Source organism: Rhodococcoides fascians A25f (assembly GCF_000760935.2).
GTDB lineage: Bacteria > Actinomycetota > Actinomycetes > Mycobacteriales > Mycobacteriaceae > Rhodococcoides.
Genome location: NZ_CP049744.1, coordinates 1,725,167 through 1,782,837, shown reverse-complemented (window position 1 = coordinate 1,782,837; position 57,671 = coordinate 1,725,167). Strand labels below are relative to the sequence as shown.

The 57,671-nt window shown below is 64.9% G+C and carries 50 protein-coding genes (2 of these 50 running past the window's edge); 26 read left to right on the top strand and 24 right to left on the bottom strand.

Going from position 1 to position 57,671, the window contains the following annotated elements; translation table 11 throughout:
- On the bottom strand, nucleotides 1-1,438 hold the 5' portion of the coding sequence (locus BH93_RS08600) for a DEAD/DEAH box helicase (protein ID WP_032380623.1). Its footprint begins 371 nt before the window's first position; only the first 1,438 of its 1,809 coding nucleotides appear in the window; the start codon lies at nucleotides 1,436-1,438; the stop codon falls past the left edge of the window.
- Between the two features lie 276 nt (nucleotides 1,439-1,714).
- On the opposite strand from BH93_RS08600, the gene BH93_RS08595 reads away from it, so the two are divergent.
- On the top strand, nucleotides 1,715-3,502 hold the full coding sequence (locus tag BH93_RS08595; RefSeq protein ID WP_037172286.1) for an AMP-dependent synthetase/ligase: 1,788 nt from the start codon (nucleotides 1,715-1,717) through the stop codon (nucleotides 3,500-3,502).
- 57 nt (nucleotides 3,503-3,559) lie between these two features.
- Here BH93_RS08595 and BH93_RS08590 read toward each other — a convergent pair whose 3' ends face one another.
- Nucleotides 3,560-4,177 (bottom strand): alpha/beta hydrolase, encoded by a 618-nt coding sequence (locus BH93_RS08590; RefSeq protein WP_032380625.1) that lies wholly within the window; start codon nucleotides 4,175-4,177, stop codon nucleotides 3,560-3,562.
- A gap of 81 nt (nucleotides 4,178-4,258) precedes the next feature.
- Between BH93_RS08590 and BH93_RS08585 the strand changes: the two genes are divergently transcribed.
- Nucleotides 4,259-7,708 carry a TM0106 family RecB-like putative nuclease gene (locus tag BH93_RS08585; RefSeq protein WP_037172287.1) on the top strand — a complete coding sequence of 1,150 codons (3,450 nt, stop codon included), beginning with the start codon at nucleotides 4,259-4,261 and terminating at the stop codon, nucleotides 7,706-7,708.
- On the opposite strand, the gene BH93_RS08580 is transcribed toward BH93_RS08585, so the two are convergent.
- The gene (locus BH93_RS08580) at nucleotides 7,678-8,892 is read right to left on the bottom strand and encodes an alanine racemase (protein WP_032380627.1); all 1,215 of its coding nucleotides are present in this window, start codon (nucleotides 8,890-8,892) and stop codon (nucleotides 7,678-7,680) included. The two genes, BH93_RS08585 and BH93_RS08580, sit on opposite strands and share 31 nt — an antisense overlap.
- A gap of 76 nt (nucleotides 8,893-8,968) precedes the next feature.
- Complete coding sequence (locus BH93_RS08575; RefSeq protein WP_032403836.1) at nucleotides 8,969-9,610, bottom strand: TetR/AcrR family transcriptional regulator; 642 nt, start codon at nucleotides 9,608-9,610, stop codon at nucleotides 8,969-8,971.
- A gap of 123 nt (nucleotides 9,611-9,733) precedes the next feature.
- Here BH93_RS08575 and BH93_RS08570 point away from each other — a divergent pair, with 123 nt between their 5' ends.
- Nucleotides 9,734-11,047, top strand: a complete 1,314-nt coding sequence (locus BH93_RS08570; protein WP_037172289.1) for a D-arabinono-1,4-lactone oxidase — start codon at nucleotides 9,734-9,736, stop codon at nucleotides 11,045-11,047.
- A 135-nt stretch (nucleotides 11,048-11,182) separates the two neighbouring features.
- Entirely contained in the window at nucleotides 11,183-12,670 is a 1,488-nt protein-coding gene (locus BH93_RS08565) for a molybdopterin-dependent oxidoreductase (protein ID WP_037172292.1), read from the top strand.
- A gap of 1 nt (nucleotide 12,671) precedes the next feature.
- Here BH93_RS08565 and BH93_RS08560 read toward each other — a convergent pair whose 3' ends face one another.
- Nucleotides 12,672-13,613: an adenosine deaminase gene (locus BH93_RS08560; protein WP_037172294.1), complete on the bottom strand. Its 942-nt coding sequence runs from the start codon at nucleotides 13,611-13,613 to the stop codon at nucleotides 12,672-12,674.
- A gap of 10 nt (nucleotides 13,614-13,623) precedes the next feature.
- Nucleotides 13,624-14,415: an enoyl-CoA hydratase/isomerase family protein gene (locus tag BH93_RS08555; protein WP_037172309.1), complete on the bottom strand. Its 792-nt coding sequence runs from the start codon at nucleotides 14,413-14,415 to the stop codon at nucleotides 13,624-13,626.
- Nucleotides 14,416-14,504: 89 nt separating this feature from the next.
- On the opposite strand from BH93_RS08555, the gene BH93_RS08550 reads away from it, so the two are divergent.
- Nucleotides 14,505-15,650, top strand: coding sequence for an acyl-CoA dehydrogenase family protein (locus BH93_RS08550; RefSeq protein ID WP_032396497.1), 1,146 nt, complete (start codon nucleotides 14,505-14,507; stop codon nucleotides 15,648-15,650).
- A 132-nt stretch (nucleotides 15,651-15,782) separates the two neighbouring features.
- Here the strand turns inward: BH93_RS08550 and BH93_RS08545 are convergent, their stop codons facing one another.
- From BH93_RS08545 to BH93_RS08535, 3 genes are all read right to left on the bottom strand, one after another.
- Entirely contained in the window at nucleotides 15,783-17,237 is a 1,455-nt protein-coding gene (locus BH93_RS08545) for a DHA2 family efflux MFS transporter permease subunit (protein ID WP_037172295.1), read from the bottom strand.
- A gap of 9 nt (nucleotides 17,238-17,246) precedes the next feature.
- The gene (locus BH93_RS08540; protein WP_242459157.1) at nucleotides 17,247-17,867 is read right to left on the bottom strand and encodes a PadR family transcriptional regulator; all 621 of its coding nucleotides are present in this window, start codon (nucleotides 17,865-17,867) and stop codon (nucleotides 17,247-17,249) included.
- Nucleotides 17,868-18,172: 305 nt separating this feature from the next.
- Nucleotides 18,173-18,376 (bottom strand): cold-shock protein, encoded by a 204-nt coding sequence (locus tag BH93_RS08535; RefSeq protein WP_008714360.1) that lies wholly within the window; start codon nucleotides 18,374-18,376, stop codon nucleotides 18,173-18,175.
- Between the two features lie 173 nt (nucleotides 18,377-18,549).
- Here BH93_RS08535 and BH93_RS08530 point away from each other — a divergent pair, with 173 nt between their 5' ends.
- On the top strand, nucleotides 18,550-19,293 hold the full coding sequence (locus BH93_RS08530) for a GNAT family N-acetyltransferase (protein WP_037172297.1): 744 nt from the start codon (nucleotides 18,550-18,552) through the stop codon (nucleotides 19,291-19,293).
- Between the two features lie 66 nt (nucleotides 19,294-19,359).
- The gene (locus BH93_RS08525) at nucleotides 19,360-20,376 is read left to right on the top strand and encodes a glutathione S-transferase family protein (protein WP_052064918.1); all 1,017 of its coding nucleotides are present in this window, start codon (nucleotides 19,360-19,362) and stop codon (nucleotides 20,374-20,376) included.
- 19 nt (nucleotides 20,377-20,395) lie between these two features.
- On the opposite strand, the gene BH93_RS08520 is transcribed toward BH93_RS08525, so the two are convergent.
- Both BH93_RS08520 and BH93_RS08515 read right to left on the bottom strand, forming a co-directional pair.
- Nucleotides 20,396-20,776, bottom strand: coding sequence for a VOC family protein (locus tag BH93_RS08520; protein WP_037172299.1), 381 nt, complete (start codon nucleotides 20,774-20,776; stop codon nucleotides 20,396-20,398).
- Nucleotides 20,773-21,627: a helix-turn-helix domain-containing protein gene (locus BH93_RS08515; RefSeq protein ID WP_037172300.1), complete on the bottom strand. Its 855-nt coding sequence runs from the start codon at nucleotides 21,625-21,627 to the stop codon at nucleotides 20,773-20,775. Before BH93_RS08515 ends, BH93_RS08520 begins: the two co-directional genes overlap by 4 nt.
- Nucleotides 21,628-21,724: 97 nt before the next feature.
- Here BH93_RS08515 and BH93_RS08510 point away from each other — a divergent pair, with 97 nt between their 5' ends.
- The 6 genes from BH93_RS08510 (at nucleotide 21,725) to BH93_RS08485 (ending at nucleotide 33,173) form a co-directional block, all read left to right on the top strand.
- The gene (locus BH93_RS08510) at nucleotides 21,725-22,444 is read left to right on the top strand and encodes a hypothetical protein (protein ID WP_052064919.1); all 720 of its coding nucleotides are present in this window, start codon (nucleotides 21,725-21,727) and stop codon (nucleotides 22,442-22,444) included.
- A 43-nt stretch (nucleotides 22,445-22,487) separates the two neighbouring features.
- Nucleotides 22,488-23,327 carry an LLM class F420-dependent oxidoreductase gene (locus BH93_RS08505; RefSeq protein WP_037172301.1) on the top strand — a complete coding sequence of 280 codons (840 nt, stop codon included), beginning with the start codon at nucleotides 22,488-22,490 and terminating at the stop codon, nucleotides 23,325-23,327.
- A gap of 110 nt (nucleotides 23,328-23,437) precedes the next feature.
- A complete protein-coding gene (locus tag BH93_RS08500; RefSeq protein WP_037172313.1) occupies nucleotides 23,438-24,514 on the top strand; it encodes an ATP-binding cassette domain-containing protein in 1,077 nt (358 codons plus the stop codon).
- A complete protein-coding gene (locus BH93_RS08495) occupies nucleotides 24,511-25,281 on the top strand; it encodes an ABC transporter permease (protein ID WP_032403829.1) in 771 nt (256 codons plus the stop codon). The genes BH93_RS08500 and BH93_RS08495 overlap by 4 nt, the downstream gene beginning before the upstream one ends.
- A 231-nt stretch (nucleotides 25,282-25,512) precedes the next feature.
- On the top strand, nucleotides 25,513-29,241 hold the full coding sequence (locus BH93_RS08490; protein ID WP_165712918.1) for an ABC transporter ATP-binding protein: 3,729 nt from the start codon (nucleotides 25,513-25,515) through the stop codon (nucleotides 29,239-29,241).
- Between the two features lie 110 nt (nucleotides 29,242-29,351).
- Complete coding sequence (locus tag BH93_RS08485; RefSeq protein ID WP_080738948.1) at nucleotides 29,352-33,173, top strand: multifunctional oxoglutarate decarboxylase/oxoglutarate dehydrogenase thiamine pyrophosphate-binding subunit/dihydrolipoyllysine-residue succinyltransferase subunit; 3,822 nt, start codon at nucleotides 29,352-29,354, stop codon at nucleotides 33,171-33,173.
- A gap of 273 nt (nucleotides 33,174-33,446) precedes the next feature.
- On the opposite strand, the gene BH93_RS08480 is transcribed toward BH93_RS08485, so the two are convergent.
- Complete coding sequence (locus tag BH93_RS08480) at nucleotides 33,447-34,097, bottom strand: TetR/AcrR family transcriptional regulator (RefSeq protein ID WP_037171507.1); 651 nt, start codon at nucleotides 34,095-34,097, stop codon at nucleotides 33,447-33,449.
- Nucleotides 34,098-34,166: 69 nt separating this feature from the next.
- Between BH93_RS08480 and BH93_RS08475 the strand changes: the two genes are divergently transcribed.
- Genes BH93_RS08475 through BH93_RS08465 form a run of 3 tightly spaced genes read left to right on the top strand, consistent with a single transcriptional unit; the run spans nucleotide 34,167 to nucleotide 37,534 of the window.
- Complete coding sequence (locus BH93_RS08475) at nucleotides 34,167-35,738, top strand: flavin-containing monooxygenase (protein WP_037171511.1); 1,572 nt, start codon at nucleotides 34,167-34,169, stop codon at nucleotides 35,736-35,738.
- Nucleotides 35,735-36,568, top strand: coding sequence for an SDR family NAD(P)-dependent oxidoreductase (locus BH93_RS08470; protein WP_032403040.1), 834 nt, complete (start codon nucleotides 35,735-35,737; stop codon nucleotides 36,566-36,568). The genes BH93_RS08475 and BH93_RS08470 overlap by 4 nt, the downstream gene beginning before the upstream one ends.
- Before the next feature lie 12 nt (nucleotides 36,569-36,580).
- Complete coding sequence (locus BH93_RS08465; protein ID WP_037171512.1) at nucleotides 36,581-37,534, top strand: alpha/beta hydrolase; 954 nt, start codon at nucleotides 36,581-36,583, stop codon at nucleotides 37,532-37,534.
- On the opposite strand, the gene BH93_RS08460 is transcribed toward BH93_RS08465, so the two are convergent.
- The gene (locus BH93_RS08460; protein ID WP_052064825.1) at nucleotides 37,490-38,377 is read right to left on the bottom strand and encodes a glycine betaine ABC transporter substrate-binding protein; all 888 of its coding nucleotides are present in this window, start codon (nucleotides 38,375-38,377) and stop codon (nucleotides 37,490-37,492) included. The genes BH93_RS08465 and BH93_RS08460 overlap by 45 nt on opposite strands.
- Nucleotides 38,378-38,583: 206 nt before the next feature.
- On the opposite strand from BH93_RS08460, the gene BH93_RS08455 reads away from it, so the two are divergent.
- From BH93_RS08455 to BH93_RS08440, 4 genes are read left to right on the top strand one after another with little or no spacing between them, the layout of a single operon-like run.
- Complete coding sequence (locus BH93_RS08455) at nucleotides 38,584-39,558, top strand: ABC transporter substrate-binding protein (protein ID WP_052064826.1); 975 nt, start codon at nucleotides 38,584-38,586, stop codon at nucleotides 39,556-39,558.
- The gene (locus tag BH93_RS08450) at nucleotides 39,558-40,709 is read left to right on the top strand and encodes an ABC transporter ATP-binding protein (RefSeq protein ID WP_037171513.1); all 1,152 of its coding nucleotides are present in this window, start codon (nucleotides 39,558-39,560) and stop codon (nucleotides 40,707-40,709) included. Before BH93_RS08455 ends, BH93_RS08450 begins: the two co-directional genes overlap by 1 nt.
- Nucleotides 40,706-41,371, top strand: a complete 666-nt coding sequence (locus BH93_RS08445) for an ABC transporter permease (protein WP_032403036.1) — start codon at nucleotides 40,706-40,708, stop codon at nucleotides 41,369-41,371. Before BH93_RS08450 ends, BH93_RS08445 begins: the two co-directional genes overlap by 4 nt.
- Nucleotides 41,368-42,060, top strand: coding sequence for an ABC transporter permease (locus BH93_RS08440; RefSeq protein ID WP_032403035.1), 693 nt, complete (start codon nucleotides 41,368-41,370; stop codon nucleotides 42,058-42,060). The genes BH93_RS08445 and BH93_RS08440 overlap by 4 nt, the downstream gene beginning before the upstream one ends.
- Before the next feature lie 88 nt (nucleotides 42,061-42,148).
- Here BH93_RS08440 and BH93_RS08435 read toward each other — a convergent pair whose 3' ends face one another.
- The 4 genes from BH93_RS08435 to BH93_RS08420 form a co-directional block, all read right to left on the bottom strand.
- Nucleotides 42,149-43,354: an NAD(P)-dependent malic enzyme gene (locus BH93_RS08435; RefSeq protein ID WP_080738926.1), complete on the bottom strand. Its 1,206-nt coding sequence runs from the start codon at nucleotides 43,352-43,354 to the stop codon at nucleotides 42,149-42,151.
- A 267-nt stretch (nucleotides 43,355-43,621) separates the two neighbouring features.
- Entirely contained in the window at nucleotides 43,622-43,915 is a 294-nt protein-coding gene (locus BH93_RS08430) for a hypothetical protein (RefSeq protein ID WP_052064827.1), read from the bottom strand.
- Nucleotides 43,912-44,526 (bottom strand): MarC family protein, encoded by a 615-nt coding sequence (locus tag BH93_RS08425; protein WP_037171515.1) that lies wholly within the window; start codon nucleotides 44,524-44,526, stop codon nucleotides 43,912-43,914. Before BH93_RS08425 ends, BH93_RS08430 begins: the two co-directional genes overlap by 4 nt.
- Nucleotides 44,523-45,359, bottom strand: coding sequence for a PHP domain-containing protein (locus tag BH93_RS08420; RefSeq protein WP_037171516.1), 837 nt, complete (start codon nucleotides 45,357-45,359; stop codon nucleotides 44,523-44,525). The genes BH93_RS08425 and BH93_RS08420 overlap by 4 nt, the downstream gene beginning before the upstream one ends.
- Nucleotides 45,360-45,416: 57 nt before the next feature.
- On the opposite strand from BH93_RS08420, the gene BH93_RS08415 reads away from it, so the two are divergent.
- Both BH93_RS08415 and BH93_RS08410 read left to right on the top strand, forming a co-directional pair.
- Complete coding sequence (locus BH93_RS08415; RefSeq protein ID WP_037171517.1) at nucleotides 45,417-46,505, top strand: magnesium and cobalt transport protein CorA; 1,089 nt, start codon at nucleotides 45,417-45,419, stop codon at nucleotides 46,503-46,505.
- Between the two features lie 140 nt (nucleotides 46,506-46,645).
- Nucleotides 46,646-47,614: a hypothetical protein gene (locus BH93_RS08410; RefSeq protein WP_037172146.1), complete on the top strand. Its 969-nt coding sequence runs from the start codon at nucleotides 46,646-46,648 to the stop codon at nucleotides 47,612-47,614.
- A 5-nt stretch (nucleotides 47,615-47,619) separates the two neighbouring features.
- Here the strand turns inward: BH93_RS08410 and BH93_RS08405 are convergent, their stop codons facing one another.
- Complete coding sequence (locus tag BH93_RS08405; RefSeq protein ID WP_080730375.1) at nucleotides 47,620-48,204, bottom strand: suppressor of fused domain protein; 585 nt, start codon at nucleotides 48,202-48,204, stop codon at nucleotides 47,620-47,622.
- A gap of 103 nt (nucleotides 48,205-48,307) precedes the next feature.
- Here BH93_RS08405 and BH93_RS08400 point away from each other — a divergent pair, with 103 nt between their 5' ends.
- The 4 genes from BH93_RS08400 to BH93_RS08385 all read left to right on the top strand — a co-directional run bounded on the left by BH93_RS08400 (nucleotide 48,308) and on the right by BH93_RS08385 (nucleotide 51,937).
- Nucleotides 48,308-49,024: a metallophosphoesterase family protein gene (locus BH93_RS08400; RefSeq protein ID WP_037172147.1), complete on the top strand. Its 717-nt coding sequence runs from the start codon at nucleotides 48,308-48,310 to the stop codon at nucleotides 49,022-49,024.
- Nucleotides 49,014-49,874, top strand: a complete 861-nt coding sequence (locus tag BH93_RS08395) for a hypothetical protein (RefSeq protein ID WP_037171518.1) — start codon at nucleotides 49,014-49,016, stop codon at nucleotides 49,872-49,874. Before BH93_RS08400 ends, BH93_RS08395 begins: the two co-directional genes overlap by 11 nt.
- A gap of 145 nt (nucleotides 49,875-50,019) precedes the next feature.
- Entirely contained in the window at nucleotides 50,020-51,456 is a 1,437-nt protein-coding gene (locus BH93_RS08390; protein WP_037171519.1) for an MFS transporter, read from the top strand.
- 193 nt (nucleotides 51,457-51,649) lie between these two features.
- The gene (locus tag BH93_RS08385) at nucleotides 51,650-51,937 is read left to right on the top strand and encodes a hypothetical protein (protein WP_032403030.1); all 288 of its coding nucleotides are present in this window, start codon (nucleotides 51,650-51,652) and stop codon (nucleotides 51,935-51,937) included.
- 59 nt (nucleotides 51,938-51,996) lie between these two features.
- On the opposite strand, the gene BH93_RS08380 is transcribed toward BH93_RS08385, so the two are convergent.
- The 6 genes from BH93_RS08380 to BH93_RS08355 form a co-directional block, all read right to left on the bottom strand.
- Entirely contained in the window at nucleotides 51,997-53,166 is a 1,170-nt protein-coding gene (locus BH93_RS08380; RefSeq protein WP_037171522.1) for an ABC transporter ATP-binding protein, read from the bottom strand.
- A 5-nt stretch (nucleotides 53,167-53,171) separates the two neighbouring features.
- Nucleotides 53,172-54,005 (bottom strand): carbohydrate ABC transporter permease, encoded by an 834-nt coding sequence (locus BH93_RS08375; protein WP_037171524.1) that lies wholly within the window; start codon nucleotides 54,003-54,005, stop codon nucleotides 53,172-53,174.
- On the bottom strand, nucleotides 54,005-54,955 hold the full coding sequence (locus BH93_RS08370; RefSeq protein WP_032375917.1) for a carbohydrate ABC transporter permease: 951 nt from the start codon (nucleotides 54,953-54,955) through the stop codon (nucleotides 54,005-54,007). Before BH93_RS08370 ends, BH93_RS08375 begins: the two co-directional genes overlap by 1 nt.
- Complete coding sequence (locus tag BH93_RS08365; protein WP_032403028.1) at nucleotides 54,952-56,274, bottom strand: ABC transporter substrate-binding protein; 1,323 nt, start codon at nucleotides 56,272-56,274, stop codon at nucleotides 54,952-54,954. The genes BH93_RS08370 and BH93_RS08365 overlap by 4 nt, the downstream gene beginning before the upstream one ends.
- Nucleotides 56,275-56,469: 195 nt before the next feature.
- Nucleotides 56,470-56,958: a general stress protein gene (locus tag BH93_RS08360; protein WP_008714301.1), complete on the bottom strand. Its 489-nt coding sequence runs from the start codon at nucleotides 56,956-56,958 to the stop codon at nucleotides 56,470-56,472.
- A 70-nt stretch (nucleotides 56,959-57,028) separates the two neighbouring features.
- Nucleotides 57,029-57,671, bottom strand: partial view of an HpcH/HpaI aldolase/citrate lyase family protein gene (locus BH93_RS08355; RefSeq protein WP_052064829.1) — the 3' portion only. It continues 257 nt past the right edge of the window; only the last 643 of its 900 coding nucleotides appear in the window; its start codon lies beyond the right edge, outside the window; it ends in the stop codon at nucleotides 57,029-57,031.

The following is a 57,671-nucleotide window of genomic DNA, read 5'->3' as shown; positions in this document are numbered from 1 at the left end:
GTGCCCGCGGCGGGGCAGGCGGCTCGGGCTTGAGCAGGAACGCTTCGCCGTCGCGCGACTGGATGGCCAGCGCTGCTGCGATGTCGACCAACGGCACGTCGTGCTCGCGCTCGTAGTCCTCGATGAGACGGCGGAACAGAGCCAGATTCTCGTTGCCGAGGCTCTCGGTGATGGAGTCCTTGAACTTCGTCACGCGCTGCGCATTGACGTCGTCGACGCTGGGTAACTGCATCTCGGTGATGGGCTGACGCGTCGCACGTTCGATGGCCTTGAGCAGGTGACGCTCCCGGGGCGCGACGAACAACAGAGCCTGACCGGCGCGACCCGCTCGGCCGGTGCGACCGATGCGGTGCACGTAGGACTCGGTGTCGTGCGGGATGTCGTAGTTGATGACGTGCGAGATCCGGTCGACGTCGAGACCGCGAGCAGCCACGTCGGTGGCCACCAGAATGTCGATCTGGCCGTTCTTGAGCTGGCCGATGGTGCGCTCACGCTGAGCCTGCACGATGTCACCGTTGATTGCCGCGGCCGAGAAGCCCCGTGCGCGCAGTTTCTCGGCGAGCTCCTCGGTGGCCTGCTTGGTGCGCACGAACATGATCATGGCCTCGAACTCTTCGACCTCGAAGATTCGAGTCAGCGCCTCGAGCTTGCGCTGATGGGCAACCTGCACGTAGCGCTGGGTGATGTTCGGTGCCGTCGACGTCTTGGTCTTGACGGTGATCTCCACCGGGTCGTGCAGATACTGCTTGGAGATCTTGCGAATCGCTGCCGGCATCGTCGCCGAGAACAACGCGACCTGCTTGTACTCGGGAGTGTCGGACAGGATGCGCTCGACGTCCTCCTGGAAACCCATCTTGAGCATCTCGTCGGCCTCGTCGAGCACGAGGTATTCGAGCCCGGACAGGTCGAGCGTGCCCTTCTCGAGGTGGTCGATCACACGGCCCGGTGTACCGACGATGATCTGGGCACCCTTGCGCAGGCCGGACAGCTGAATGCCGTACGCCTGGCCGCCGTAGATCGGCAGAATGTGCAGGCCGGGGATATGGGTGGCGTATTTGCCGAACGCCTCGGCGACCTGGAGTGCCAGCTCGCGCGTCGGGGCGAGCACCAATGCCTGCGGCACCCGACGCGAGACGTCGAGACGAGACAGGATCGGCACCGCGAACGCCGCGGTCTTACCGGTTCCGGTCTGCGCGAGGCCGACGACGTCGTTGCCCGCCATCAACGGTGGAATGGTGGCCGCCTGAATCGGCGACGGGCTCTCGTAACCGACGTCGCGCAGGGCCTTCAGGACCCGCTCGTCTATTCCGAGATCGGCAAAGGTGATGTCGTCATCCGTCGTCGAAGGCGACTCACCTGCGTGGCCCTGGACGGGAGGGGTCGAACTCGTCTCGTCAGACGTCACGGCGGCATCCTGATCAGATTCTGAAGTGCTCATATATCGCCGAGTTTAGTACCTGCTCGACCCCAGCGACCCCTTCTACGCTGATCAGGTGACGAAAACGGTGCCACCGACACCTCGTGCGAGCAGCCTCACAGACACGACCCGGCGGCGAGGGGCGGCTGCGGACGGTTAAGTTGTACTCCGAGTCACACTCAACTCCCCCTGAGCCGACCAAAAATTCACAAACCGGACACCCTCGGTGGTGCGTTACGGACCGGGGTGTGATGAAATGCACAACTACCACGCTATTTTTCCGTAAGGGGTCCAGCAGTGCGCGAATATTCTGTGCCGGCGTCGTTCACCATTCCCGACGACGCTTCCATGGCCGACACCGTTTTCCGGTACGAAAAAGAATCGCCGAACCTCGTACCGTTCCAGCGACTCGTGAACGGCACCTGGACCGACGTCACAGCGGGCCAGTTCGCCAAAGAGGTCACCGCCGTAGCCAAAGGCCTGATCGCATCGGGCATCGAACTCGGCGACCGCGTCGCGATTCTCAGCGCGACGCGCTACGAATGGGTCGTTCTCGACTACGCCATCTGGACCGCGGGCGGATGCACCGTCGCGATCTACGAGACCTCGTCGGCCGATCAGGCCCAGTGGATCCTCGAGGACTCGGCGACCAAGTTGCTGATCGTCGAGACCGCGTCCCACGTCTCCAACCTGAAGGACGTCACCGACGGTGCCGCCGACCTGCGTGAGGTACTCCAGATCGACGACGGTGCCATCGACGAGCTGACCACCCGCGGCGCGGGAGTCAGCGACGAGGACGTGCACACCCGTCGGCACCAGGTCACCGCCGCCTCCCCCGCCACCCTGATCTACACCTCGGGCACCACCGGCCGCCCCAAGGGTGTGCAGCTCACGCATGCGAACTTCTACGCCGAGGTCCAGGCCACCCAGATCGCCCTGCACGACTCCATGCGCGAGGGCAACCGCACACTGATGTTCCTCCCGATGGCGCACGTGTTCGCCCGCGCGGTGTCGTTCGGCTCGTTCGAGTCGAAGGTGACCGTGGGCCACACCTCGGACGTATCGACACTGGTGGATCAGTTCGCCGTCTTCAAGCCGAACTTCATTCTCTCGGTGCCGCGCGTGTTCGAGAAGGTCTACAACTCGGCCAAGCAGAAGGCACACGACGGCGGCAAGGGCAGCATCTTCGACAAGGCCGCCGCGACGGCCATCGAGTGGAGTGAGGCCCAGGAGAAGGGCGGCGCAGGCCTGGTCCTGAACCTCAAGCACACGGTGTTCGACAAGCTCGTCTACTCCAAGTTGCGGGCCGCCCTCGGCGGCAACTGCGATCGTGCGGTCTCGGGCGGCGGCCCGCTCGGCGCTCGCCTCGGCCACTTCTTCCGCGGCGCGGGCGTCCCGGTCTACGAGGGCTACGGACTGACCGAGACCAGCGCGGCAGTCACCGTCAACACCACCAAGGAACAGCGCGTCGGCACCGTCGGCAAGCCCATCGACGGCCACGCGGTCAAGGTCGCCGAGGACGGCGAACTGCTGCTCAAGGGCCCGGTGGTGTTCAGCGGCTACTGGCACAACGAGAAGGCCACCGCCGAAGCGATCGTCGACGGCTGGTTCCACACCGGCGATCTCGGATCGATCGACCAGGAGGGCTTCGTCTCGATCACCGGCCGCAAGAAGGAAATCATCGTCACCGCGGGTGGCAAGAACGTCGCTCCCGCGGTGCTCGAGGACGCCCTGCGCGCCAACGCGATCATCAGTCAGTGCCTCGTCGTCGGCGACGCCAAGCCGTTCATCGGTGCGCTGATCACCCTCGATCCCGAGGCACTGCCGGGCTGGCTCGAACGCCACAGCCTCTCTGCCGACATCCCGTTCTCGGAGCTGTCGAAGAACGCCGACCTCGTCGCCGAGATCGACAAGGCCGTGGCCGAGGCCAACAAGAAGGTCTCGAACCCCGAGCAGATCAAGAAGTACACGATCCTCGAGAACGACTTCACCGTCGAAACCGGAGAGCTCACCCCGACGATGAAGCTCAAGCGCAACATCATCCACTCCGAGCGTGGCAGCGACATCGAGGCCATCTACTCGTAGATCGAACACAAAAGAAAGGGCCCGGCGTGCACGCCGGGCCCTTTCTCGGTTCTCGGGTCAGGACATGTGCTCGTCGAGAAACTCCGCGACCGCCAACGTCACCTGCAGGTGGATCTTCTCGTGCAGCAGGTCGTGGCCGCCGTCGTCGAACTCGTGCAGGGACGCGTCGGGCACACCGCCGATCCACTCGCGGACCGCATCGATCGGAGCCAGGCGGTCGTCGACACCGTGCACGGCGAGGATCGGAATCACATTGTCGGAGAGGTCGTCGGAAGCGCCCGTCACCGACTTCGGAGTGCCGCACAGCACAGCGCAGCGGACCGCCTCCGGATGCGCGCCGAGCGCTGCGATGGCCGTCGCGGCACCCAGCGAGTGCCCCATCAGCGCGAACGACAATTCGGGATGCTCGGCCTCGGCGATGTCGAGCAGCTGCAGCGCATTCTGAGCCAGGCCAGGTATCTGAGCCGCGTCGGTCAACTCCCCTTCGGTGAGACCGTGGCCGACATGGTCGACCGCCCACACGTCCACTCCGCGACCGTTCAGCACCCGGGCGAACCGGTGATAGTGGCCGCTGTTCTGACCGAGACCGTGGAGGAAGACAAGACCGAAACGAGCATCGGGAACGGTCCAGTTTCGGTAATGGACAGCACCGGTGGCTCCGTCGAAAAATGGCATTCGATCATTTTGCCTCCTCTCGTCGGCATTCGCGCGCAACGTGACCGGCGCCGCTGTCGTCGATGGCTAGGGTGGGCACTTGTGTTCCTCCTCGGCGATCGGGTCGTCTACAGCGCCAGCGACCTCGCAGCGGCGGCGTCCTGCGAATTCGCGTTGCTTCGCCGACTCGACGGGTTGACCGGACTGATCCCGCGCGCCGCCGCCGAACCGGACCCCATGCTCGACCGCACGTCCGCACTCGGATTCGAACACGAACGGCGTCAACTCGCAGCCTTCGAGCTGCGCTACCCCGGCGGCGTCCTGACGATGGACAGACCGGGACGCACCGCCCAGGAACTGGCCGACGCCGCGTGGGCAACCTTCACCGCGCTGACCGCACGCACCCCCGTGGTGTACCAAGCGACCTTCTTCGACGGCCGGTTCCTCGGCTTCTGCGACTTTCTGGTGGCTGAGGGTTCGGGCTACGGCGTGTACGACACCAAGCTGTCGCGGCACGCGAAGGTGCCGGCTCTGCTCCAGTTGGCGGCGTACGCAGATGCGCTGCGGGCCGGCGGAGTGACTCCGAGCAACGATGTACACCTCGTGCTCGGTGACGGCAGCGACTCCGTTCACGCTCTCGCCGAGATACTTCCCGTCTACCGGCAGTCCCGAGACCATCTCCAACACATCCTCGACGAGCACCACGCCGAGGGCACCGTCGTCGATTGGTTCGATGCGCGCTACTCCGGTTGCGGGCAGTGCGAGGCCTGCGTTGTCGAAGTGGAGCAGCATCGCGATCTGGTTCTCGTCGCCGGCATGCGCGCGAGTACCCGCGAGAAGCTGCTCGACGCGGGAATCACCACGGTGGACGAGCTGGCCTCGTCGACAGGGATCGTCGACGGGATGTCCACTCGTACAGCGGCGAACCTGCGCGCTCAGGCGGCGCTGCAAGTTCGCCAGGAGCACAGCGGCGAACCGGAATTCGAGATCTTCGACGCCGACGCCCTCGGGGTGATCCCCGAACCCGATCCGGGCGACATCTTATTCGACTTCGAGGGCGATCCACTGTGGGCCGAAGCCGGGAGTAGCGAGTGGGGGCTCGAGTACCTGTTCGGCGTCTACACCGCCGACGGCGAGTTCCTTCCGTTCTGGGCGCACGATCGCGCACAGGAACGCCGTGCCCTGATCGACTTCCTCGACTACGTCTCCGCACGCCGCGCCGCCTACCCCCACATGCACGTCTACCACTACGCGCCGTACGAGAAGACCGCGCTGCTGCGTCTCGCCGGGCGCTACGGAGTGGGCGAGGACGCCGTCGACAACCTGCTGCGGGACAACGTATTGGTAGACCTGTATCCCGTTGTCCGGTCTGCAGTACGCATCGGAGCTCGGTCCTACAGCATCAAGAAACTCGAACCGCTGTACATGCCCGCCTCCCGCGACGGAGACGTCACCGACGCCGCCGCATCGATCGTCGAATACGCGAACTGGTGCGATCTGCGGGATCAGGGCAAGGACGACGAGGCCGCCTCTCTTCTGGCGGATATTGCCGAGTACAACCGCACCGACTGCGAATCGACTCTGCGACTTCGCGATTGGTTGCTCGAACGCGCATCGGACGCCGGTGTTCCGCCGCGGGTGAACCAGGAGCTCGACCTCGACAAGAGCGCCTCCGACACCGCGAGCCCGCTGGAACTCGACCTTGCCGAGTACGCGGGACTGCCCTGGGACCGCACCCCGACGCAGCAGGCCGTGGCCCTGTTCGCCGGTGCCATCGGCTACCACCGCCGCGAGCGAAAGCCGTTCTGGTGGGCCCACTTCGATCGCTTGACCCACCCACTGGACGAATGGGCCGACGCGGCAGACGTGTTGAAAGTCGAACGCGCGGAACTGGTGCACGACTGGATGAAAACGGCACCCACACAGCGTGTTCGACGACGACAGATCAAGCTGCTGGGACATCTGAGCAACGGCGTGCTCGGGGGCTCGAAGGTCAAACTCCTCTACGCAGAACCGGCCCCGGAAGGGCTGCCGAAACAGCAACCTACCCATCGCGCGACGACATCGGTCGAGATCGTGCAGACCGGCTACGAGGGCACCCTCGACATGGTCGTCGTGCAGGAGAACCTACGCAAGGGTGTGACCGAATACACCGACTTTCCCATCGCGACGGCGCCCGAGCCGCCGCCCGCGACCAAATACCTCGAAGAGGCGATCGTCGCAGCGGCCACCGAGGTCAGCGCTGCGCTGCCCCACCTTCCGCGTACGGCCATCGCCGATCTGCTGACGCTGTCTGCGCCCCGAACCCGTTCCGGCAAAGGCCTTCCCGCGGTCCGGGGCCACGACTACGCAGCTGCGGTCACCGCAGCGCTGCTGGATCTGGCGAACTCCTACGTGGCCGTTCAGGGCCCACCCGGGACCGGGAAGACCTACACCGCCGCGCGAGTGATCGCCGAACTGGTCGACGTCCATCACTGGCGCATCGGCGTGGTGGGCCAGTCTCATCACGTGGTGAACAATCTGTTGGACACCATCGTGGCCGCCGGGGTGGACCCGGCCAAGGTGGGCAAGAAGGCCCCGACCGCTCACACCGTCGTCGAACCCACCGACTACGCCCGTTTCGTCACCGACGCCGAGCAGGGCTGCGTCATCGGCGGGACCGCCTGGGACTTCTCCAACCCCGGCCGGATACCGCGCGGGGCCCTGGATCTGCTGGTCGTCGACGAGGCCGGGCAGTTCTCGCTGGCCAACACCATCGCCGTCTCGGTGTCTGCCCGCAACCTGTTGCTGCTCGGCGACCCGGCACAGCTGCCGCAGGTCAGTCAGGGCACCCACCCCGAACTCGTCGACGAATCCGCCCTGGGCTGGATCACCGACGGTCACCCGACGCTGCCCGCCGATCGCGGGTACTTCCTGGCGACGACGTGGCGGATGCATCCGGATCTGTGCGCGCCCGTCTCGGCGCTGTCGTACGAGGGCAAACTGCAGTCCAACAAGGCTGTCACACAGTCTCGGTCGCTGTCAGGGCTGGAGCCCGGCCTGCACACCGTCTATCTGGACCATCACGGTAACTCCACGGACTCGGTGGAAGAGGCCGACGAGATCGTCGCACGAGTGCAGGGTCTCCTGGGTCGATCGTGGAGCAACCCCGAGTCGTTCGACGGCGTGCGGCCGATGGAGCAGTCCGACTTTCTCGTCGTCGCGGCCTACAACGCTCAGGTCGCCGTCATCCTCGAGCGTCTCGCGGCCGCCGGACTGGGTGACGTCTCGGTCGGAACCGTCGACAAGTTCCAGGGCCGACAGGCCCCGGTGGTGTTGATCTCGATGGCGGCATCGGCGATCGAGGACGTTCCGCGTGGCATGTCGTTTCTGCTCTCGCGCAACCGACTCAACGTCGCCGTCTCACGCGGTCAGTGGGCCGCGATCCTGATCCGATCGCGAGCACTGACTCAGTACTTGCCGTCGACCCCGGCCGGGCTCGTCACCCTAGGCACGTTCATGAGCCTGTGCGAGAACGGAATTCAGCCGAACGCCATACCCTCGCCGCGGTAGGTGGGGACCGGCTCGACAGATCCGTCGGCGTGCACCAGATGCAGGGTGTCGAATCGCTCGCACAGCTCGCCCGCCTTGGCGTGCCGGAACCAGACGCGATCACCGATGTGCACCTCGTCGGCCCCGCTCACCGGAGTCTGCACCTCACCGGCACCCTCGTTGCGCAGTAGCTTCAGCCCGGACGTCACTACTCCGGCGGCCTTTCTCGACCACGCCACCGGCCTCGGGGATCGGGACCCCGACGCAGGACCCGACGCGATGTAGCCACCACCGAACAACGTTGCGATCTGCGGGGTCGGCTTGCGCACCGCGGACAGAGCGAAGAACAGCGACGGCTCGGCAGAGAAGGCGCGATACCGGTCGAACAGCGTCGGCGCGAACAGACCCGATCCGGCGGTGACCTCGGTGACGACCGGATCGGCGGCCGAGAAGTCGATCGACCCGGTGCCGCCGCTGTTGACGATCTCGATGTGACCCACCGCCGCGGACACCGCCTCGACCACTGCCCTTCTGCGCGTGGAGATCTCACGGGACGACAGCGACTTCATCCACTCCACCGCGACATTGGAATCAGGCACACCGGCGATCTGCGCCTCGTAGAACATCAGACCGACGACCCGGAACCCCCGCGAGTGCGCCACCCGCGCGAAGGCGGCAACCTGCTCGGGATCGCGCAGCGGAGAACGCCTGACCCCGATGTGCAGCGGCCCGATCCGCAGCGAGGCATCGACATCGATACAGATACGGGGCTTGAGAAGGTCGCTGCGGGTGGCGTCGCGCACGATGTCCAATTGCGCGACGTCGTCGACCATCAGTGTGATGCGACCCGACAGAACTCGATCGTTGACGACCTCGGCGAGAGCCGTGCGGTCGACACTCGGATAGCCCATCAGGATGTCCTCGACCCCCTGGCGCGCGAGCCACACCGCCTCACGCAGCGAGTACGCCATGACCCCGCTCACGCCTTCTGTTGCGAGCACCCGATCGAGGACGGCTCGGCAGCGCACTGACTTGCTGGCGATCCGAATCGGCACCCCCTTCGCTCGCGCTCGCAGCGCCGCCGCATTGGCATCGAGAGCGACCGAATCGACTGCAGCCAAGGGAGATTCGAGACCCTCGGTGGCAGCGGCTATCCGAGAGAGTGGTGTCGTGTCGGAGGTGACGACACCGGCGATCGAACTCATACTTCAACATTCCTTCGTCGTCGTTGCCGGGCCCACACAGTCAAACACTCCGCAGCCGAGAAGTCCCGGCGAGCACTCAACGGTCCAGGGCTTTGCCCGCGATCAGCCCGGACAGGTCGTCGATCTGAGCCAGCACCTCGAGGTCGTCACCGTCGACCAGCCACCGCAGCACCAGCCCGTCGAGCGTCGCCATCCCGAAACGCGCGATCGACTCCACCGGCTCGAGCCATCTCGTGCCGGTGTGATCGGAGCACTTCTCGAAGAACAACCGGGCCTCGGAGTCCCGAATCCGGTACTGACCATTGGCGATCTCGGCCGCGGTGGCGGACCCGAGCGCGCGATGCCGCAGCAGGTAGGTCTTGATCTCGTATGCGAGCAACTGCCGATCCGGCGACTTCTCGATCAACAACCACACTGCGCTCAGCCCGCCGTGCACCAGCTCGCGCAGACCCCGAACTCCTGGCAATTCTCGGGTACCGACAGCGCTGTCCAGCGCCGCGTGGAGAATCTCGGTGACGTCGACGATGAGGTGCTCCCCCATCGCGATCACCAAATCCTGCTTGGTCTCGAAGTGGTACTGCACGATGCCCTTGGTGACGTCGGCGTACTCTGAGAGCGCGCGCACCGTCAGGGACTCGATACCCACCCGCTCGGCGACGTCGATCGCCGACTGCACCAGTTGTGCGCGTCGCACATCCGCGGGCAGCCTCGATTGCATGACCCGATACTAGGGGGCTGCCGAAGTCTGTGCCCCATATTGATCCACGGGGCGCGAACCCGAGGTTTCGGGAGTGGAGCCTGCGGAACGACCCTGCGGTTTCGGGAGTGCGATAGTGATTCGATGATCGAGCGGTCGTGGCAGAACTGGGCGGGCAATCAGCAGGCATATCCGGCGCATCGTGCCGAGCCCGCATCGGTGGACGAAGTGCGCAGCGTTCTTCGGGGCGCCGTCGATCGGTCTCGGTCGGTGCGATGCGTCGGGGCCGGTCACTCCTTCACTCCGATCGCTGTCACCGACGGCGTTCAGATCAGCCTCGATTCCTTGCGTGGGATCGAATCGGTCGTCCGCGACGACGACGGTTCCGCCCGGGTGACGGTGCTCGCCGGCACTCGGCTGCGCGAGCTGACCGCGCGGCTGTGGGATCTCGGCCTGGCCATGACCAACCTCGGCGACATCGACGAACAGTCCGTTGCGGGAGCCATCTCCACGGGCACCCACGGAACCGGTGCCCGCTTCGGCGGCATCGCCACTCAGGTGCATGCGCTGGAGCTGATGACCGCGGACGGCCGGCTCGTCCGGTGCTCCCGCGACGAGAACACGGAGCTGTTCGACGCGGCCCGCATCGGCCTCGGTGCGCTCGGCGTCATCACCCGAGTCACGCTCGACTGCGTTCCGGCGTTCGCCCTGCGGGCCGTCGAGGAACCGTCGACGCTGACGGCAACGCTCGCCGAGCTCGAAACCACCGTTGCTGCCGTCGACCACTTCGAGTTCTACTGGTTTCCACACACCGACCGTGTGCTGACCAAACGCAACACCCGCATGCCCGGAGACGCCGTGCTGCGCCCGCTGGGAAAGGTGCGCTCGTACCTCGACGACGAGCTGCTGTCCAACACGGTCTTCGAGGGGCTCAACCGCATGGTGACGCGGGTGCCGGCCCTGATTCCTCGACTCAACGCGGTCTCGGCCCGGGCACTGTCGGCCCGCGAGTACACCGATCGCTCGTACCGAGTGTTCGCATCCTCGCGGACGGTCAGATTCGTCGAGATGGAGTATGCGGTGCCGGCATCCGAGATCGGCCGGGTGCTGCGCGAGGTGGATCGCTGGCTCGAGCAGTCTTCGATGTCCATCGCGTTTCCCGTCGAAGTACGATTCGCCGCCGCCGACGACATCTGGCTCTCCACGGCCTACGGGCGCCCGACGGCCTACATCGCCGTGCACCAGTACCACCGCCGCGATCACCGCGACTACTTCGACGCCGTCGAGGACATCTGCCGCAGCGTCGGCGGCCGGCCACACTGGGGCAAACTGCACTCCCTCGGCGGCGACCAACTGCGTGATTCCTGCGAGCACTTCGACGATTTCCTCCGCATCCGCGATTCGATGGACCCGCACAAGGTGTTCGGCAGCGAGTACCTCGAACACCTGCTGTCCTGAGCGGTCGACCGGCGTAACGTTGCGGCGCAATTTCTGCTCCACTCCTGCGACCTCGGAGTGGGTTTCCCCAGGCCAACGCCTCGAGTGGAGCGTCCCGTGCACGCAGCCACTCCGCGCACGCTTACATTGGAGCGAGTGAGCACAGGTAAACGCGCGCTGTCCGGCATCATCGCCGCCGGAGTCGTCCTCGGTGTCGGTGAATTGATCGCCGTCCCCATCGGACCGAACTCGTCGCCACTGACGGCCGTCGGGTCCTCGGCCGTCGACAACAGTCCGGCCCCGATCCGTGAATGGGCCATCGACACGTTCGGCACCTCCGACAAGCTCGCCCTGTTCGTCGGCATGGCCGTGGTGATCGCTGCTATCGCCGCCGCAGCAGGCATCGCCCGCAAACCGATCGGTGCTGTGGTGTTCGCAGCACTGGGCGTTCTCGGCGTACTCGCGGCGGTGACGCGACCCGACGCAACGGCCTTCTACGCAGTCCCGACCATCGGCGGCGTCATCGTCGCCATCGTCGTGCTGCACGCCCTCATCGGAGCCGCCACCCCGGCGACCGAGGGCATGAACCGTCGCAGCTTCCTGACCCTCGCCGCCGGTGCCGCGGTACTCGGTGTGGTCGCCGGGACGGCCGGACGGATGCTCACCTCGGCGCGCGCCGTCACCGCCGATCGACTCGGCTTCATGCTTCCGACCCCGACGCCGCAGCCCCCGATACCGGCCGGGGCAGATCTGCAGATCGACGGCCTCGCGTCGTACATCACCCCGAACGAGGACTTCTACCGCATCGATACCGCGTTGGTCGTGCCGCGGGTGGCGTCGGATACGTGGTCGCTGCGGATACACGGCATGGTCGACCGCGAGATCGAGCTGACGTTCGCCGATCTGGCGCAGCGCCAGGCCGTCGAGAAGACGGTCACCCTGACCTGTGTGTCGAACATCGTCGGCGGCGACCTCGTGGGCAACGCGACGTGGATCGGCTACCCGCTCGAGGACATTCTCGAGGAAGCAGGCATTTCGCCGGATGCCGACATGGCTCTGTCGTCGAGCAGTGACGCCTTCACCGCGGGCACTCCCCTGGAGGTTCTGCTCGACGGCCGCGATGCCTTACTGGCGGTGGGGATGAACGGTGCACCGCTGCCCGTCGAGCACGGCTACCCGGCGCGGCTCGTCGTTCCGGGTCTGTACGGATACGTCTCGGCGACCAAATGGGTCACCGACATCGAGATCACCCGCTTCGACACGGTGACGGCGTATTGGACCGATCGAGGCTGGGGCGCTCTAGGACCGATCAAGACCGCCTCGCGCATCGACACCCCGCGATCGGGCAGCTCGGTGCCCGCCGGGAAGTCGGTAGTCGCGGGCGTCGCCTGGAATCAGCACACCGGTATCGAGGGCGTGGAAGTGCAGGTGGACGAGGGCAATTGGGTGCCGGCCACGCTCTCGGAGGAGTACTCCAAGGACACCTGGCGGCAATGGACGGTCGAGCTCGATCTGGCTGCGGGCCAGCATTCCATCCGAGCCCGCGCCACCAACTCTGCCGGAGAACTGCAGACCAACAAGACCGCCGACACCGTTCCCGACGGAGCCACCGGCTACCCGAAGATCTCGGTGACGGCGAACTGATCTACAAGGTGCTGAAGCTCGCGCGAATCGAGTTCTCGGCCAATTGCTTTCGCTCGGCCGCGGTGAGGCCCATTCCCGCTTCGAGGGCAGAGAAGTTGTCGTCGACGTAGCCGCCGAAGTAGGCGGGATCGTCGGAATTGATCGACACCGACAGGCCGCGCTCGAGCATCTGCCGCAACGGCAGCTGCTCGACGTTGTCGATCACCTTGAGCCGGACATTGGACAGCGGGCAGACGGTGAGCGGAATCTGTTCCTCGACAAGTCGATTCACCAGTGCCTCGTCTTCCAGGCACCGAACCCCATGATCGATGCGCTCGACCTTCAGCAGATCCAGTGCCTGCCAGATGTAGTCGGGCGGGCCTTCCTCACCGGCGTGAGCCACCACGTGCAAACCCTCGGCGCGTGCCTTGGCGAACACATCGACGAACAGCGACGGCGGGTAGCCCACTTCGGCGGAATCGAGACCGAGGCCGATGATCGGAGCCTGCATCGCCAACAGGTCGTCGAGCAGTTGATTCGCGTGCAGTACCGGCTTGTCGCGCAGAATCGACGCGATCAGCCCACTGGTGACGCCGAATTCGCGCTCACTGGTCGCACACGCGTCGGCCAATCCCTCGACGACGGCCTGGAGCGGTACACCGCGCTCGGTGTGCGCCTGCGGGTCGAAGAAGATCTCCGCGTGCGTCACCCCGGCCTGCGCGGTGCGGCGGAAGTACGCCCGGGCCAGATCGGCGAAATCCTCGGCGGTCTGCAACACGGCCATGTTCGCGTAGTACAGATCGAGGAAGGACTGCAGGTCCGTGAACTCGTACTTCGCGCGTAGTTCGTCTATATCGTTGTACGGCAGCGTGATTGCGTTGCGCTCGGCAAGATCGAAGATCAGCGGAGGTTCGAGCGACCCTTCGATGTGCAGGTGCAGTTCGGCCAGCTGATCGTTACTCACTCATACGATTCTACTTGCCCGTGTACGTCGCCTTACCCGGGCCGACCTCGAGGAAGCTCGCGACCGCGCCGCGCAGATCCTCGGTCTCGAACAATGCGCCCGAGACCTCCGAGGTGATCTCGTCCGCGTGGGCCACGCCACCGGAACGCCACGCTGCCACAATCTGTTTGGTTGCCGCGTGCGCGACGGTGGGGCCGTCGGCCAGTCGATGGGTCAGCGCGAGGGCCGCCGCGTCGACGTCGTCGTGGATCTGATTGACCACGCCCCACTCCTTCAGCGTCTGCGCGTCGTACAGATCTCCGGTCATGACGAGCTCGCGAGCCCGACCCGAACCGGCACGCTCGGCCAGACGCTGCGGTCCACCCATCGACGGCGTCAACCCGACGACGGTCTCGACCAGACCGAACTTGGCCTTGGGACCGGCGAGGATGATGTCGCAGGCCAACGAGATCTCGAACGCCGCGGTGAGCGTCAACCCGTGCGCGGCGTAGATCACCGGGCAGGGCAGAGCTTCGAGCGGATGCGCGATGTCGGCAAACAAACCACGCCACAGATCGGCACCCTGCGCAGCGGACAGACCCTGGAACACGTGCACGTCGACGCCCGCCGAGTTCACCTTGCCCTCGGCGCGCAGCAGCACTGCACGGGGCGGACTGGCGACGAGATCGGCGATATCGGCGGCCACCGCGTCGAACATGGCCTGGTCGAAGAGGTTGAGCGGACCGTGGTCGAAGGTGAGCACAGCGATCTCTGCGCCGGCATCGGTGGTGGATCGGACGAGCGAAGTGGGTGCGTCAGCCATGGTTCGCATAGTGCCACACCCGTCTCGGACGGTTGTTACCAGCGAGTATTGTGCGCAGGTAAGTCACCGTTACCGAGAGGAACACATACATGAAGCGCAGCCTGTTCGAGGCCGATCACGAGGACTTCCGTGCATCGGTGCGCGAGTTCGTCACCCGAACCATCACCCCGGTCGAGGAGAAGCTCGTCGAACAGCGGTACATCGACCGCGAGATCTGGCTCGAAGCAGGACGCAACGGCTTCCTCGGGCTCGAAGTACCGGAGGAATACGGCGGCAGTGGAGCCGAGGACTACCGATTCAACGCCGTCCTCGCCGAGGAACTCGCCCGCTCGAGTGCCGCGGTGGCGTCGTGCTTCGGTATTCACGTGGACATCGTGGCTCCGTATCTCGTCAAGCTCACCACCGAGGAGCAGAAGAAGCGTTGGCTGCCCGGCTTCTGCAGCGGCGAGATCCTCACCGCGATCGCCATGACTGAGCCGTCCGGTGGCTCCGACCTGGCCGCGCTGAAGACCACCGCCGTCAAGGACGGCGACGACTTCATCATCAACGGATCCAAGACCTTCATCACCAACGGCAACTCCGCCGATCTCGTCATCGTCGCGACTCGTACGACGCCGGAGAAGAAGGCCAAGGGCATCACGCTCTTCGCCGTCGAGAACGGCACCGAAGGGTTCTCTCGCGGCCGCAAGCTCGACAAGGTCGGTCAGCCCGAATCCGACACTGCCGAATTGTTCTTCGAGAACGTGCGGGTGCCGAGCTCGAACATGATCGGCGAATTCGACGGCGGCTTCATCCACATGATGCAGCTGCTCCCCCAGGAACGCATCAGCTGCTCGGTGGCCAACCTCGGACACGTCCGCCCCATTCTGGAGGAGACGCTGCAGTACGCCAAGGACCGCAAGGCATTCGGTCAGCAGATCGGCTCGTTGCAGTGGAACAAGTTTCTGCTCGCCGAGCTCGTCACCAAACTCGATGTGGCACAGGCGTACATCGACAACTGCATCGCCGCCCACGGAATCGGAGAGCTGACCGCCATCGACGCAGCCAAGGCGAAGTGGTGGAGCTCGCAGGTGCAGAACGAAATCCTCGACCACTGCGTCCAGTTGCACGGCGGCTACGGATTCATGAACGAATACCGCGCCGCCCGCGCCTGGAAAGACGCTCGCGTGACGAAGATCTGGGCCGGATCGAACGAAATCATGAAGGAACTGATCGGCCGGGATCTGGGCCTGTAGTGCACTTCGCGTAGGAGTGGAGCCTGCGGAACGACCCGATGAGCAGTGGTGTGGTTATGTGCCGCAAGGGGCACACAGGAGCGGAGCCTGCGGAGCGACCAGGGATCGGAGCCACACCACTGCCGCAGGCACTTACTTGAACGCGGGCCGGGCGTAGAAGCAGACCGCGATCATGCCGACGATCAGCACGGCGGCGGGCAGAATCAGCGACTGCGACATGGCGGTGGTGAATCCGTCGCGCAGCATTTCGGGGACGCGGCCGGCGAATTCGTTTGCGCCCGAAGCTGATCCACCGGTAGGTAGTTCGGCGGCCAAGCGCGATTGGATGAGCGCGCCGATGCCGGCGCTACCGAGTACCGAGCCGATCATGCGGGTGGTGTTGTAGATGCCCGAGCCCGCGCCCGCCTGACTCATCGGCAGGTTACGAGTTGCGGTGGCCGCCAACGGAGACCAGATCAGCGCGTTCGCCACGCCCATCGCCGCGATGGGCAGAAGCAGCTTCCAGATCGCGGTGGTGGGCGTCATCTCGTACGCGAACCACAGCAGCGCGGCCGCCAGGATGAACAATCCGGATCCGGCGATGTAGCGGGGATGCGTCTTGTCGACGAGCTTGCCGACATTGGGCGCGAGGATTCCGGTGAGCAGCGCCATCGGCACGAACAGCAGCGCCGATCGGGTAGGCGTCAAACCGGTGACACTCTGCGCGTAGAACATGATCGGCAGCATCATGCCGGACATCGCGAAGCCCATGGCTGCGATACCGATGTTGGACAGCGAGAAGTTCCGGTCGCGGAACAGTGCCAAAGGCACCAGCGGCTCGCTGGTGTTCACGGACTGCCAGTAGACGAACCCCGCGAAGACGAGCAACCCCACACCGATGAGGACCCAGACGCCGGTACCCCAGTCGTACTTCTGACCTTCCTGAATGCCGAAGACGATGCAGAAGAGCCCGATGGCACTGAGCGCAACGCCCAGTAGATCGAACTTGTGATCGTGGGTCGGCAACACCGGAACGAACTTCAGCGCCAACGCAATTGCGATAATTCCGACCGGCACGTTGATGAAGAAGATCCACTCCCAGCCGAGCGAGTCGACCAGTACACCGCCGAGAATCGGCCCGACGAGCGTCGCGACGCCTGCGACTGCGCCCCATGCTCCCATCGCAGTTCCGCGCTTCTCCGCCGGAAACACACGAGTGATCACGGCCATCGTCTGCGGGGTGATCATCGCCGCGCCGAGACCCTGAACCGCACGCGCCGCGATGAGCATCTCGATCGATCCCGACAGTCCACACCACACGGACGCGAGGGTGAAGAGCACGAGGCCGGCGATGTACAGGTTCTTCGGGCCGAACTTGTCACCCATCCGACCCGTGACCAGTAATGGAACGGCGTAGGCCAGGAGGTACGCACTGGTGACCCAGATGACGTTGTTGATGTCCGTGTTCAGACCGGCGAGAATCGCGGGCTGAGCGACGGCCACGATGGTGGTGTCCACCAGAATCATGAAGAATCCCAGGCACAGCGCCCACAGGGCGGGCCACGGTCTGATGTCGTTGTGCAACGGCGCGGTCTCGACGGCGTTCATTGTGCTCTCCTAGTGCCCCGAGGTGTCGGGGTCGTGTGGTCGGTGCCGATCGGTCAGGGTGGCGTGCTGTGCGGAAATGGCATGCGGCCACTCGAGCTCGCCGCTGTCGAGGCGATCGATGTAGCTCGTCAACCACTTCACTTCAGCGGCCAGCATGTGGTACGTGTAATCGATTCCAGCCCAGTAGATTTCGGACGACTTGCGTTCTCGCGCCAGGAGCTGGAATCCGGACAGTTCCTCGATCTCGAGCGACAGGTCTTCGATGCGCCCACGGAGCAACGCGATCGCCTCGGACGCCGGTAGGTTGTGCATCTCGGACAGGCCGAGGGTGAACTGTGGATATTCGCGCACCGGGGAGCGAAGGATCTCGGCGAGCCGATCGACGAGGACCCGCCTACCGGCGGGGGTGATCTCGTAGGTCGTGCGCTCGGGACGATTTCCCCCGCGGTCGGTGCCGACCTCGGTGATCAACTCCCGCCCGTGGAGTCGAGCAACTGCGTGATACAGCGAACCGGGGCGGATCTTGACGATTCGGTCCTCTTTGCGCTCGAGAAGGAGCTGATACATCTCGTAGGGATGCATCGGCCCCTCCGAGAGCAGGGCGAGGACCGAGACCCCCAGCGGATTCACTGCATCCCCTCGCATCGCCCCCCATCTCGATATCCCAATCGAATTATTCCAGTTGGAATATACGGTGATGGTTCGATGAAGAGCAACCCGGACAATGCTCTGACCTGGGCATCAAACGGACATACTGCACACATGCACTATCGAGAACGCAAAAGGACACCGACCGTAGTCGATGTCCCGCTAGAACAGACGAAGGCCGGATACTCGGAATTTCTTCCGTGTATCCGGCCTTGTCACCGAGTTTCTGGTGGAGATTACTTCGAGAAGGTCACTCCGCCAGGAGAAATCGGGTTACGAAGCTTGAATCAGATGGCGCGGACGCCGGTAGCCTGGGGGCCCTTCTGACCCTGGCCCACCTCGAACTCCACGCGCTGGCCCTCGTCGAGCGACTTGAAGCCGCTACCCTGAATCTCCGAGTAATGAACGAAAACGTCCGGTCCGCCACCATCCTGCTCGATGAAGCCGAAGCCCTTTTCGCCGTTGAACCACTTCACACTGCCCTGCGTCATTCTGTAAACCTTCTGTAAGCGAGCTAGATCTTCACGTCGAAGCTCTAATCTCAAATGCGAGTCTGCCATCTATCGGCGCTGAGCGAAACACCGGGGGCAAAAAAGTTCGAAAGATTGCTTTTGGACGGTGAAACCAGAACGTCGCCCACAGGCGTGATGGCTAGTCTCGATATGTGGATCTCCCCCTCTTCGACGACGTCCGATTCGACCCCCACAAACTCGACATCGTTCGCCTGGCCTGGTGTCGACAACTGGGCCTGGACGACACGGCCCTCGACACCGACGCCGACCGCGTCGAACATCTCGTGTCGACGGAGAACATCACCGTGCTGCAACTGGCCGGGACCACTGTGACCGCAGGGCCGTCCTGGGCGGTGGATGCTTCCCGCTCGATGACCGGCCGGCCCGGTGCGGACCGAACCTGGATGTCCTCGATTCTCGGCGACCGTTCGGAGCGCTACGAGATCGGCACCCACTCGCTGGCGTACGGCTCGGACATCGGCCACTCCATCGATGTGCACGATCCGCTGATCTCCCACGATGCTGTGCACGTCCGCAACCTGGCGGCGCAGTGCAGTGATGCCGACGTTGCCGAGGCATTCGGAGAATCCGTCTCACGGAACTGGTTCACGCTGCTCGGCGACGACAGACCAGCGGACTCGGCGCGGTCCCTCGCCGCGGCCGGCTACTCGGAAGAGCAGCTGATTCTGGCCGACATGCGCGTCCTGACCGACCCGGATCATCGCCGACGGGGTCACGCTCAGGTGGTCGGCCGACTGGCCACCAACGACGCCATCGACGAGGGCTTGATCCCGCAGTGGCGCTCGCGACCCGAGAACTCCATTGCCCGACGCCTCGCCGCGCGGCTGGGATACACCGAAATCGGCGTGTGCCACACGGCTGCGGTTCGACCCTGACCCGGTTGAGGAGGCTCCGAACTGGGTAGCGTCGGAAAGAACCAGTCGAGGTGAGGAGCAACAAGCATGGCCGATGACGCCGCATACGTGGAACCGGGCAAGGAATTCGAGCGCGACACCAACTACATACCGACACGCATCACCGCCGATGGCCGAGACGGTTATCCGGTGGAGCCGGGACGGTATCGCCTGATTGCTGCGCGCGCCTGCCCGTGGGCTCATCGGTCCATCATCGTACGTCGACTCCTGGGACTCGAAGATGTTCTCTCCCTGGGCATTCCGGGGCCGACCCACGACCCGCGCAGCTGGAACTTCCAGGAAGAGCCCGGTGGGATCGATTCGGTTCTGAACATCGAGAGGCTGCAGGACGCCTACTTCGCCCGGTTCCCGGACTACGAGCGCGGTATCACCGTCCCCGCCATCGTCGACGTCCCTACCGGCGAGGTCGTGACCAACGATTACCCGCAGATCACGCTGGATCTGTCGACCGAGTGGACGCAGTACCACCGAGACGGTGCCCCCGACCTGTACCCCGAAGCACTGCGCGGCGAGATCGACGAGGTGGCCGACCTCGTGTTCCGAGACGTCAACAACGGCGTCTACCGCTGCGGGTTCGCCGGTTCGCAGGAGGCATACGACAAGGCATACGACAGACTGTTCGCGCGCCTCGACTGGCTCGTCGAACGCCTGTCCACGCAGCGTTACCTCGTCGGAGACCACATCACCGAAGCCGACGTACGCCTGTTCACCACCCTGGTGCGCTTCGATCCCGTCTACCACGGCCACTTCAAGTGCAACCGCAGCAAACTCACCGAAATGCCGGTGCTGTGGAACTACGCCCGCGACCTCTTTCAGACCCCCGGGTTCGGCGACACCGTCGACTTCGACCACATCAAGCGGCACTACTACGAGGTGCACACCGACATCAACCCGTCGGGCATCGTGCCGAAGGGCCCGGATCTACAAGGCTGGCTGGAGCCGCACGGGCGGGAATCACTGGGCGGATCACCCTTCGGCGACGGCACCGCTCCGCCACCGCCGAAGCCGGACGAACTGGTCCCGCCCGAGCACTGGGTGAAGTAACCGACACGCGGGGTGGGGCCTAACCCCCGGCGTAGGTGCCGAAACTCCAGTAGACCCCTTCGGCGTCGCGACAGGTGAAACCGCGGCTGCCGTAATCCTCGTCGCGCAACCCCTGCGTGACATTGCCGCCCGCCGCAACGATGCGATCGTGGATGCCGTCCGGGTCGTCGGTGACGATGTAGATCGAACCGACGCCCGGCGGCATCTCGCCGATGGCACCCTCGTCGCGCACACTGCCCAGCATCACCCCACCACCCTCGGGCCAGCGCAGTTCCGCATGATCGACGCGGTCGCCTTCGCCGTACACCGCGCGCTCCTCGAATCCCAACACGTCGACGATGAATCGGATGGCGTCGCGTGCGTTGTCGTATTTCAGAGTGGGCCAGATATGTGTCGTCATGAACCGATACCCTCCTCGTCACCGGCCGCGGAGTCTTGGAAAAATGAGAACATCTCGCGCTCGCGCCACGTCGTCGGCGACATACCCGCCATCACACGCCATTCGCGGTTCATGTGCGGCTGGTCGTAGAAGCCGCATTCGGATGCCACCGCAGCGAGGTCGGAACAGGCCGGATCACGCAACCGTCGATGCGAACGATAAAAACGAGCGATACGCACCGCTTCCTTCGGACCGACACCGAACTCCGAACTGAACTTCGACACCAAATATCTTCTGCTCCAACCGATATCGAGCGCAACGTCCGCGACCTTCGGAACCGAACCCGAAGTGAGTGCGTGCCACGCCCCGATCAACCGGGAATCGACTTCGCACTCTCGAAGGCGACGCAACAAGATCTCGTCCACCACATCGAAACGAGCCGCCCACTCCGGAGCCGCACAAACTCGCTCACGGAGTTCGACCGCGTCTGCGCCCAGCACTTCGTCGAGGTCGACCAGCCACTCCCCCAGCTCTGCTGCGGGGACTCCCAGCAAGGCTCTCGAGCCGAGCGGCGTCAACGACAACTGGATTCCCGATTGATTGCCGTTGTGCACGATCGTCACCGGCGAGGTGGTGATTCCGCTCGCCAGCGTCTCGAATACGCCCGCACCCTGACGCGGAGCCCTGGCGATCTCCAGACTCGGCTCCATCGCCACGATGACCGTCAAATAAGGGCCCGGCATTCCCACGTGCTCACCCGGTGCCAACCCACGCGTCCGATACCCCTCGTACGGCCGCACGAACGGGCGCAACGCCGCACACGGCGCGCGGCGCGCGCCGTCGGACACCACCTCGCTCGGAGGAATCTGCACTTCGCGAGTCTAAATTGCCCCGTACGTGTGCAACGGAGAATTCGCGGGTAACTCCCCCGACTAGCGTCAACGACGTTCGCAACCGGAAGAGGTATCGATGGCAGGCAACAAAGAGGACGCTCAGGTCGAGATCTCGAGCGGAGGCAAGCTCGAACGGGCCCTGGTCAACATCCTGGACAACGCGAGCCGCCTGCAGGGGCCTGCCGTCGACAAGTACGTGGCGCACGTGCGTCGGGCACACCCGTACGACACCCCGGCCCAGATCATCGAACGGCTCGAGAAGCGATTTCTGCTCGCGGTCACCGGCAGTGGTTCCGCCGTGGGCGGCGCTGCGGCCGTTCCCGGAATAGGAACCGTCGCCTCGCTCGCCGCCGTGGGTGCCGAAACCGCCTTCTTCATCGAGTCCTCGGCACTACTGACGTTGTCGGTCGCATCGGTGCACGGCATTCCCGTCGAGAATCACCAGCAGCGACGCGCTCTGGTGCTGTCGGTGGCGCTAGGCGAATCGGGCATGCAGATAGTGCAGCGCACGGTCGGCAAGACCGCCAAGAATTGGGGTCCGCTGATCACGTCCCGCATCCCCGGCGGCTCGATGGCCAGCATGAACAAATCCCTCGTGAAGAAGTTCATCACCAAATATCTTGCCAAGCGCAGCGCCCTGTTGGTCGGCAAGATGCTGCCCGCCGGAATCGGTGCGGCGATCGGCGGCGCAGGCAACCGCGTGGTGGGCAAGGGAGTCATCAAGAACGCGCGTGACGCCTTCGGTCCGCCGCCCGCGCGGTTCCCGGAAAACCGGATCATCGAACCGGACGAGTGAGAATGTACGGAATCTTCGCGAGCGTGCGGCGTTGTAACCCCACATGACTTCCACACCTGAACTCGGCAAGTACGGCGTCTGGCGGCTTCACTCGGCGTTCACTCCCGAACTGTCTCGTGCCATCGAGTCATTCGGCTACGGAACTATCTGGCTCGGCGGCTCCCCGCCCGCGGATCTGACCACCACCGAAGAGATTCTCGACGCCACCGAGACGGTCGTGGTGGCAACCGGCATCGTCAACATCTGGTCGGACGCAGCCGCGGACGTCGCGCAGTCGTATCACCGGTTGGAAAAGAAGCATCCGGGACGATTCCTCCTCGGAATCGGTGCCGGCCACCCGGAGGCAACGCAGGAATACACCAAGCCATACGACGCCCTGGTGTCGTATCTGGACGATCTCGACACCGCAGGAGTGCCGGTGGAACGACGCGTCCTCGCTGCGCTCGGCCCCAAGGTTCTTGCGCTCGCCGCCGACCGCACGGCCGGTGCGCATCCGTACCTGACCACCCCCGAACACACCCGTGAGGCGCGAGAAGCATTGGGGCCGAACAAGATTTTGGCACCCGAGCACAAGGTGGTTCTCGAATCCGACCCACAGAAGGCCCGAGCAATCGGCCGACCACCGGTGAACAACCCCTATCTTCACCTCCGCAACTACACCAACAATCTGAACCGGCTCGGCTACTCGGACGACGAGATCGGGGACGGTGGCAGCGACCGGCTGATCGACGCTCTGGTGGCGCACGGCACGGCCGACGCGATCGCCGCACGATTGAAGGAACACCTCGCCGCGGGCGCGTCGCACGTGACACTGCACTCTCTTCCCGACGACGCCGATCCGCTCGAGACCTACCGCGACATCGCCGCCGCGCTGCTTCGCTGACACAGGGGCCGCACCCGCGACGACGTCGGTCTCACCCCGTAGCCTCGTGTACCGGTTGCCGCGTGCAACCGGTACACGTGCAGTTCGACGGCCAGGGGGATTCCGCAGCGATGACCAGCTACTCGGGAGCAGCGCTGGAAGCGCAGGCACTGACCAAGCAATTCGGCACAGTTCGGGCGGTGTCGGACCTGAGCTTCGTCGTTCCGCGCGGCACCGTCACCGGATTCCTCGGTCCCAACGGATCGGGTAAGACCACCACGCTGCGCATGCTGCTCGGGCTCGTAGCACCCACCTCGGGGATCGGTCTCGTGAACGGCGCACCGTTCGGTGCAGCAATACACCCGGCCCACACAGTGGGAGCCGTTCTCGACTCGCTGAGCATGCACCCCAAACGGAGCGCCGCTCATCACCTGAAGATCTACACCGCGGCGATCGGCGTGCCCGACAGCCGCGCCCTCGACGTGCTGCACCTGGTCGGCCTCGGCGATGCCGCCCACCGCCCCGCAGGCGGCTTCTCACTCGGCATGCGGCAGCGTCTGACGTTGGCGACAGCCCTGCTCGGAGACCCCGAAATCCTGGTGCTCGACGAACCGGCGAACGGTCTCGACCCCGAGGGCATCGCCTGGCTCCGCGATTTCCTGAAGGCATTCGCGGCCTCGGGGAGGACGGTACTGATCTCGAGTCACATTCTTCGTGAAATCGAGCAGACCGTCGACAATCTGGTGATAGTCAGCGCCGGCTCGTTGATGTATCAGGGCTCGATCGCACAGTTGCGGTCCACCCGCCCGAGCCGTGTGCTCGTGGCGGCATCGGACCCGGCGACACTGGCGATCGCATTGGCATCGAACGGCCTCAACGACACCCAGCTCCTGCCCGACGGCCGCATCGGCGTCGCAGGCACCGACGCGGCCACGATCACACGTATCGCCGCAACCGCCGATGTCACGGTGTTCGGAACCACCGCAGAGCACGTCGATCTCGAGCAGGTGTTCCTGTCGATGACGGCGGGGCAGTACACCGCGGCACCGGTCGGTCAGAATCCGTACGGGCCGCCGCCGGGACAACCGCAGGGTTATGCACCACCGCCGAACTACGGTCCGCCTCCGGGTTACGGCCCACCTCCGGGTTACGGCCCACCTCCGCCCGAATACGGACCGCCGCAGAATTGGAACGGAGGCCGGCGATGAATGCGCTGCTGACGTCGGAGATCCGCAAGGTCACGACGCTGAAGTTCTGGTGGGCACTCGCGATCGCGCCGATCGTCGTCGGAATCTTCGCGTCCGTCATCACCTCGGTGATCGCGAACCAGTTGGGTCCGTACGAGGAGGACCTCGATATCTCGGGTGGTGTCGCCTCGATCGGCCTGTACGTCGCCGCCGGAGCCGCAATCCTCTTCGCCGGGATCTTCGGTGCCGTCAATGCCGGGACCGAGTTTCGCCACAAGACCATCACCACCAGCTTCTTGACGGCCCGCGGCCGCGACGGGGTGATCGCCGCCAAACTCATCGTCACCGCTCTGTTCGGACTCGGGTACGGCCTGGTCGTACTGCTGGCCAGCCTGATCTGTCTGCTGATCTTCAACGACCGGACCGTGATGCTCGACGGCCCGTTCATCGGTGTGGTCGCGTCGTGCCTGCTGGCCGTCGTGCTGTGGTCGATCATCGGTGCGGGGCTGGGCCTGCTGCTGAAATCTCCGACGTGGGCGGCCATCGTGCTCGTCGCCTGGCTGCCGTTCGGCGAGGGTCTGCTCTCGCTGATCCTCTTCGGGGTGGGGTTGGGACCTGTTGCCACCGTGCTGCCGTCGAACCTGACCCTGCCGACGATGGCGGCCACACAATTGGACGACGCCGGCGATCTGGCGTCGTGGCCGTGGGCACCGCTGGGGCTCGCATTGTGGGCCGCGATCCTCACCGGCGGCGGCTGGTTTCTGGCCCGCACCCGCGACATCGACTGAGGTCGGAACCGGTACCCGCGATCGCCGACGAATGCTGTCGGTGATCGGGTCTACTTTGGTTTATCGATGGCACACAGTAATTCGGTGACGAACCGCGGCGCGGCAGTCGATCGCGACGCGGCGAACAACGGCACCCTCGTCGAGTCCGTTCCGCCACGTGATGATGTCCCGGCCGACAGCGCAGCGTCGAGCGCCCCACGTGGTTGGGTCCGCCGCCTGACAGCGCAATGCATGCTGCACCGGCGCACGGCGCTGGGCGCACTGGGTGTGACGATGATCGCCGCCGTCATCGACATCTCGTTCCCGCTGCTCACCAGAGTGGCGATCGACGACGCGACCGCAGGCAAAGGCGACGTGATTCTCACGGTCGCCGTCGCCATCGCACTGTTGGGTCTGGTGCGATTCGCCTGCCAGTTCGGCAGGCGCATGCTCGCCGGCCGGCTCTCGATCGACGTTCAGCACGACCTACGTCTGGATCTGCTTGCATCGTTGCAGCGGCTCGACGGTCGCAAACAGGACGAGATCCGTACCGGCCAGGTCGTGTCGAGATCGATCACCGACCTGCAACTCGTCCAGGGTCTACTGGCCATGGTGCCGCTCTCGGCCGGAGCGATACTGCAGTTCGTCCTCGCCCTGGTGGTGATGGCGTATCTATCGCCGTTGCTCACCGTCGTCGCAATCCTCATCGTTCCCGCGGTGAGCATCGTGGTCTACCGAATGCGGCCGACTCTCTTCGCCGCCACCTGGTCTGCTCAACAACGTGCCGCCGATCTGGCGCAGCATGTCGAAGAGACCGTCACCGGGGTTCGAGTGGTCAAGGGCTTCGGTCAGGAAGCCCGCGCGGTCGATCGCATCGAACAGCTCGGTCGCACATTGTTCGCCGAGCGCATGCGGTCGGCGAAGATCAACTCGCGGTTCGCGCCGTCGATGGCCACCATTCCGCAGCTCGGTCTCGTCGGAGTCATCGCCCTCGGCGGATACCTCGCGCTGCAGGGCCACATCACGATCGGCACGTTCCTGGCCTTCGCGACCTACGTCGCCACGCTGTCCGCCGTCACCAGGACCGTCTCGTCCGTGGTGATCATGGCCCAGCTCTCGCGCGCGGCCGTGGAACGCGTCTACGAGGTGGTCGACACCGAGCCGACCGACCCGGAACCGGCGCGGCCTCTTTCGTTGCCCGACGGACCTCTCGGGGTTCGCATCCGTGAGGTGACGTTCGGATTCGAGCCCGAGCGGGACGTACTCACCGATCTGAGCCTGACCATCTCGCCCGGGGAAACCGTTGCCGTCGTCGGACATGCGGGTTCCGGGAAAACCGCACTCGCCCTCCTGCTGCCCCGCTTCTATCGCCCTGCCGAGGGGCACATCGAGCTGACGTCCGACGGTACTTCGATCGATATCGACGACCTCGACTCCACGTCACTGCGCGAGGCGGTGTCACTGGTGTTCGACGAGCCGTTTCTGTTCTCCGACACCATCGCCGCCAACATCGCCCTCGGCAGGCCCGACGCCACTGCCGACGACATCGAGCGCGCGGCGCGCCTGGCGCAGGCCTCCACCTTCATCGACGCATTGCCCGAGGGATACGACAGCCTGGTCGGCGAACGCGGGCTCACACTTTCCGGAGGACAGCGCCAGCGCATCGCTCTGGCGCGCGCCCTCCTCGTGGAACCGCGAATTCTGATTCTCGACGACGCCGCGTCCGCCGTCGACGCAGAGACCGAAGCAGCAATATTCGACGCGTTGCGTGGCATCCGGACGCGCGCGACTCTCGTCCTCGCTCATCGCCGTTCGACCCTGACACTGGCCGACCGCGTCGCCGTGCTCGACAACGGTCGGATCATCGACACCGGAACAGTCGACGAACTCGACCGACGCTGCCCGTTGTTCCGCGCTCTCCTGGCCGGTGGTGACGACGAACCGGGCACCGAGCCGGCCCACGACCCGATCGAGCAACCCTCTGCCGAGACGCTGTGGCCCGAGACCGCGCCAGAATCGTCGGCCGAGCCCAACAGCGTCGCAGCGCCCGGAGGCGGCGGTGGGCACGGAACTGCGATGGCGGGAGCGTTCGGCTCGCTGGCACCGACACCCGCCATATCCGCGGCCGTCGCGGCCCTGCCTCCGGCAACCGAGGACCCGGGCGCATCGGGCTCCGATCTCCGTCGACCCGACCCGGGATTCCGATTGTCGAGACTGCTCGGCCCGGTCCGGATGTTGCTCGCCGCCGTGGTCGTTCTGCTCGCACTCGACTCGTTGGCCTCCATCGCCTTTCCCTCACTCGTTCGCTACGCGGTGGACAGCGGAGTGGCACGCGGAGACTCGAACACGCTGTGGATCGCCACGTCGATCGGCGTCGTACTGGCAGCGGCGAGTTGGTTCGTCGTCTGTTGGACGACGGTCATCACTGCGCGGGCAGGCGAGCGAGTGCTGTTCGGCCTCCGAGTTCGCAGCTACGCGCACATTCAGCGACTCGGCCTCGACTACTACGAGCGTGAGCTCTCGGGCCGCATCATGACTCGGATGACCACCGACGTCGATGCACTGTCGTCGTTCATCCAGACCGGGGCATCGACCGCTGTGGTGAGCGTGTTGACCGTCGTCGGTATCGCGGCCGCCCTTCTCGTCACAGACCTCACTCTCGGCCTGGTGGCCTTGGCGGTCGTGCCGCCCCTCGCCGTGGCCACCGTGATCTTCCGTCGGATCTCGTCGGCGGCGTACTCGACGTCCCGCGAGCGCATCTCGATCGTCAACGCCGACTTCCAGGAGAACGTCACAGGCCTACGAGCCGCACAGGCGTACCGGCGTGAGGAGTACGCCGCATCCCGGTTCGCCGAACGCTCCGACCGTTACCGGGCCAGCCGAATGCGCTCGCAGACCGCGATCTCGGTGTTCTTTCCGCTCATCACGTTGCTCTCCGACATCGCCCTCGCCGTCGTCGTGTTCGTCGGCGCACATCAGATCGCCACCGGCACCACCACCGCGGGCACCCTCGTGGCGTTCGTCCTGTATCTCGGACTGCTCTTCGGACCGATCCAACAGCTCTCGCAGGTGTTCGACGGTTACCAGCAGGCACGGGTCGGCGTCGGACGCATCGGCGATCTGTTGCGCACCACGAGTTCGATCGAAACCGCCACGACCGCGAACACGACCCCGCTTCCTGGCGGACGCCTCCGTGCCGACATCGACCTCGTCGACGTCGGGTTTCGCTATGCCGGAGCTCACTCCGACGCACTGAGTGAGGTATCTCTCACCATCCCCGCCGGCACCACTGTCGCATTGGTCGGGCGCACCGGAGCGGGCAAATCCACCGTGGTCAAACTGCTGGCCCGGTTCTACGATCCGACCTCCGGATCGGTGCGCGTCGGCGGAAACGATCTGCGCGACTATCGACTGTCCGACTATCGGCATCGACTGGGCGTCGTACCGCAGGAAGCGCACCTGTTCACCGGAACCGTCGCGTCGAACATCGCCTACGGCAGACCCGACGCCAGCCGCGCCGACATCGAGAACGCGGCCCGCTCGGTGGGCGCTCTGACCACTATCGCTGCACTTCGCGGCGGCATGAACCAACCCGTCGGAGAGCGCGGCCAGGGGCTCTCCGCAGGCCAACGGCAACTGATCGCGCTGGCGCGAGCAGAACTGGTCGACCCCGATCTGCTCCTCCTCGACGAGGCAACCGCCACGCTCGATCCGGCCACCGAACGCACCGTCCTCGCGGCGAGCAATGCCGTCGTTCGTACCCGCACGGCGGTGGTGGTCGCGCACCGATTGGCGACCGCCGCACGGGCAGATCTGATCGTCGTCGTGGACGGCGGACGTATCGTGGAGACCGGACGACATTCGGAACTTCGCGCCCAGGGCGGTTTCTACGCCCGGTTGTGGACTGCGGCCGAAACGAACCGGGGGAATAATTCGATAGTCCAAGGAGTCATCGACAACGAGGCCGATGGTTACCGGTGAGTACATATCACAGCTACGTCCCGGGCGCACGTGAGCTGGACCAAAGGTCTAGCCTGGACTTGTACGCGCGCTGAACGGGAACGAAGACAGAAACGAGGCGAACTACTGCCGTGAGCAGCAGCTCTACTACCCAATTCGGACAAAATCAATGGCTGGTCGACGAGATGTACCAGCGATTCAAGCAAGACCCTTCCTCCGTCGACGCGAGCTGGCACGAGTTCCTCACCGGTTACGACCCCGAGGCCGTGACCGACGAGACCGCCGGCAGCTCGAACGGTGCGTCCGGTAACGGCAACGGCGCAGCCTCGAACGGTAGTTCGGCCAAGTCCGCTCCCCCCGCAGCACCCGCGCCTCCCGCCAAGCCTGCCGCCTCGGCTCCGCAGAAGGACAGCGCTCCCAAGGCCGACGCTCCGAAGGCCGCAGCGACCAAGGCTGCCCCGAAAGCCGCCGCTCCCAAGGCCGAGCCCGCAAAGCCTGCGGCCGCTGCAAAGCCTGCCGAGAAGAAGGTCGCTCCGGCGAAGTCAGCCCCGGCAGCAGCCGAATTCGGCGAAGAGTCGAGCAAGATCCTGCGCGGCGCAGCAGCAGCGGTAGCAAAGAACATGTCGGCCTCGTTGCAGATTCCGACTGCAACCAGTGTGCGTGCGATTCCGGCGAAGTTGATGGTGGACAACCGTCTGGTCATCAACAACCACCTCGCGCGTACCCGCGGCGGCAAGATCTCGTTCACGCACCTGCTCGGCTATGCCATCGTGCAGGCCGTCAAGGCGTTCCCGAACATGAACCGCCACTTCGCCGAGGTCGACGGCAAGCCGAACGCCGTCACTCCGGCCGCGATCAACCTCGGTCTGGCGATCGACCTGCCCGGCAAGGACGGCAACCGCTCGCTCGTCGTCGCTGCCATCAAGAACACGCAGGACTTCACGTTCACGCAGTTCTACAACGCGTACGAGGACATCGTCCGGCGCGCCCGCGACGGCAAGCTCACCGGTGAGGACTTCCAGGGCGTCACCATCTCGCTGACCAACCCCGGCGGAATCGGAACCGTGCACTCGGTGCCGCGTCTGATGAACGGCCAGGGTGCCATCATCGGCGCCGGAGCAATGGAGTACCCGGCAGAGTTCCAGGGTGCCAGCGACGAGCGTCTCGCCGAGTTCGGCGTCGGCAAGCTCATGACGCTGACCTCGACGTACGACCACCGCATCATTCAGGGTGCGGAGTCGGGTGACTTCCTCAAGACGATCCACAACCTGCTGATCAGCGACGAGTTCTACGACGAGCTGTTCCACTCGCTCAAGATCCCGTACGAGCCGATTCGCTGGCGCAAGGATCTGCCCGAGGGCACGGTCGACAAGAACACCCGCGTGCTCGAGCTCATCGCGGCGTACCGCAACCGCGGTCACCTGATGGCCGACACCGACCCGTTGCAGTTCACCAAGGACAAGTTCCGGATGCATCCGGACCTCGACGTGATCAGCCACGACCTGACGCTGTGGGACCTCGACCGCGAGTTCAAGGTCGGCGGATTCCACGGCCGGGACAAGATGAAGCTGCGCGACGTGCTCAGCGTGCTGCGCGACTCGTACTGCCGCCACGTCGGCGTCGAGTACACCCACATCCTCGAGACCGAGCAGGTCTCGTGGCTGCAGGAGCGCGTCGAGGCAAAGCACGTCAAACCGACTGTGGCGCAACAGAAGTACATCCTGAGCAAGCTCAACGCCGCCGAGGCCTTCGAGACGTTCCTGCAGACCAAGTACGTCGGGCAGAAGCGCTTCTCGCTCGAAGGCGCGGAAGCGGTTATTCCGATGATGGACTCCGTCATCGACCAGAGCGCGGAATATGCCCTCGACGAGGTCGTCATCGGCATGCCGCACCGCGGCCGGCTGAACGTGCTCGCCAACATCGTCGGCAAGCCCTACTCGAAGATCTTCACCGAGTTCGAGGGCAACATGAACCCGGCCGCCGCACACGGCTCCGGCGACGTGAAGTACCACCTCGGTGCCGAGGGCACGTACATCCAGATGTTCGGGGACAACGACATCAAGGTCTCGCTCACCGCGAACCCGTCGCACCTCGAAGCCGTCGACCCTGTTCTCGAAGGCCTCGTCCGCGCCAAGCAGGACCTGCTGGACAAGGGCACCGGCCAGGGTGGCTACTCCGTCCTGCCGCTGATGCTGCACGGAGATGCTGCCTTCGCCGGCCAGGGCGTCGTCGCCGAAACACTGAACCTGTCCGATCTGCGGGGCTACCGCACCGGTGGAACAGTGCACATCGTCGTCAACAACCAGGTCGGCTTCACCACGTCGCCGGAGTTCTCGCGTTCGTCCGAGTACTGCACCGACGTGGCCAAGATGATCGCTGCGCCGATCTTCCACGTCAACGGCGACGACCCCGAGGCCTGTGCCTGGGTCGCTCAGCTGGCGGTGGACTTCCGTCAGAAGTTCCACAAGGACGTCGTCATCGACATGATCTGCTACCGCCGTCGCGGTCACAACGAGGGCGACGACCCCTCGATGACCCAGCCGGCGATGTACGACGTGATCGACACCAAGCGCAGCGTCCGCAAGAGCTACACCGAATCGCTCATCGGCCGTGGAGACATCTCGCTCAAGGAAGCCGAGGACGCACTCCGCGATTACCAGGGTCAGCTCGAACGCGTCTTCAACGAGGTACGCGAACTCGAGAAGTACACCCCCGAGCCCAGCGAGTCGGTCGAACTCGATCAGCAGTTGCCGGCCAAGCTCACCACGGCCGTCGACAAGGCCGTGCTGCACCGCATCGGCGATGCCCACCTCGACGTACCGGACGGGTTCAACGTGCACCCGCGCGTCAAGCCGGTACTCGAAAAGCGTCGCGAGATGGCGCACGAGGGCAAGGTCGACTGGGCCTTCGGCGAGCTGTTGGCACTCGGATCGCTGGTGGACGAGGGACGCAATATTCGCTTCTCCGGCCAGGACACCCGCCGCGGCACGTTCACCCAGCGGCACTCGGTGATCATCGACCGCAAGACCGGTGCCGAGTACACCCCGCTGCAGAACATCGGCAGCGACAACCCCGGCAAGTTCATGGTCTACGACTCCGCGTTGAGCGAATTCGCCGCCGTCGGCTTCGAGTACGGCTACTCCGTGGGCAACCCGGACGCACTGGTGATGTGGGAAGCGCAGTTCGGCGACTTCGTCAACGGCGCTCAGTCCATCATCGACGAGTTCATCTCCTCCGGTGAAGCCAAGTGGGGTCAGCTCTCCGACGTCGTGCTGCTGCTGCCGCACGGCCACGAGGGCCAGGGTCCCGACCACACGTCCGGACGCATCGAACGCTTCCTGACGCTGTGCGCCGAGGGCTCGATGACCGTCGCACTCCCCTCGACCCCCGCGAACTACTTCCACCTGCTGCGCAGGCACGCGCGTGACGGCATTCGTCGCCCGCTGATCGTCTTCACCCCGAAGTCGATGCTGCGCAACAAGGCAGCAGTGAGCAACATCGAGGACTTCACCGACGGCAAGTTCCACTCGGTGTTCGACGAGCCCACCTACGACACCGGCACCGGCGATCGCAGCGCGGTCAAGCGAGTGCTGATGGTCAGCGGCAAGCTCTACTACGAGCTCCTCGCTCGTAAGCAGAAGGACAACCGCGAAGACGTCGCGATCGTCCGCGTCGAGCAGCTGTACCCCGTGCCGGTCCGTCGGATCCGAGAAGCGCTCGAAAGCTACCCGAACGCAACGGAATTCCGTTGGGTTCAGGAAGAGCCTGCGAACCAGGGTGCATGGCCGTTCTTCGGTCTCGCACTGCCCGAGCTCATGCCCGAGAAGCTGGTCGGCATCAAGCGCATCTCCCGTCGCGCAATGTCCGCACCGTCGTCGGGCTCGAGCAAGGTACACGCCGTCGAGCAACTCGAAATCATTGACGAGGCCTTCAAGGCAGTCGGCGAAGACTAGATCTCCGACAACGACAGCGGCCCACTCCTCCGGAAGTGGGCCGCTGTTGTCGTTGCTGGGCCCCCGTTCCTCGTCAATGGACCCTTGCATACGTCTGAAAAGTGCAATGGTTCATTCACGTACACCCCGGATCCGAGTGGATGGACCCTTGCATACGTCTGAGCGATGCAAGGGTCCATTGACGCGGGCGGGGGGCGGGCGGCGGGGCGGGCGGCGGGGCGGGCGGTCGGGCGGGGGCGTGCAGCGGGATCGGGACGGCGCGCTGGGGGCTGGTCAGGCGTCCGTGTCGGCGTCGGTGCCCAGGAGTGCGGAGATCATGCCCGGCGCCAGGGCGACCGCAGGCAAGGCGTTGACATTGAGGTCGATGAGTTCGTCACGGCTGATGTGCGGATCCCGGAGCCAGGTGATGGTCGCTTCCTCCACGAAGGCGATCCAGCCTCGGACGGCAAGGTCGATGGTGGGGGTCACGTCCATGTCGAGGCCGGCGAGTTGGACGAGAGTGCGCTCGGCCATGGTGGTGCGGGTCTGCTCGAACACCTCGCGCATCAGGGGATCTCCGCTCGCGGTGCCGCGCAGCAGGGAGATGAAGGTGTCGCGCTTCTCGGTGACGTAGTCGACGTAGTTGGCGATGGAGTCGCGGAGAATCTCGAAAGGTTCGAGGTCTGGGTCGGGGGCGGTGCGCTCGATCATCGACCGGGAGGCCTCGCGGACTATTTCGAGGTGAAACTCTTGCTTGGACGAAAAATAGTGGAACAGTAGGCCTCGCGAGACACCTGCCTGGTCTGCGATGTCCTCGACGGAGATCTGTTCGAGTGGCCGGTCTGCCAGCATTTCGGTACCGAGCTCGATCAACTGAGCTCGGCGTTGCTCGGGACTGAGTCTGGTCCTCTTCGTCGTCGCGCCGGGGCTGTTCACGTACGCCATGCAATCACCCTACTGAATATTAGTCAATAACTATTGACTCACACTCAATAAGCTTCTACGCTCCCCTACATGAGTCTTCCCGTAACAGACACTTCGGACCGTGCAACGTCGCCGCGTCACGTCGATACGCTGATCATCGGCAGCGGATTCGCCGGCCTCGGTGCGGCGATCAAGCTGACGAAGGCAGGCAAGAAGGACTTCGTCGTCATCGAACGAGGCCACGACGTCGGTGGCACCTGGCGCGACAACACCTACCCCGGTGCCGCCTGCGACGTGCCGTCGCACCTGTACTCGTACTCGTTCGCCCTGAATCCCGACTGGACCCGGTCGTTCTCCACGCAGCCCGAGATCCAGAAGTACATCGCCGGGGTGGCGCGCAAGTACGGCGTCATGGACAAGCACGTGTTCGGCACGGATGTGACCTCGGCTCGATGGAACGCCGAGACCAACCGCTGGGACGTCGAGACGACCTCCGGTAACTACACCGCGAAGATCGTCGTCTCGGCCGTCGGCGCACTGTGTGAGCCGAACCTGCCCGACATCAAGGGCATTCACGACTTCGAGGGCGATGTGTTCCACTCCGCCCAGTGGAACCACGACGTCTCCCTTGCCGGCAAGCGCGTCGCCGTCATCGGCACCGGCGCGTCGGCGATCCAGATCGTGCCCGCCATCGCAGGCCAGGTGCAGCACCTCGACGTGTATCAGCGCACCGCGCCGTGGATCCTCCCGCGCGCCGACCGCCCGTACACCAAGCTCGAGCGCTTCGCCTTCAAGCACGTTCCCGGATTCCAACGTCTCTCTCGCGCCGGCATCTACGCGATGCGTGAGACCCAGGTCGTCGGACTGGCCAAGGCTCCGGCCTTCATGAAGCCCCTGCAGTGGGCGTCGGAGAACCACCTGCGCACCCAGATCAAGGACAAGGCGTTGCGCGCCAAGGTGACGCCGAACTTCCGCATCGGCTGCAAGCGCATGCTGATCTCGAACGCGTACTACCCGGCTCTCGCCCAGAGCAACGTCGATCTCGTCACCGACGGCATCGCGGAGGTCCGCAAAGGATCCATCGTGACCAAGGACGGCACCGAGCGGCCGATCGACGCACTCGTCGTCGCCACCGGCTTCCACGTCACCGACTCCCCCGCGTACCAGGGCATCACCGGTAAGGACGGTCGCACGTTGGCCGAAACCTTCGACGACGGTGGCCAGCAGGGTTACAAGGGCGCAGCGGTGGCGAACTTCCCCAACATGTTCTTCCTGGTGGGGCCGAACACCGGCCTCGGACACACCTCGATGGTCTTCATGATCGAGTCGCAGATCAACTACCTGGTCGACGCGTTGAACACCATCGACAAGCACGACATCGGCACCATCGAGGTGCGCAAGGACGTGCAGGACGAGTACAACGTGACGCTGCAGGACCAGCTCTCCAAGAGCGTCTGGATGAACGGCGGGTGCGCCAGCTGGTACCTCGACAAGCACGGCAACAACACGACACTGTGGCCGGGCTTCACGTTCGAGTTCCGCAGAATGACCAAGCAGTTCGATCTGGATGCGTACCGTAGCGTCGCCAGCGCAGACCTCTCCTCCGGATCGTCGGCAGACACCGGCACCGGCAACAACACAGACAAGGTGGCCGCTCGATGAGCACATTCACAGGCAAGGTAGCCGTCGTCACCGGCGCGGGCTCGGGAATCGGCCGGGCATTGGCCCTCGAGTTGGCCGGGCGTGGAGCGAAACTGGCACTGTCCGACGTCGACACCGCCGGACTCGACGAGACGGTCCGACGAGTCGAGGCACTCGGTGCCGAGGTCAAGTCGGATTTCCTGGATGTTTCCCAGCGCGAGACCGTCCTCGATTACGCCGAGGCCGTTGTCGCGCACTTCGGCAAGGTCAACCAGATCTACAACAACGCAGGCATCGCGTACCACGGTGACGTCGACAAGTCCTCGTTCAAGGACATCGAGCGCATCGTCGACGTGGACTTCTGGGGAGTCGTCAACGGCACCAAGGCATTTCTGCCGCACATCCAGGCCTCCGGCGACGGCCACATCATCAATATCTCCAGCCTCTTCGGCCTGCTGGCGATCCCGTCGCAGTCCGCGTACAACGCAGCGAAGTTCGCCGTCCGTGGGTTCAGCGAGTCGCTACGCATGGAAATGCTGATCTCCAAGGCACCGGTGAAGGTGACCGTCGTCCACCCCGGCGGCATCAAGACCGCCATCGCGCGCAACGCCACCGTCGCCGAGAACTACGACCAGGCGGACTTCGCGAAGTTCTTCGACACCAAGCTCGCCAAGACCACCCCGCTCGACGCGGCCAAGACCATCCTCAAGGGTGTCGAGAAGGGCAAGGGACGCGTGCTGATCGGCTCCGATGCGATCGCCCTCGATCTCCTGCAGCGCATCACCGGCTCGCGATACCAGGGCCTGATCGTCGCCGTCTCCAGGCGTGCGCTGCCGCGCACCAAGAAGTAGGCGGGTCGCGTCGTGAAAGCCTTCTACGTTCCCCTGCCGATCGTTGCGGCCGCACTGAAGCCGTTCTATCGCCTCGCGCTGAATCCGCGGTTCTCGTTTCGCACCCAGCGAATGATCCTCGAAGCCGGGGCTCCGCTGCAGACGCTCCCGCACGGAACCGTCGCGCAGAAGTTGACGCTCGCGGGCCGCAAAGCCGAGCGTGTCACCGTCGGTGCGACCGAACGCGACACCGCGATTCTGTATCTCCACGGCGGCGCGTACACGATCGGATCGATCAACACGCACCGCTCCTTGGCCGCGCACCTGGCCCGGGAATCGGCCAGTGCCGTCTACGTGCTCGACTACCGGCTGGCACCGGAGAATCCGTACCCGGCCGGTCTGGACGACGCCGTGGCGGCATTCCGCGAGCTGGTTCGTGTCCACGGCTTCACCCCGGATCGCATTGCCATCGCGGGCGATTCGGCCGGCGGCGGTCTGACGGTCGCCACCGCCCGACGTCTGGTGGACGACGGGACGAGCCCGGCTGCCCTCGGGTTGATCTCGCCGTGGGTCGATCCCGGTGCGCGCGACGCCCCGAAGGATCGCGATCTGGTGGTCAACACAGGCTGGTCCTACAGCTCGGCCGATGCGTATCTGGGCGCGGGCGATCCGCTCGATCAGGGCTTCGCACCACTTCTGGGAAACCTGGACGGCCTGCCCCCGATCGTCATGCACGTCGGCACCGACGAGGTCCTGTACGCACAGATCACCGCGTTCGCGGACCAGCTGCGCCTGTCCGGCGCAGAGCTCGAACACGTGGAGTACAAGAAGCTCTGGCACGTGGCTCATCTGCAGGCGTCGATCCTGCGTGAGGCGGCCGAGGCCGTCCAGCACATGGGCGCTTATCTGGGCCGCAAGGTCAGGGCCTCGACGAACGATGCCTCACAGATTGTGCTCACCGAGCCAGCGGCCAGCGACATCGCCTGACGCAACACCACCACGGACCTCGCCGATCATGTCGGCGAGGTCCGCTGTCGTCAGCTCCCCCGCCACCACCGAGAACGACCTCAGAGCACTCTCGCTCAGCACCCCGTTGCGGTAGAGCGGAACGACATTCTGCGCTGGATAGACGTGCTCGTCGTCGGGCAGTGTTGTCAGATCCTTCGCCAGCGGGCCGAACGACGCGGTGCGAATTGCGAGTGCATCCACAGCACCCGCATTCAGGTCGTCGATGGCGAACTCTGCGTCCGGGTACACCATGAACTCCGAGAATCCGGCCCCGGTGAAGCTCGGGCTGCCCACACTCTCTGTCCTCACGTCCATCGGATGTACCTCTCCCTCGACCGTCCCCACTGTCACATCTTCCCGACGAAGAAAGTCCGTCACCGTCTCCCCGTCGTCCGACGCCGAGTCGGGAGCTACTGCAATCGCCAATCGATCCTCGGCCGTCGCGTAGTCCCCCACCGACAATCCGGCGGGCAGTGAGCGGTTCAGCTCGGTGAACACGTCCTCGGCCTCGGTTGCGCCGGCGAGCGTGTCGAAGGTGCGCAACAGGTCGCCGGTCAGGTCGGGAACCATGGACACCTCGCCGCGATCGAGGGCTGCGAGGTAGTCGGCCCGATCACCGAGGCCGTCCTTCACTTCGACGTCCACCCCCGTCGAGCGCAACCCACCGGCGTAGATCTGCGCGAGCAACTGGGAGATGTCCGAGCTGCCGGATCCGACGACGATGGCCTCAGCAGCAGGGTCGGCCGACTCGGCGGTACTGCAGCCGCCGAGGAGTCCGGCGATCGACACCACCACCGCCGTGGCCAGAACCGACGAACGCACTGTATTTTCTCCTGTTCACTGCCCGTGTGGTTTACCGATCCCGACCGCGGGGCACTAGTGCGAACGAGACGGTAGTCGAACCAACCTTATGGGCACGCTGATTTCGACTACCATCCCGAGCAGCCCGAGTCCTGGTTCTTCCGACGCCCCCAGGGGCCGATCGGGGGAAATGGGTAGGACTGTGCCCGAACCGATGGAAGGACACCATGACCACCTCCCGAATCACGCGTGCGTTCTCCGCTCCGAGGGCGGTGGCAGCTGTTGCCGCACTCGCTCTCTCGGTCACCGCCCTGACCGCCTGCGGCGGCAATTCGGATCCACTCTCCAGCGGTGGCGGCGAGACCAACAGCGACACGAACTCCATCATCATCGGCTCCGCCAACTTCCCCGAGTCGGAAACCGTGGCGAACATCTACGCCGAGGCGCTGCGCGCCAACGGTTTCGAGGTGAGCACCAAGCTCAACATCGGCAGCCGCGAGGCCTACATCCCCGCAGTGCGTGACGGGTCGATCGACATGATTCCCGACTACACCGGCAACCTGCTGCAGTACTTGGACGAGTCCGCGACCGCCACGTCCTCCGAAGACGTGCTGGCGGCCCTGCCCGCAGCACTGGGCGACGACCTCACCGTGACGGCCCAGGCCCCCGGCGAGGACAAGGACGCCGTCGTCGTCACTCGTCAGACCGCCACCGAGCGCAACCTCACCACCATCGGCGACCTCGCGCCGTTTTCCTCGGACGTGACCTTCGCCGGCACTCCCGAATTCCAGGAGCGCGTCGGCGGTCTGCCGGGTCTGCGCGACAAGTACGGCCTGGACATCTCGGCCGGCAACTACATCCCGATCTCGGACGGCGGCGGGCCTGCCACCGTCGAGGCTCTGGTCTCCGGACAGGTCGTTGCCGCGGATATCTTCACGACCTCGCCTGCGATCGCGCAGAACGATCTGGTGGTGCTCGAGGACCCGGAGAACAACTTCGCCGCCCAGAACATCATCCCGGTGCTGCGTACGGCCAAGCAGTCCGACAAGCTCACCCAGGTTCTCGACGCCGTGTCGGCGCAGATCACCACCGACGAGCTGATCGCGCTGAACACCTCGGTGTCCGGTGACGAGAAGGTCGAGCCGGCGGCAGCAGCAGCGGCGTGGGTCAAGGACAAGGGCCTGGACCAGCCGGTCAGCTGATGATCACCTTCGAGCACGTCAACAAGACGTATCAGGACGGCACCACGGCGGTCGACTCCTTGGACCTGGTGATCGAGCCACACTCGTTCACCGTGTTCGTGGGGCCGTCCGGTTGCGGCAAAACCACCTCGATGCGGATGATCAACCGCATGATCACCCCCACCTCGGGCGTGATCACGGTGGACGGACGCAACATCGCCGACACCGATGCCGTGAAATTGCGTCGGGGCATCGGCTACGTCATCCAGAGTGCCGGATTGCTTCCGCATCGCACCGTCGTCGACAACGTCGCCACGGTGCCCGTGCTCAACGGCGAATCTCGTCGCGCAGCACGGAAAGCTGCACTCGACGTCCTCGAGCGTGTCGGCCTGGACCCGGCGTTCGCCTCGCGCTACCCCGCGCAACTGTCCGGTGGGCAGCAACAGCGGGTGGGGGTGGCCCGAGCACTGGCCGCCGACCCGCCGATCCTGTTGATGGACGAGCCCTTCAGCGCGGTGGACCCGGTGGTTCGTGAGGAACTGCAGACCGAGATGCTGCGCCTACAGGCCGATCTGAAGAAGACGATCGTCTTCGTCACCCACGACATCGACGAAGCCGTCCGGCTCGGTGATCACATCGCGGTCTTCGGACCACAGGGCCGACTGCAGCAGTACGACAAGCCCGAGACCGTTCTCGCTGCCCCTGCCACCCCGTTCGTGGCCGGTTTCGTCGGTCGCGACCGTGGTTACCGAGGCCTGTCGTTCCGGTCGGCGCAGTCGGTGACGATGCACCCCATCCACACGGCCGTGCAGGACGAGGTGAGCAGTCTTCGACTCGACCAGGGGCAATGGGTATTGGTGGTCGACTCGCAGCGTCGTCCGCTCGGGTGGATCGACGCTACCGGCGTCGAGAAGGTGCGCGACGGCCGAAGCATCGACGAGAGCACGGCGGCGGGCGGGTCGTTGTTCCTCGAGGGCGGAGATCTGCGCCAGGCACTCGACTCGGCGATCTCGTCACCCTCGGGCATCGGGGTTGCGGTCGATTCGTCCGGGGCGGCGGTCGGCAGTGTCGACGGCGCGGAGATACTCGAAAACCTTGCTGCACAACGCAAGTCCGAGGACTCCGAGCGCAACCGGCACCACTTCCTCGCGGCCGGGGACACAGACCAGTGACCTGGCTGTTCGACAATTTCGATGTCGTTCTCGGCTACACGAAGACACACCTGTATCTCTCGCTCGTCCCGCTGTTCGTCGGACTGTTGATCGCCATCCCGCTCGGCACCGTCATTCGCAACACCCGCTGGGTTCGCCGAATCACGTTGACGGTGGCCAGTATTGCGTTCACCCTTCCGTCGCTGGCCCTGTTCGTCACCATCCCGGCAGTGGTCGGTCTGCCCGTTCTCGATCCGCTGAACGTCGTGATCGCTCTGGCCGTCTACTCGACGGCACTGCTGGTGCGCGCAGTTCCCGAGGCACTCGACTCGGTACCGTTCGCCGTCGTCGATTCCGCCGAGGCGATGGGCTACTCGACACTGCGCCGAGCAGTGACCGTCGAACTGCCACTGGCACTTCCGGTACTCATCGCCAACATCAGGGTCGTGGCGGTCACGAACATCTCACTGGTCTCGGTGGGCTCGGTGATCGGTATCGGCGGCCTCGGTCAGCTGTTCACGCAGGGCTACCAGCGTGACTACCCCGACCAGATATTCGCGGGCATCATTTCGATCGTGTTCCTGGCGTTGGTGTTCGACGCAGCCCTGTTCCTACTGGGTCGTCGACTCACCCCGTGGACGCGCCTCGGCACGGGCTCGTCGAAAAAGAAGGCACGCGCATGAATCTGTTCTCGGAGGCGTTCTCGTACATCCTCGACGGCGGAAACTGGTCGGGGCCAACGGGAATCGGCGCACGGCTGATCGAACACATGTGGTACAGCTTGCTGGCGGTGTTGCTCTCGGCAGTGATCGCCGTACCCATCGGCCTGTTGATCGGTCATCTACGACGCGGCGAAGCGGTCATCGTCGGCCTCGTCAACGCACTGCGTTCGCTGCCCACCCTCGGCATCCTGGTGTTCCTGGTTCTGGTGATCGGGTTGGGGCTGGTGCCGCCGATCATCGCGCTGGTGTTGCTCGGTATCCCGCCGCTGCTGGCCGGGACGTACTCCGGTATCGCCAACGTCGACGCGAACGTGGTGGACGCCGCCCGGGCGATGGGCATGACGGAAACCCAGGTGCTGCTTCGGGTCGAGATTCCGAATGCGCTCCCCCTGATCCTCGGCGGACTCCGCAACACCACTCTCCAGATCATCGCCACCGCAACGATCGCGGCCTACGTCAACCTCGGCGGGCTCGGCCGCTACATCTTCGACGGCCTGGCCTTGTACGACTACCAGCGGGTTCTGGTCGGCGCGATCCTGGTGGCCGTGTTGACCCTCGTCGTCGACGGACTGCTCGCTCTCGCAGTGTGGACCTCCGTTCCGGGAACCGGCCGGCTGCGCCGGATGCCGACCGGACTGGCGAAGGTCTGAGAGAACTCGATAGGCGTCTTCGAACGAAAGACACCGGCGAACCACTGGCCCTGGTAGGGCTGGGTTCGCCGGTGTTTTTTCCGTTTTCCTACGCGACGCCCTCGGCTCGCGCTGCTGCCGCAACTGCGTCCGCAACGGCCGGGGCGACACGAGGATCGAGTGGGCTGGGCACGATTTTGTCCGCAGCCAACTCGTCGCCGAGAACCGAGAGGATTGCCTCGGCAGCGGCGAGCTTCATGCCTTCGGTGATGCGGCGAGCGCCCGCGTCGAGCGCACCCTTGAACACACCGGGGAAGGCGAGAACATTGTTGATCTGGTTCGGGAAGTCGCTGCGTCCGGTCGCGACGATGGCGGCGTACTTTCTCGCCACCTCCGGGTGAATCTCCGGATCGGGGTTCGACAGCGCGAACACGATGGACTCCGGGGCCATCGAGGCGATGTAGCGCTCGTCGACCTTGCCTGCAGACAGACCGAGGAACACATCTGCTCCGGCCAATGCCTCGGCCGCTCCCCCGGACAGTGCACGCGGGTTGGTGCGCGCAGCGAGATCGGTCTTGACGCTGGTGAGGTCGTGGCGATCGGAGGAGACGATGCCCTTGGAGTCGAGCACCACCACGTCCAGGATACCGGCCAGCAGGAGCATGTTGGTGCACGCGACGCCCGCTGCGCCGGCTCCGGAGACGACGACCTTCAATTCGGACGTGCTGCGGCCCTGCACCTTCGCTGCCCCGTTGAGCGCAGCGAGGACGACGATGGCGGTGCCGTGTTGATCGTCGTGCATCACCGGGCAGTCGAGCGCCTCGATGACGCGGCGTTCGATCTCGAAACAGCGTGGCGCCGAGATGTCTTCGAGGTTGACGGCTCCGAAGCTGTGCCGCATCCGCACGATGGTTTCGACGATCTCGTCGACGTCGTTGGTGTCTAGGACGATCGGGATGGAATCGAGGCCGGCGAACTTCTTGAACAGTGCGGCCTTGCCCTCCATCACCGGCAACGACGCCCGGGGGCCGATGTCGCCCAGGCCGAGCACCGCGGAACCGTCGGAGATGACGGCGACGAGGCGATCGGTCCAGGTGTATCGCTTGGCCAGCGACGCATCGGCCGCGATGGCGCGGCTGACCTGGGCCACCCCGGGGGTGTAGGCGATGGACAGATCGCGCTGGGTCTCGAGCGGTGCCGCCAACTCGACCGACAGCTTTCCGCCGAGATGCCCGGCGAAGATCTCCTCGTCGGTGATCGCGGCCGGCACTGCCGGTGCCGAGTTCGGTGCTGTGGTGTCTTCGACTGCCGTCACGGTGAAAGCTCCTCGCACTGTCGACCTCGACCAGCAAGGCGACGCATGTCAACGAAGTGAGTGGTTCTGGGAATGGAGAGCGCTCGGAGTGCGCCAGTGCTGGCTGCAAACTGCCGAAAGCGTGTCTCGCAGGTGCGGCGGGTGTGCCGACACGATCAGCGATGGGCTGTAGCCCTATCGGTGGGCTCAGTGTGCCACACCGCTCGGCCACCTGACCACAGAGTCAGAAGCGAACCCCGTCTGTTGTCCTCATTGCCACCCCTGCCGTCATTGCCACCATTGTGTCCACAGCACCAGGCCGGTGACGACGAAGACGACGAGTGCACCGAGGAACGCGGAGAACCCGCGCCGATGATCCGCGATGCGCTGGGCGACGACGGCCACCACGGCGGCGGCGATGTGTGCAGCGACGGAAAGACCCCCTGGCCCGGGGAAGCCGCGGGAGTGGCCGAGATATTGAGTGACGGCGACACCGATCGCGAGCACCACCAGACCCGCGGTGACGACACCGCTGAACCCCCGCAGGAAGCGGAGCCCCGCTCCCGCCCTGGCCCCGGTCATCCGCCGGCCACGAATCCGCGGACCGAATCCGCGATCAACTGCACCGCAATGGCGGCGAGCAACAAACCTGCGATACGCGCCAGCAGCGAGATGCCACCTTCACCGAGAAGACGGATCAGTACCGTCGAGAATCGCAAGACCAGGAAGAACAGCACGTGAATAGTGATGATGCCCAGGGCAATTGCGAGTAACGAGCCCGCGTCACCGTCGGCCTGGCTGACGTAGACGATCACTGCGGCGATGGCACCGGGACCTGCCATCAGCGGAGTCCCGAGTGGCACGAGGGCGACGTTGACGTCCTCCGCCGCGGAGTCGCCGCCCGCACCCTTGCCGGTGAGCAACGACAGGGCGATGAGCAGCAGCAGCAAACCGCCCGCGCCCTGCAGTGCCGGGATGCCGATGTGCAGGTAGCTCAGAATCGCCTGACCGCCGATGGCGAACACCGAGATGACGGTCAGCGAGACGGCGGGTGCCTGCCACGCGGCCTTGTTGCGAGCTTCCTTGCTCTTGCGGCCCACCAGGGACAGGAACACCGGGATAGCGCCCGGCGGGTCCATGATGACGAACAGGGTGATGAGCACGGTCAGGTAGAGCGTCACATCGAAGGTCATGAGCGAGCCGCCGCAACTATTCGGTCGTATTGGTCCGGGGCAGTGGTGTATTCGCCGAGTTGCACCGTCTTGTTGGTCCCGTGGTAATCCGAGGACCCCGTGACGATCAGGTCCAGTTCGGCGGCGAGATCGGCCATCACCGCAGTGTCCTCGGGCGAATGATCCATGTGATGGACCTCTACTCCGCCGAGCCCCAACGGCGTCAGTTCTCGAATGTGGTCCAGGTCGAGGATGCGTCCGCGCGCGCGGGCCCGAGCATGCGCGAGCACACTCACCCCGCCTGCTGCCGCGATCATCCGAACCGCAGCCTCGAGCGGAGTGTCCAGCTTCTCCACGTAGTACTTGCCGCTGGTCGCCAACGGACCGGCGAACGCGGCGTTCATGTCCGGAACGTATCCGGCGTCGATCAGCGCGCGGCCGAGATGGGGACGTCCGGCTGCGGCACCGGCCGAGGCCAACACTGCGTCGGGATCGATCGGCAGACCGTCGGCCGCCATGTTCTCGGCGATGGCGCGCAACCTCGTCACCCGTTCGCCGCGCAGACGCGCGCGCTCGGCCGCGAACGCATCGTTCTCGGGGTCGAAGAGGTACGCGAGCAGGTGCACGGGAACCGGTTCGCCGTCCTCACCGCGTCCGGTGCACGAGAGTTCCATACCGCGCACGAGCGTCAGACCGGGAGGAACGGCCGCGGCCGCTTCGTCCCAGCCCGACGTGGTGTCGTGGTCTGTCAGCGCCACCACCGACAGTCCCGCCGCGGACGCGGCGTGGACCAGCTCGGTTGGGCTGTCGGTACCGTCGGACGCCGTCGAGTGGGTATGAAGATCGATGAGCACCTCGACAGTGTTCCAGGCTCTCCGTCTCGTCGTTTTGCTGGCGTACGATTGCCCGCCATGCCGTCCCTTCCACCTCGACCGTCGCTACCGTCACTGCATCGACGAGGACCCAAGGCCGCAATCGATCCGGGCCCGAGAATTCCGGTGCCCACGGCCCGCGCGATCGTCGACTGCGCGGTGTACGTCGACGGCTCCCGATTGCCCGGCAGATTCACCCACACCTCGGCCATTGCGGAGGTACGCGCGCGCGGCGAAGGGTTCGTGTGGGTCGGCCTTCATGCGCCCGACGACCATCAGATGAACGCGATCGCGCAGTGCTACGGACTGCACGAATTGATGGTCGAGGACACCGTGCACGCACACCAGCGACCGAAACTCGAACGCTACGACGACGTCGCATTCCTGGTGCTGCGGACGGTGAAGTACGTCGAGCACGAGTCGGTGACCACCGCCAACGAGATCGTCGAGAGCGGCGAGATCATGGTGATGGTCGGCAGCGACTTCGTCATCACCGTCCGGCACGGTGAACATTCGGGGTTGGCCGGCGTCCGGCAGCGCCTCGAAGCGAACCCGGAACAGCTCGCACTCGGGCCGTCCGCGGTGCTGCACGCTGTGGCCGACCACGTCGTCGACGAGTATCTGGCGGTGACCGAGTCGATCGAGCGAGACGTCGACGGTATGGAAGAGGAGGTGTTCTCCCCGCACCACCACGTGCCCATCGAGAACATCTACCTGCTCAAGCGAGAGGTCGTCGAGCTGCGCCGGTCGGTGACGCCGCTGTCGACGCCGTTGGCTCGTCTGGTGCAGGAACCGAGCGTGCCGAAGGCCGTGCGACGGTATCTGCGCGACGTGCAGGACCACCACACCACCGTCGCCGAGCGGATCTCCGAGTACGACGAGGTACTCAGCTCGCTGGTCGACGCCGCACTGGCCCGGGTGACGATGCAGCAGAACCTGGACATGCGCAAGATTTCGGCGTGGGTGGCGATCGCGGCAGTGCCGACTATGGTCGCGGGCATCTACGGGATGAACTTCGACAACATGCCCGAGCTGCACTGGACCTACGGCTACCACCTGATCGCCGGGATCGTCGCCTGCGTCTGCATCGGATTGTGGCGCACGTTTCACAAGAACGACTGGCTGTAGAAGCCACGCTCGACGTTGGACGTCGTCCAACGTCGAGCACCGGTTGTTGGTGATTGCCCCGAACGCCGCCGGGTGACGAACCCACCTGTTCTCGCCGGATGAGACTGCAGAAGCCCTGCATCGTCATTCGGAAGGGATCGATGAGAATCCGCACGCTGGTACTGGCCGTCGCCGTCGCCGTGATCTGTTCGTCCGCGCCGGGGGCCGCGTCGGCTCAGCCGGTTCACGCCGCTCCCGCCGGTCCGCCGCTGACCGTCGCGCAGGCCGATCTCGACAAGGCACTCACGTGCACCACGGATCTGCACGACGCCACCCGCGATCCGGTTCTGCTCACCCCCGCTTTCGCCACCGATCAGCAATCGTTCGGTTGGAACTACCTGCAGTCACTGCCCGCCGCAGGGATACCGGTGTGCAGCCTCTCGCTGCCGGACGAAGGGTACGGAGACCTACAGGTCGCCGCCCAATACGTGGTGCACGCGGTTCGGACGATGGCAGCCGACAGCGGTCGCCAGGTCGTCCTGATGGGTCACCAGCACGGCCCGCTCGACGAGCTGTGGGCGTTGACGTTCTGGCCGGACCTGCCTGCCCTGGTGTCGGATTTCATCTCCCTCGCCACCCCGTACAACGGCACCGACTCGGCCCGCTCGGGGTGCGACGACTCGCAGGAGTGCCCGCCGGCGAACTGGCAGATCGCCACCGGATCGAAGTTCCTCACCGCGCTGGCGGCCCGTCCGCTGCCCGCGGGACCCAGCTACACCTCGATCTTCACGCGCTTCGACGAGCTCATCTATCCGCAACCGCACGCCAGCACTCTCGCTGGAGCCGCGAACATCGCCGTCCAGGACATCTGTCCGCTGCGGCCCGTCGAACACTTCAACATCATCGGCGACAACGTCGCCTTTCATCTCGTCCTCGACGCGCTCGAACACGACGGACCTGCTGTGCGCGAGCGCATCTCGGACAATCTGTGTTTCACCACCGCGATGCCGAACCTGCGCTACGACGCGCGTGCGGCGATCACCGGACTGAAGTATCTGGCTCAGGTACCTCGGCACCTGATCGACGATTCCGTCACCGCCGAACCGGAACTGGCGTCCTACGCGCGGTAACTTCGTCAGAGGCTGGCGGCAGACCGGTTGGGATCGCGGACGTCGATCCCCGCCTCGGCCCAGGCCTCACGTAGCGCATCGGCTCCGCGCAACCGCACCCAGGCTGCCTCGGTGCCGGTGAGAGGGACGGCGGCCAGAAAGCGAACCGGATCGTAGGGCTCGGGCAGTGTCAGGTCTGCGATGTCGCTCGCCCCGAGCAGCACGGCGGTGAACGGCGCGTTGGTCCACAGCGGCTCGCTCAGATCGAGCAGCGCGTCCTCGACGAGTACGACGCCCTCCACCGCGGGTGACGCAGCCAGAACGGCCAGGCTCTTGTGCACGCCCGAGGCCACGCCTGCACCCCCTCGGAGAGTCAGCACCAGTTCGGCTCGGGGGCCACGCGAGGGATCTGCGACGAGTTCGTTGGGATCGGCCATGGGGTGCCGGGAACAGCCGAGACTGACGTACCGGACCACGTCGGAGTCCGCGCCGAATCTCAGGACGTCCAGCGGCTCGAGGCCGAGGAACGTCACCGACGCCGACGACGGATTCTCGTCGCCGATCTCGGTCAGCAGATGTGCGCGTACCGCTGCAATGACACTGTCACTCACGTGACCCATCCAACACTGTCGCTCACCTGACCCATCCAACACCACCGATGCCCGAGAAGTCCGTTCGGAGGTGCCACGCAACGGAGGTGGGTACCGTCGTACCGTGGTCTCCGTTCTCGCAGTGTCCGACGAAACGATCGAATCCCTGTGGAGTCCGCAGGTGAAGTCGCTCGGAGTCGACTTGATTCTCGGCGCAGGCGACCTTCCGTTCGACTACCTCGAATACCTCACCGATGCCTTGAACGCGCCGTGCGTATTCGTTCCCGGCAACCACGACGCGGACCTCACCGGCTACTCGGCCGGACGTGCGGGATGGATGCGCGCCGGGCTCCCCACCACCTGGCCCGGACCCGTCGGAGCCGTCAACGTCGATCGCCGAATCGTCTCCGCGGCGGGCCTGCGGATCGCCGGTCTCGGCGGGTCCATCCGCTACAACGGCGGGCCCAACCAGTGGACCCAGCGGCAGCAGCGTCGACGCTCACGCACCCTGACTCGGACGTTCGCGTGGCATCGCAACGTCCGCAAAGACTTTCGGCCCCTGGACATTCTGCTGACCCACAGTCCGCCGCTCGGCGTCGGAGACGACACCGACCCCGCACACATCGGTTTCGACTGCCTCGACGAGGTGACGCGAAGACTCGCCCCACAGTTGTTGTTGCACGGCCATATTCATCCGCACGGCGCAACGCCGGAGGATCTGACCCTGCACGGCGCAGCGGTGATCAACACCGTCGGGTACACCCTGCTCGAGATCGAACCGGGCGGACAGAGAACCGAATTCGAGGCACCGAGGATCGTGAGGCGCAGGCATGGCACGTGACACCGGATTTCCGGCCGCCGATGCGGAGAACGACTTCACCCGCCAGCGCCGACGCGCCGACGTCGCCCGTCTGGTCGGATGGCTCCGGCGTCAACCCGACGACGTCAACACCATCCTGCCGTTCGACGAGGTGGTTGCCGCGCTCGGCAAGGTGGGCGAGCGTCATCTCGGCCTGCAGGTCATTCGCGTCGAGACCATCGTCGGAAGCGTCGACCGCACTCGCGATTTCGACCGCTTCTTCCGGCCGACGTCGGCGCGCATTCGTGAACGCTGGCAGCGACTGGCAGCCGCCCAACGCCGCGGTGAGGCGATGCCCCCGATCCAGGTGTACCGCATCGGTGGCATGCATTTCGTCGTCGACGGCCATCATCGAGTGTCCATCGCATTCGCCATGCACCGCACGACGATCGACGCCGTCGTCACCGAGATCATCACGCGCATCTCCCCCGAGGGCATCACCCGACGCGGCGATCTGCTGATCAAGGACCACCGGCGCATCTTCCTCAGTCGTGTCCCGTTGGTGGGCAAGGCCCGCGAGGCCGTCCAGGTGACCGATCCGTTCGACTACGCCCAGCTCAGCGAGTCGGTCGAGGCGTGGGGCTTCCGGCTGATGCAGGAGGTCGGTGAATTCGTCGACCGCGGTACCGTCGCGCGGCGTTGGTTCGGTGAGGAGTACCTGCCGGTGGTGCGCATGGTGCGCGCGGCCGAGATCCTCGAGGATCGCACCGACGCGGAGGCGTACCTCTGGATGAGCCGGGAGCGTTACCGCCTGGTGCGCGAACACGTCTGGAACGACGAGATCGTCAGCGAACTCCGGCAGAAAGCGCTGGGCAAACCTACCCGGCCGTAGTACTGCCCGCGTCGACGCTCGGCCGTGGTGGCGGCCCCGGCTCACTTCCCTGGTACACCGATCTCTGATAGTTACTTAGATGCGTTCATCATTCTAATTTTTTCGGCTCCACCGCATAGTCGATAGGTAACGAGGTAGCTCTTTCATGTCCACCCGCCGCATACTGCTGCCCGGACTCTGTTTCATCGTCATGACTCTCGCGGTCCTGCAAACGATGGTCGTCCCCATCGTTCTGACCATCGGCACCCAACTCGGGGTCAGCACCACCGCCGCCGGATGGGTACTGACGGCCAATCTTCTCGCGGCGGTGATCGCCACCCCGGTCATCGGGAGGCTCGCCGACCTGCACGGTAAGCGTCCGGTGCTGATCGGTGTGCTCACCGTCGTCCTCGCCGGATCTCTGCTCGCGGCCCTGACGCACTCGTTGCTGTGGCTGATCGTCGGCCGGGTCCTGCAGGGCGTGGCCTACGCACTGTTCCCCATCGCGCTTGCCGTCCTTCGCGACGAGATGCCTCCTCGTAAGCTCGTGGGCTCGATGGCAGTCCTGTCCGGCACACTCGGCGTCGGCGGCGGGTTCGGACTGGTGTTGACCGGGCTGCTGACGGCCAACGGTGCCGACTACCACCGCGTGTTCTGGCTCACTGTTGCCTTCGTGGTGCTCGCTCTCGCGATCGCCTGGTTCGGTGTACCGGCGCGTCCGAGAACCAGTGGCGGCACCGTCGACTGGTGGGGCGCTGCACTGCTCGCGGTGACTCTGCTTCTGCTGTTCCTCGCCCTGACCCAGGGCCGCACCTGGGGGTGGGGTTCGATCGCCACCATCGGCTGCGCGGTTGTCGGTGTAGTCGCGGGGGCCATCTGGTGGAACTTCGAGAAGCGCGCCGACGAGCCACTCGTCGCACCCCGCATGCTCACCCACGGCCCGTTGCTCGCCACCAACGTCGCCACCCTGTTCGTCGGTATCGGGATGTTCGTCAATTTCCTCGCCTGCTCGTACTTCGTGCAGACACCACGAGCCGTGGCCGGCTACGGCTTCACCGCGAATGTTCTCGAGGCGAGCGTTGTGTACCTGCTGCCCGGCGCGGCGGTCGGAGTAGTCGCAGCCGTCGTCAGTGGCCGTCTCATCCGGTCGTTCGGGCCGCGGCGAGTACTGATCGCAGGAGCCATGATCGGGCTGGTCGGATTCGTCTTCGTCGCACTCGCCCACGATCACACCTGGCAGCTGATCACCGCAGGCATCGTCATCAACATGTTCGTCAGTCTTGCGTTCGCTGCCCTGCCGAACCTGCTCATGGCCGAGGTCAGCGCAGCGGACACCGGGGTGGCGAACAGCGTCAATTCGATCGTCCGAACAGTCGGTACCTCGATTGCCAGCGCCACGCTGTCCACCGTCCTGGCCATGTTCACCATCGACGGGACGGCCGTTGCCCGCGAGAGCGTGTACACCGCAGCCTTCGTCGCAGGCGCGGTGGCCTGCCTCGTCGTCGTACTCGCGGCCCTGGCCATCAGGAGCACCCCCGCGGCTCGGGAATCGGTGCGAGTGGCCGAGTCCGAGCCGACCACCACGTCGAACATGCCGGTATGACGCACTGCCGACCGCCTCACAGCAGCCTGACAGGTGACACCCTCGTCCGACCAGGACGCGGACCGTTCAGCCGCTGGTCGAGGCCCCTGGCAGGAAACTCGTAATCTACTGGGAGTCAACGAATCTGCCTTTCGGGTGACCTCATGCGTACCTAGTGTCGTGGAGGTACGAACACCGACGAGAGGCACACCTGATGAATACCAAGAAGATTCTCACCCGCGCAGCAGTCACCGGAGCATTGGTGGCCATCCCTCTGGTAGCAGTCACCGGCACCGCGTCCGCCGATCCCCTGTGGTCCGACCGCGACGATCGTGACCACAGCGCGCCGCAGTATCAGCAGAACCAGCAGCCCGATCAGTTCCGCCTGCCCGAACTGTTCCCACAGGCACCGGCACCGCAGCTGCAGAACCCGGCACCGAACGTGGTCCCGTTCGACTTCTTCCAGGGATACCAGTTACCGACCACCGGTTCCGCGTTCTGACCCATGTGAGCGGAACTTCGTAGCCCACTACGAAGTTCCGCTCACATGCGCGTAGCGCTCTACAGCGTCAGATTGGCACCCGAGGCCTGGTCGAACACCGAGATCTTCGCCGGGTCGAACCACAGTTCCACCTGACCACCCTCGGCGGCCTTGGACTCGGCCGCCAGACGCGCAACGACCTGTGCGCCACCGAGATCGGCGATACCAGCGTCGGCTGCCAGTTCCTGCAGCTCACTGGATTCGACGCGGGCGCCCTTGAGCGTGAAGTAGACGTACTTGTCGCTGCCCATCGACTCGAGCACGTCGACGGTGGCGGTGAAGGTGGCACCGCTCATCTTCTGGTAGCCGTCGATCAGCGCCGCATCCTCGAAATGCTCGGGGCGGATACCGACGACCACCTCGCGGCCCGGGTTCTTGGCCTTGATCGCATCCATCCGCTCGAGCGGGATGTCGATCTCACCGAGCGCGGTGGACACGCCGTTCGAGGTGAGCTGTCCGGGAACGAAATTCATCGAGGGCGATCCGATGAAGCCGCCCACGAACAGGTTTCGCGGCTTGTCGTAGAGCTCCTGCGGCGACCCGATCTGCTGCACCAGTCCGCTGCGCAGCACCACGACGCGGTCGCCGAGGGTCATGGCCTCGGTCTGATCGTGCGTGACATAGACGGTGGTGGTGCCCAGGCGCTTCTGCAGCCGCGAGATCTCGGCGCGCGTCTGTACACGCAGCTTCGCGTCGAGGTTGGACAGCGGCTCGTCCATCAGGAAGGCCTTGGGTGTGCGAACGATGGCGCGGCCCATGGCAACTCGCTGGCGTTGACCACCGGAGAGGTTCGCCGGCTTGCGGTCGAGGTGCTGACTCAGGTCGAGGATCTTGGCTGCCTCCTCGACCTTGGTGTTGATCTCGGACTTCGAGAGCTTCGCCAGAGTGAGCGGGAAGGCGATGTTCTGACGCACCGTCATGTGCGGGTACAGCGCGTAGGACTGGAACACCATCGCGATGTCGCGATCCTTCGGAGCACGCTCGTTGACCCGCTCCCCCGCGATGCGCAGTTCGCCCGAGGAGATGTCCTCGAGGCCGGCGATCATGTTGAGGGTGGTGGACTTTCCGCAACCGGACGGCCCGACGAGGATGATGAATTCGCCGTCGGCGATGGTGATGTCGACGTCGCTGACGGCAGCCGCGCCGTCGGGGTAGAGCTTGGTGACTTTGTCGAGAACTATTTCGGCCATGACGGTTATCCCTTCACTGCGCCGGACGTCAAGCCCGCCACGATACGTCGTTGGAAGAAGAGCACAAAAATGATGATCGGGATCGTGATGACGACTGCTGCCGCCGCGATCGACCCCGTGGGCTCCTCGAACTGAGAGCTACCGGTGAACTGCGAGATGGCCGCCGGGACGGTGACCGAACGTTCCGTTGCTGTCAACGAGATGGCGAGCAGCAGGTCGTTCCAGGCGAAGATGAACACCAGAATGGCGGCGGTGACAATGCCGGGCGCAGCCAGCGGGGCGATGACCTTGCGGAACGCCTGTGCGGGCGTCGCGCCGTCCATCTTCGCTGCCTTTTCGAGCTCCCACGGAATCTCGCGGAAGAACGCCGAGAGGGTGTAGATCGCCAACGGCAATGCGAAGGTGATGTACGGAATGATCAGTCCCGGCCAGGTGTCGAACAGTCCCAGCGAGCGGGAGATGTCGAACAGCGGTGTCACCAGCGAGATCTGGGGGAACATCGCGATGAGCAGCGCCGCACCGACGAGTGCCTTCTTTCCCGGGAAGTCCAGGCGAGCAACGGCATACGCGGCCATCGTGCCGATCACCACGGCGATCACCGTGGTGATCAGTCCGATGCCGATCGAGTTCACCAATGCCGAGGTGAACTGATTCGTCGAGAAGATGCCCTTGTAGTTGTCGAAGGTGATCGCACGCGGAATGAAGTTGCCGTCGGCAATGGTGGCCGTCGACTTGAACGACAGGCTGATGATCCACAGCAGTGGAACGAGTGCGTAGAGCAGGACGAGGACGTTGACTACCGTCCAACCGACCTTCTTGCGAGGCGTAACAGTGGTCATTACTTGCGGCCTCCGTCGTCGGATCCCGGTGCCGAGGCACCGAACAGCTTGATGAACACGAACGCGATGATCGCGACGCAGAAGAAGATCAGAATGCTGATCGCCGACCCGAGTCCGAGGTTGAACGCCCCGAACAGGTTGTTGTAACCGAGAATCGAGACCGATCCGGTTTCGTTGCTACCTCGGGTGAGCACGTAGATGTTGTCGAAGATGCGGAACGCGTCGAGGGTGCGGAAGAGCACCGCGACGAGAATCGCCGGCTTCATCAACGGAATCGTGATGCGCATCAACCTGGTCCACGCGCCTGCTCCGTCGACCTCGGCCGCCTTCAGCAGATCGTCGGGCACCAGCGCCAGCCCTGCCAGGAGCAGCAGCGCCATGAACGGCGTGGTCTTCCACACCTCGGCCAACACGACGATCGCCAGCGACGGGAACTGCTCGGTGAGCGGAGCACTACCGTCGGGCAGCAGATTGGCGAGATATCCCGTGCCCGGGGTCCATGCGTAGTACCAGCTGTACGCCGCGGCGACGGTCACGATGCCGTACGGGATGAGCACCACGGTGCGCACCAGTCCACGGCCGAAGATGGTGCGGTGCATGACCAGAGCCACCGCCAGGCCGAGGACGAACTCGATGATGACCGAGATGATCGTGATGCCCGCCGTGACACCGAACGCCGTCCACCAGTACCCGTCGGAGAGCACCGTGACGTAGTTGGAGATGCCGACGAATTCACGATCCTCGGGGAACGCGAGGTTGTACTTCTGCAGGCTGAGCCAGAACGCGTAGATGATCGGATAGCCGGTGACGGCGATCATCAGAATCGCTGCGGGTGCGATGAGCAACAGTCCCAGCCGCCGTTCGGCCTTCTTGCCGTCGGAGACGTTCTTCAGGGCTGCCTGCTTGTCCAGAGGCTGCGATTGGGGCTCTGAATCGGTAGGAGCACTCATGGAATCAACCCTTCGGAATTGACGGCCTTGGTGACAAGATCAGCGAGCTTGTCCACGTCGGCTACCGGATCGATGTTCTGCGGTGGGTTGAGCGCATCGGTCAACAGAATCGAGATGCTCTGGTAGGCAGGCGAAACGGGTCGCACAGCCGCCGATTCGATGGAACCGAGCACGCCTTCCCATGCGGGATAGGAGGCCTGGAACTCCGGATCGGAGTACAGCGACTTCAGCACCGGCGGCACACCACCGTTGATGGCGTTGTTGCGCTGGTTCTCTTCGTTGGTGAGGCACTCGACGGCCTCCCACGCGAGATCCTCGTGCTGGGTCGTCTTGGCGACGCCGATGTTGAATCCACCGATGGTGACCTTCGCGGGCTCGCCGGGGTTCACCTCCGGATACGGCGCGCTGCGGAAGACCTCGGCGATACGCGCGTCCTGCTGGTCGGCAGGCACGTTCGCGAGATCGAGGAACGAGACGGCGCCGGCGATCGCGTTCTCCTTCAGACCGGGCAACACGAACGGGTAGTTGACCTGGAAGGCCATCCGTCCCGATTCCATCCCGAGCCGGGCCGTCGCCTCGTCGCTCTGCGAGACCGATGGGTCGTGGCCGTCGGCCGTGGCGACCCGCTTGATGATCTCGAGGGCCTTCTCGGTGGCCGCGCGATGCTCGGGAGTGTCGTTCAGCGTCACCGTCGTTCCGTCCTCGGCGACGACCGAACCACCCGCACTCTCGAGCAGCGAGTTGAACCACACCATGAAGCCCTCGTACTGCTTGGCCTGTACGCCGATCTGCCCCGGCTTGCCGGCGGCCGCATTGGCCTCGGCCACGTCGATCAGCTGATCCCACGTCTGCGGCGGTACCCCGTCCGGCACCTCGTCGGGCCGATACCAGAGCAACTGGGTGTTGGAGTTGAGCGGAACCGCATACAGCTGGTCCTGCCATTCCGCGGTGGCGAGCGGTCCTTCGAGCGTGGAGCCGTCGCGCAGCTTCGCGGACAGGTCTTCCGGGACGGGCAATGCCCATCCGGCTTCGGCGAATTCGGCCGTCCACACCACGTCGAGCGTCATCAGGTCCAGCGTCTTGTCGTTTCCGGCGAGGCGTCGCGCGAGCTGGAGACGCTGATCGTTCGCGCTCTTGGGCAGCGTCCGCTGCTCCACGCGGTATCGACCGTTCGAGGCATCCGAACACACCTGCGCCGCAGCGGCGTACTGCTCTGCGCCGTCTGCGGCGGTGTAGAAACTCAGAACCGGAACCGAACTGTCGGACGAACCACACGCTGCGAGCAACGGACTCGTGACCAGAGCCGCTGCTGCCAACACCCCTATTCTCGTCGCTTTGCCACGCCTACGACCACGATGTCTCGGCACTTTCCGCCTCCGTACGTTCAATTACTCGCGCAGCACACTGTGTGGGACTGCCGTGCACGAAAGAAACGTAACCGAACTCACTGGCATAGAGGGCGATTTGGGGCTATTCCGTTACCTGTCGGTTGCCTGGTCGTCCACCAGGTGTGATCAGATCGACAGTTTGGCGAGCAGGTCGCGTGCTTTCTCCGCCGTTCGAGGCTCACAGAGGACGTCGTATCGACCCGCCACCAACTGCATGCTCGACGCGAAATCTCGCTGCCCCTTGGTGGCCGCGTACGGAATGGAGGCCGAGATCAACCCGAAGATGATGCCGCCGCCGACACCGATGAGCAGGGCTCCGAAGATGTTCTCGCTGAAGATGCCGAGCACCAGGCCGAGGAACACTCCCAGCCACGCACCCGAAACAATGCCTCCACCAATGACTTTGGGCCATGTAAGGCGGCCGAGGACGCGTTCGACCTGCATCAGGTCGACGCCGACGATCGTGACGTCCTGTACCGAGAACTCTTCGTCGGAGAGATAGTCGACGGCGCGCTGCGCCTCGGCATAGGTGGGGTACGAACCGATGGGCCAGCCGGAGGGCGGCGTCGGCAGTCCCTGCCCTGGGCGACCGGACTGAGAGAGGGGATTGGTCATGGCTCCATTGTGCCCCGAAACGGACAACCGGCACACCCGTTGTAGCGGTTCACAGCAGGTTGACGGTCGGTCAGGACGTGGGCGGCTCGAACGTCGTCGTGCGCGTCAGGCCGGCCGCGCGACCCTTCGCCGAGACGACCAGCGCCATCTTGCGGCTCGCCTCGTCGATCATCTCGTCGCCGAGCATCACCGCCCCGCGAGCGCCGCCCGCCGCGGAGGTATGGAACTCGTAGGCGTCGAGAATCATCTCGGCCTTGTCGTAGTCGGATTGGCGCGGCGCGAAGATCTCGTTGGCGGCCTCGATCTGCGTCGGATGCAGTACCCACTTACCGTCGAAACCGAGGCCGGCCGTGCGGCCCGCCGCTCGACGAAAGGCGTCGAGGTCACGAATCTGCAGGTACGGGCCGTCGATCGCCTGCAGTCCGTGAGTTCGCGCGGCGAGCAGAATGGTCATCAGAATGTGGTGATAGGCGTCGCCGGTGTCGTATCCCACCGGCTGTTCGCCGACCACGAGGGTGCGCATGTTCACGCTGGCCATCAGATCCGCTGGCCCGAACACCAACGTCTGCACCCGGGGACTCGCGGTCGCGATCTCGTCGATGTTGCGCAGGCTGCGTGCGCTCTCGATCTGCGGCTCGATCCCGATGCCGCCGACATCGAGACCGTGTTCCTTTTCGAGCTGAGTGAGAAGAAGATCCAACGCCTGGACGTGC

Coding starts and splice junctions, on each gene's coding strand:
- BH93_RS08590 (WP_032380625.1), bottom strand. CDS start 4,177: ATGCCATTTTTCGACGGAGCCACCGGTGCTGTCCATTACCGAAACTGG.
- BH93_RS08580 (WP_032380627.1), bottom strand. CDS start 8,892: ATGAGTTCGATCGCCGGTGTCGTCACCTCCGACACGACACCACTCTCT.
- BH93_RS08575 (WP_032403836.1), bottom strand. CDS start 9,610: ATGCAATCGAGGCTGCCCGCGGATGTGCGACGCGCACAACTGGTGCAG.
- BH93_RS08570 (WP_037172289.1), top strand. CDS start 9,734: ATGATCGAGCGGTCGTGGCAGAACTGGGCGGGCAATCAGCAGGCATAT.
- BH93_RS08555 (WP_037172309.1), bottom strand. CDS start 14,415: ATGGCTGACGCACCCACTTCGCTCGTCCGATCCACCACCGATGCCGGC.
- BH93_RS08550 (WP_032396497.1), top strand. CDS start 14,505: ATGAAGCGCAGCCTGTTCGAGGCCGATCACGAGGACTTCCGTGCATCG.
- BH93_RS08545 (WP_037172295.1), bottom strand. CDS start 17,237: ATGAACGCCGTCGAGACCGCGCCGTTGCACAACGACATCAGACCGTGG.
- BH93_RS08535 (WP_008714360.1), bottom strand. CDS start 18,376: ATGACGCAGGGCAGTGTGAAGTGGTTCAACGGCGAAAAGGGCTTCGGC.
- BH93_RS08525 (WP_052064918.1), top strand. CDS start 19,360: ATGGCCGATGACGCCGCATACGTGGAACCGGGCAAGGAATTCGAGCGC.
- BH93_RS08520 (WP_037172299.1), bottom strand. CDS start 20,776: ATGACGACACATATCTGGCCCACTCTGAAATACGACAACGCACGCGAC.
- BH93_RS08510 (WP_052064919.1), top strand. CDS start 21,725: ATGGCAGGCAACAAAGAGGACGCTCAGGTCGAGATCTCGAGCGGAGGC.
- BH93_RS08505 (WP_037172301.1), top strand. CDS start 22,488: ATGACTTCCACACCTGAACTCGGCAAGTACGGCGTCTGGCGGCTTCAC.
- BH93_RS08500 (WP_037172313.1), top strand. CDS start 23,438: ATGACCAGCTACTCGGGAGCAGCGCTGGAAGCGCAGGCACTGACCAAG.
- BH93_RS08495 (WP_032403829.1), top strand. CDS start 24,511: ATGAATGCGCTGCTGACGTCGGAGATCCGCAAGGTCACGACGCTGAAG.
- BH93_RS08490 (WP_165712918.1), top strand. CDS start 25,513: ATGCTGCACCGGCGCACGGCGCTGGGCGCACTGGGTGTGACGATGATC.
- BH93_RS08480 (WP_037171507.1), bottom strand. CDS start 34,097: ATGGCGTACGTGAACAGCCCCGGCGCGACGACGAAGAGGACCAGACTC.
- BH93_RS08475 (WP_037171511.1), top strand. CDS start 34,167: ATGAGTCTTCCCGTAACAGACACTTCGGACCGTGCAACGTCGCCGCGT.
- BH93_RS08470 (WP_032403040.1), top strand. CDS start 35,735: ATGAGCACATTCACAGGCAAGGTAGCCGTCGTCACCGGCGCGGGCTCG.
- BH93_RS08455 (WP_052064826.1), top strand. CDS start 38,584: ATGACCACCTCCCGAATCACGCGTGCGTTCTCCGCTCCGAGGGCGGTG.
- BH93_RS08450 (WP_037171513.1), top strand. CDS start 39,558: ATGATCACCTTCGAGCACGTCAACAAGACGTATCAGGACGGCACCACG.
- BH93_RS08440 (WP_032403035.1), top strand. CDS start 41,368: ATGAATCTGTTCTCGGAGGCGTTCTCGTACATCCTCGACGGCGGAAAC.
- BH93_RS08430 (WP_052064827.1), bottom strand. CDS start 43,915: ATGACCGGGGCCAGGGCGGGAGCGGGGCTCCGCTTCCTGCGGGGGTTC.
- BH93_RS08425 (WP_037171515.1), bottom strand. CDS start 44,526: ATGACCTTCGATGTGACGCTCTACCTGACCGTGCTCATCACCCTGTTC.
- BH93_RS08415 (WP_037171517.1), top strand. CDS start 45,417: ATGCCGTCCCTTCCACCTCGACCGTCGCTACCGTCACTGCATCGACGA.
- BH93_RS08410 (WP_037172146.1), top strand. CDS start 46,646: ATGAGAATCCGCACGCTGGTACTGGCCGTCGCCGTCGCCGTGATCTGT.
- BH93_RS08395 (WP_037171518.1), top strand. CDS start 49,014: ATGGCACGTGACACCGGATTTCCGGCCGCCGATGCGGAGAACGACTTC.
- BH93_RS08390 (WP_037171519.1), top strand. CDS start 50,020: ATGTCCACCCGCCGCATACTGCTGCCCGGACTCTGTTTCATCGTCATG.
- BH93_RS08385 (WP_032403030.1), top strand. CDS start 51,650: ATGAATACCAAGAAGATTCTCACCCGCGCAGCAGTCACCGGAGCATTG.
- BH93_RS08380 (WP_037171522.1), bottom strand. CDS start 53,166: ATGGCCGAAATAGTTCTCGACAAAGTCACCAAGCTCTACCCCGACGGC.
- BH93_RS08375 (WP_037171524.1), bottom strand. CDS start 54,005: ATGACCACTGTTACGCCTCGCAAGAAGGTCGGTTGGACGGTAGTCAAC.
- BH93_RS08370 (WP_032375917.1), bottom strand. CDS start 54,955: ATGAGTGCTCCTACCGATTCAGAGCCCCAATCGCAGCCTCTGGACAAG.
- BH93_RS08360 (WP_008714301.1), bottom strand. CDS start 56,958: ATGACCAATCCCCTCTCTCAGTCCGGTCGCCCAGGGCAGGGACTGCCG.